50 protein-coding genes are annotated in these 57291 nt (G+C 70.6%); 20 read left to right on the forward strand and 30 right to left on the reverse strand.

Annotation, left to right across the window (positions count from 1 at the left end):
* Nucleotides 1-880 (reverse strand): ABC transporter ATP-binding protein (locus GZ997_RS02720; RefSeq protein WP_162678756.1); only part of this gene is annotated, 880 nt, incomplete at its 3' end.
* Between the two features lie 100 nt (nt 881-980).
* Between GZ997_RS02720 and GZ997_RS02725 the strand changes: the two genes are divergently transcribed.
* Entirely contained in the window at nt 981-1610 is a 630-nt protein-coding gene (locus GZ997_RS02725) for an AAA family ATPase (RefSeq protein WP_162678757.1), read from the forward strand.
* Nucleotides 1534-2025: a hypothetical protein gene (locus GZ997_RS02730; RefSeq protein WP_162678758.1), complete on the forward strand. Its 492-nt coding sequence runs from the start codon at nt 1534-1536 to the stop codon at nt 2023-2025. Before GZ997_RS02725 ends, GZ997_RS02730 begins: the two co-directional genes overlap by 77 nt.
* 289 nt (nt 2026-2314) lie before the next feature.
* Here GZ997_RS02730 and GZ997_RS02735 read toward each other — a convergent pair whose 3' ends face one another.
* A complete protein-coding gene (locus tag GZ997_RS02735) occupies nt 2315-2836 on the reverse strand; it encodes a DUF6301 family protein (RefSeq protein WP_162678759.1) in 522 nt (173 codons plus the stop codon).
* 61 nt (nt 2837-2897) lie between these two features.
* Nucleotides 2898-5369: a protease PrsW gene (locus tag GZ997_RS02740; RefSeq protein WP_162678760.1), complete on the reverse strand. Its 2472-nt coding sequence runs from the start codon at nt 5367-5369 to the stop codon at nt 2898-2900.
* Between the two features lie 727 nt (nt 5370-6096).
* Here GZ997_RS02740 and GZ997_RS02745 point away from each other — a divergent pair.
* Together GZ997_RS02745 and GZ997_RS02750 are read left to right on the forward strand one after the other, a co-directional pair.
* Complete coding sequence (locus GZ997_RS02745) at nt 6097-7608, forward strand: aspartate kinase (RefSeq protein ID WP_162678761.1); 1512 nt, start codon at nt 6097-6099, stop codon at nt 7606-7608.
* A complete protein-coding gene (locus GZ997_RS02750) occupies nt 7605-8750 on the forward strand; it encodes an aspartate-semialdehyde dehydrogenase (protein ID WP_162678762.1) in 1146 nt (381 codons plus the stop codon). The genes GZ997_RS02745 and GZ997_RS02750 overlap by 4 nt, the downstream gene beginning before the upstream one ends.
* 43 nt (nt 8751-8793) lie before the next feature.
* Here GZ997_RS02750 and GZ997_RS02755 read toward each other — a convergent pair whose 3' ends face one another.
* Both GZ997_RS02755 and GZ997_RS02760 read right to left on the reverse strand, forming a co-directional pair.
* On the reverse strand, nt 8794-10140 hold the full coding sequence (locus GZ997_RS02755) for an NtaA/DmoA family FMN-dependent monooxygenase (RefSeq protein WP_162678763.1): 1347 nt from the start codon (nt 10138-10140) through the stop codon (nt 8794-8796).
* Between the two features lie 116 nt (nt 10141-10256).
* Nucleotides 10257-10754, reverse strand: coding sequence for a flavin reductase family protein (locus GZ997_RS02760; RefSeq protein ID WP_203233933.1), 498 nt, complete (start codon nt 10752-10754; stop codon nt 10257-10259).
* Between the two features lie 90 nt (nt 10755-10844).
* Here GZ997_RS02760 and GZ997_RS02765 point away from each other — a divergent pair, with 90 nt between their 5' ends.
* The gene (locus GZ997_RS02765; RefSeq protein WP_162678764.1) at nt 10845-11507 is read left to right on the forward strand and encodes a TetR/AcrR family transcriptional regulator; all 663 of its coding nucleotides are present in this window, start codon (nt 10845-10847) and stop codon (nt 11505-11507) included.
* Between the two features lie 425 nt (nt 11508-11932).
* On the opposite strand, the gene GZ997_RS02770 is transcribed toward GZ997_RS02765, so the two are convergent.
* Nucleotides 11933-12649: a GNAT family N-acetyltransferase gene (locus tag GZ997_RS02770; protein ID WP_162678765.1), complete on the reverse strand. Its 717-nt coding sequence runs from the start codon at nt 12647-12649 to the stop codon at nt 11933-11935.
* Nucleotides 12650-12970: 321 nt separating this feature from the next.
* Between GZ997_RS02770 and trxA the strand changes: the two genes are divergently transcribed.
* The 3 genes from trxA (at nt 12971) to GZ997_RS02785 (ending at nt 15006) form a co-directional block, all read left to right on the forward strand.
* The gene (gene trxA, locus GZ997_RS02775) at nt 12971-13354 is read left to right on the forward strand and encodes a thioredoxin (RefSeq protein WP_161925127.1); all 384 of its coding nucleotides are present in this window, start codon (nt 12971-12973) and stop codon (nt 13352-13354) included.
* A 203-nt stretch (nt 13355-13557) separates the two neighbouring features.
* On the forward strand, nt 13558-14052 hold the full coding sequence (locus tag GZ997_RS02780; protein ID WP_161925126.1) for a DNA starvation/stationary phase protection protein: 495 nt from the start codon (nt 13558-13560) through the stop codon (nt 14050-14052).
* A 78-nt stretch (nt 14053-14130) separates the two neighbouring features.
* Nucleotides 14131-15006: a macro domain-containing protein gene (locus GZ997_RS02785; protein WP_162678766.1), complete on the forward strand. Its 876-nt coding sequence runs from the start codon at nt 14131-14133 to the stop codon at nt 15004-15006.
* 7 nt (nt 15007-15013) lie between these two features.
* On the opposite strand, the gene GZ997_RS02790 is transcribed toward GZ997_RS02785, so the two are convergent.
* From GZ997_RS02790 to GZ997_RS02820, 7 genes are all read right to left on the reverse strand, one after another.
* On the reverse strand, nt 15014-15271 hold the full coding sequence (locus GZ997_RS02790; protein ID WP_162678767.1) for a PspC domain-containing protein: 258 nt from the start codon (nt 15269-15271) through the stop codon (nt 15014-15016).
* Nucleotides 15272-15440: 169 nt separating this feature from the next.
* Complete coding sequence (locus tag GZ997_RS02795; protein ID WP_162678768.1) at nt 15441-16931, reverse strand: glutamate-1-semialdehyde 2,1-aminomutase; 1491 nt, start codon at nt 16929-16931, stop codon at nt 15441-15443.
* A 209-nt stretch (nt 16932-17140) separates the two neighbouring features.
* On the reverse strand, nt 17141-18235 hold the full coding sequence (hemB, locus tag GZ997_RS02800) for a porphobilinogen synthase (protein WP_162678769.1): 1095 nt from the start codon (nt 18233-18235) through the stop codon (nt 17141-17143).
* A 56-nt stretch (nt 18236-18291) separates the two neighbouring features.
* Complete coding sequence (locus GZ997_RS02805) at nt 18292-19236, reverse strand: uroporphyrinogen-III synthase (RefSeq protein WP_162678770.1); 945 nt, start codon at nt 19234-19236, stop codon at nt 18292-18294.
* Complete coding sequence (hemC, locus tag GZ997_RS02810) at nt 19233-20456, reverse strand: hydroxymethylbilane synthase (protein ID WP_162678771.1); 1224 nt, start codon at nt 20454-20456, stop codon at nt 19233-19235. The genes GZ997_RS02805 and hemC overlap by 4 nt, the downstream gene beginning before the upstream one ends.
* Nucleotides 20453-22177, reverse strand: coding sequence for an FAD-dependent oxidoreductase (locus tag GZ997_RS02815; RefSeq protein ID WP_343212249.1), 1725 nt, complete (start codon nt 22175-22177; stop codon nt 20453-20455). Before GZ997_RS02815 ends, hemC begins: the two co-directional genes overlap by 4 nt.
* Nucleotides 22174-23505, reverse strand: coding sequence for a uroporphyrinogen decarboxylase family protein (locus GZ997_RS02820; protein ID WP_238994214.1), 1332 nt, complete (start codon nt 23503-23505; stop codon nt 22174-22176). The genes GZ997_RS02815 and GZ997_RS02820 overlap by 4 nt, the downstream gene beginning before the upstream one ends.
* A 317-nt stretch (nt 23506-23822) precedes the next feature.
* Between GZ997_RS02820 and GZ997_RS02825 the strand changes: the two genes are divergently transcribed.
* From GZ997_RS02825 to GZ997_RS02850, 6 genes are all read left to right on the forward strand, one after another.
* Nucleotides 23823-25232 (forward strand): glutamyl-tRNA reductase, encoded by a 1410-nt coding sequence (locus tag GZ997_RS02825; protein ID WP_162678773.1) that lies wholly within the window; start codon nt 23823-23825, stop codon nt 25230-25232.
* On the forward strand, nt 25229-26710 hold the full coding sequence (locus GZ997_RS02830) for a ferrochelatase (RefSeq protein WP_162678774.1): 1482 nt from the start codon (nt 25229-25231) through the stop codon (nt 26708-26710). The genes GZ997_RS02825 and GZ997_RS02830 overlap by 4 nt, the downstream gene beginning before the upstream one ends.
* Before the next feature lie 21 nt (nt 26711-26731).
* Nucleotides 26732-27538, forward strand: coding sequence for a hydrogen peroxide-dependent heme synthase (hemQ, locus tag GZ997_RS02835; RefSeq protein ID WP_162678775.1), 807 nt, complete (start codon nt 26732-26734; stop codon nt 27536-27538).
* Entirely contained in the window at nt 27535-28782 is a 1248-nt protein-coding gene (locus GZ997_RS02840; protein WP_238994209.1) for a TIGR04053 family radical SAM/SPASM domain-containing protein, read from the forward strand. Before hemQ ends, GZ997_RS02840 begins: the two co-directional genes overlap by 4 nt.
* Before the next feature lie 576 nt (nt 28783-29358).
* The gene (locus GZ997_RS02845; protein WP_162678776.1) at nt 29359-30033 is read left to right on the forward strand and encodes an ATP-binding cassette domain-containing protein; all 675 of its coding nucleotides are present in this window, start codon (nt 29359-29361) and stop codon (nt 30031-30033) included.
* A complete protein-coding gene (locus tag GZ997_RS02850; RefSeq protein WP_162678777.1) occupies nt 30030-32387 on the forward strand; it encodes a hypothetical protein in 2358 nt (785 codons plus the stop codon). The genes GZ997_RS02845 and GZ997_RS02850 overlap by 4 nt, the downstream gene beginning before the upstream one ends.
* 130 nt (nt 32388-32517) lie before the next feature.
* Here GZ997_RS02850 and GZ997_RS02855 read toward each other — a convergent pair whose 3' ends face one another.
* From GZ997_RS02855 to GZ997_RS02905, 11 genes are all read right to left on the reverse strand, one after another.
* Nucleotides 32518-33063, reverse strand: a complete 546-nt coding sequence (locus GZ997_RS02855) for a NifU family protein (RefSeq protein ID WP_161925115.1) — start codon at nt 33061-33063, stop codon at nt 32518-32520.
* A gap of 84 nt (nt 33064-33147) precedes the next feature.
* A complete protein-coding gene (locus GZ997_RS02860) occupies nt 33148-33690 on the reverse strand; it encodes a Fic family protein (RefSeq protein WP_162678778.1) in 543 nt (180 codons plus the stop codon).
* 84 nt (nt 33691-33774) lie between these two features.
* On the reverse strand, nt 33775-33990 hold the full coding sequence (locus GZ997_RS02865; RefSeq protein ID WP_103061790.1) for a hypothetical protein: 216 nt from the start codon (nt 33988-33990) through the stop codon (nt 33775-33777).
* A 327-nt stretch (nt 33991-34317) separates the two neighbouring features.
* Entirely contained in the window at nt 34318-36429 is a 2112-nt protein-coding gene (locus GZ997_RS02870) for a ferrous iron transporter B (RefSeq protein ID WP_203233937.1), read from the reverse strand.
* A gap of 65 nt (nt 36430-36494) precedes the next feature.
* A complete protein-coding gene (locus GZ997_RS02875; RefSeq protein WP_162678780.1) occupies nt 36495-36845 on the reverse strand; it encodes a FeoA family protein in 351 nt (116 codons plus the stop codon).
* A gap of 165 nt (nt 36846-37010) precedes the next feature.
* The gene (locus GZ997_RS02880) at nt 37011-37502 is read right to left on the reverse strand and encodes an NUDIX domain-containing protein (RefSeq protein ID WP_161925111.1); all 492 of its coding nucleotides are present in this window, start codon (nt 37500-37502) and stop codon (nt 37011-37013) included.
* A 6-nt stretch (nt 37503-37508) separates the two neighbouring features.
* The gene (locus GZ997_RS02885) at nt 37509-38273 is read right to left on the reverse strand and encodes a glutamine amidotransferase (protein ID WP_343212250.1); all 765 of its coding nucleotides are present in this window, start codon (nt 38271-38273) and stop codon (nt 37509-37511) included.
* Nucleotides 38270-39742, reverse strand: coding sequence for a Mur ligase family protein (locus GZ997_RS02890; protein WP_162678781.1), 1473 nt, complete (start codon nt 39740-39742; stop codon nt 38270-38272). Before GZ997_RS02890 ends, GZ997_RS02885 begins: the two co-directional genes overlap by 4 nt.
* 228 nt (nt 39743-39970) lie before the next feature.
* Nucleotides 39971-41629, reverse strand: a complete 1659-nt coding sequence (locus GZ997_RS02895; protein WP_238994210.1) for a diacylglycerol kinase family protein — start codon at nt 41627-41629, stop codon at nt 39971-39973.
* Between the two features lie 284 nt (nt 41630-41913).
* On the reverse strand, nt 41914-43227 hold the full coding sequence (locus GZ997_RS02900) for an MFS transporter (RefSeq protein WP_162678782.1): 1314 nt from the start codon (nt 43225-43227) through the stop codon (nt 41914-41916).
* A gap of 218 nt (nt 43228-43445) precedes the next feature.
* A complete protein-coding gene (locus tag GZ997_RS02905) occupies nt 43446-43688 on the reverse strand; it encodes a type II toxin-antitoxin system PemK/MazF family toxin (protein ID WP_162678783.1) in 243 nt (80 codons plus the stop codon).
* 1192 nt (nt 43689-44880) lie between these two features.
* Here GZ997_RS02905 and dnaK point away from each other — a divergent pair.
* From dnaK to GZ997_RS02935, 6 genes are all read left to right on the forward strand, one after another.
* On the forward strand, nt 44881-46734 hold the full coding sequence (dnaK, locus tag GZ997_RS02910) for a molecular chaperone DnaK (protein ID WP_162678784.1): 1854 nt from the start codon (nt 44881-44883) through the stop codon (nt 46732-46734).
* Between the two features lie 104 nt (nt 46735-46838).
* Nucleotides 46839-47426: a nucleotide exchange factor GrpE gene (gene grpE / locus GZ997_RS02915; protein WP_162678795.1), complete on the forward strand. Its 588-nt coding sequence runs from the start codon at nt 46839-46841 to the stop codon at nt 47424-47426.
* Nucleotides 47427-47482: 56 nt separating this feature from the next.
* Nucleotides 47483-48514 (forward strand): J domain-containing protein, encoded by a 1032-nt coding sequence (locus tag GZ997_RS02920; protein ID WP_162678785.1) that lies wholly within the window; start codon nt 47483-47485, stop codon nt 48512-48514.
* Nucleotides 48511-49014, forward strand: a complete 504-nt coding sequence (locus GZ997_RS02925; RefSeq protein WP_162678786.1) for a helix-turn-helix transcriptional regulator — start codon at nt 48511-48513, stop codon at nt 49012-49014. Before GZ997_RS02920 ends, GZ997_RS02925 begins: the two co-directional genes overlap by 4 nt.
* Before the next feature lie 129 nt (nt 49015-49143).
* Nucleotides 49144-49638: a hypothetical protein gene (locus GZ997_RS02930; RefSeq protein WP_162678787.1), complete on the forward strand. Its 495-nt coding sequence runs from the start codon at nt 49144-49146 to the stop codon at nt 49636-49638.
* 26 nt (nt 49639-49664) lie between these two features.
* Nucleotides 49665-50375 carry a hypothetical protein gene (locus tag GZ997_RS02935; RefSeq protein WP_162678788.1) on the forward strand — a complete coding sequence of 237 codons (711 nt, stop codon included), beginning with the start codon at nt 49665-49667 and terminating at the stop codon, nt 50373-50375.
* Between the two features lie 671 nt (nt 50376-51046).
* Here the strand turns inward: GZ997_RS02935 and GZ997_RS13010 are convergent.
* The 6 genes from GZ997_RS13010 to GZ997_RS02965 form a co-directional block, all read right to left on the reverse strand.
* Complete coding sequence (locus tag GZ997_RS13010) at nt 51047-53416, reverse strand: prolyl oligopeptidase family serine peptidase (protein WP_343212251.1); 2370 nt, start codon at nt 53414-53416, stop codon at nt 51047-51049.
* Between the two features lie 48 nt (nt 53417-53464).
* Complete coding sequence (locus tag GZ997_RS02945) at nt 53465-53647, reverse strand: antitoxin (protein WP_161925099.1); 183 nt, start codon at nt 53645-53647, stop codon at nt 53465-53467.
* Nucleotides 53648-53715: 68 nt separating this feature from the next.
* A complete protein-coding gene (locus tag GZ997_RS02950) occupies nt 53716-54420 on the reverse strand; it encodes a hypothetical protein (protein ID WP_162678755.1) in 705 nt (234 codons plus the stop codon).
* A 155-nt stretch (nt 54421-54575) separates the two neighbouring features.
* Nucleotides 54576-55283 (reverse strand): hypothetical protein, encoded by a 708-nt coding sequence (locus GZ997_RS02955; protein WP_161925098.1) that lies wholly within the window; start codon nt 55281-55283, stop codon nt 54576-54578.
* A 119-nt stretch (nt 55284-55402) separates the two neighbouring features.
* Nucleotides 55403-56149, reverse strand: a complete 747-nt coding sequence (locus GZ997_RS02960) for a hypothetical protein (RefSeq protein WP_162678789.1) — start codon at nt 56147-56149, stop codon at nt 55403-55405.
* A gap of 42 nt (nt 56150-56191) precedes the next feature.
* A complete protein-coding gene (locus tag GZ997_RS02965) occupies nt 56192-56950 on the reverse strand; it encodes a hypothetical protein (protein ID WP_162678790.1) in 759 nt (252 codons plus the stop codon).
* Nucleotides 56951-57291: the final 341 nt, after the last annotated feature.

The raw sequence follows: 57291 nt of genomic DNA on the forward strand, positions 1-57291 counted from the left end.
CGGACTCGGTGCCGGCACCCGGCGGTGCCTGTTCGCGCGCCCACGCCGCGAGCCGGTCGCCGTCCAGCGCCCGCATCCGCCAGGTGGCGCGCAGCGGCGCGGGGCGTACCGGGGTCACCGCGCTGGCGGGCTCTCCGGCGTCGGCCTGCGCGGGTGCCTCCGCCGCGGCCTGCCCCTGCCCGGCCGGTTGAGCGTGGCCGGGCTCTGTATCCGTATCCGTGTTCATCTCGGCGCCCGGCGGCGTGAGCGCCCGCCCGCGGGACATGAACACCACGCCGTCGACCATCTCCTCCAACTCGCCCAGCACGTGGCTGGACACCAGCACCGTCATCCCCTGGCTCGCCAGCTCCCGCAGGATCACGCGCAGGTCCATGCGTGAGCGCGGATCCATGCCGGCGGCGGGCTCGTCGAGCAGCAGCACCTGCGGGGCATGGAGCAGCGAGCGGGCCAACCCCAGGCGCTGCTTCTGCCCGCGCGAGAGCACCCGCGCCGGGGTGCGGGCCATGTCCTCTAGATGCACGAGGGCGAGCATGTCGGCGGCGCGCTCGCCAGCGGTGGCGTCGTCGATTCCCTGGGCGGCGGCGAAGGACAGCAGGATCTCCGTGCAGGTCAGGGAGTCCCAGGTGCCGAAGGCGTCCGGCATCCAGCCCACGGCCCGATGCACTTCGCGCGGCTGGGCCACCGGGTCGAGTCCGGCCACCCGGATGGTGCCCGCGTCCGGCCGTAGTAGGGCCGCCAGCATGAGCAGCAGCGTGGTCTTGCCCGCCCCGTTGGGGCCGACCAGGCCGGTGACGGCTCCGCCGGGTACGGACAGGCTCAACCGTTGCACGGCGGGCGCCGAGCCGAAGAAACGCGTAACCTCCGTCGCCTCAATACTCATGGGCGCTAATGTAACAATTGAATCGCCGGGCGACCGGGAAAGTTGCGGGCCGGTTCCCGGCGGCGGTCGGCGGATTCGTGCTCAGGCCTTTCCCGTCTTCATGCCCGCACACGAGATCCTCTCGGTCGCCCACGGTCTGCGCTCGCTCTTCGCCACCTACGAGGTCCCCTTCGATGAGACCTGGAACGACCTGGCGACGCTCCTCTACCGCCCCCGAGTCAAGGATCGCTCCGACACGAAGATCGAGGACGTCATCGGCGGCATCGTCGGCGGGCGCTTCGAGGTGAGGGACGAGCGCTTCGTGCTCCGGCCGGGCGCCGAGGGTGATTCAGGTGCTCAGCTTGAGGCGCCGCTGGTCTCCGAGGGGCACCGCAAGCTCGGCATGATCCAAGTGCTCCTCGCCAACGGGGTCCTCAAGGATCAGGGGTACCTGTTCTGGGACGAGCCCGAGGCCAACCTCAACCCGGCCTCCATTCGGCTCCTCGCCCCGCTCATCGCCGGCCTCGCCCGCCGCGGAGTCCAGGTCTTCCTCGCCACCCACAGTCTCTTCCTCCTGCGCGAACTCCAGATGCTCGATGAGCGGGAGGACGCAGACATCCGCTACTTCGGGCTTGACCGCACCGACGGCGGCCCGGTGTCCGTGGCCCAGGCCGATGACCTTGACGACCTGCCCGTCATCACGGCCCTCGACGCCGAACTCGAGCAGTCCACCCGCTCCCTCTACCGGTGACCAGCTGTGGCTGATTGAGGCGAAGGACTACGCCTACCAGGAGGCGAACGAGCCCAAGAACCTGGTCGCCGTCGTGGCCGAGAAGGTCATGGACACGCTCGCGGGCCTGCACGCCGGGACCCGCGACGGACACACCGATCGGGAGATGCGGGAGATGTGCCGCAAGACGGTGAGGGCCCGGACGCTGTATGTAGCGCTACGCACCGACCTGCCCGGCGCGCAGCCACACGCGGGGCGAGGTCGGCAAGCCGCTGCGCAGCAGGCGATGGCGAACTATCGGCAGCAGCTAGACAGGTCCCTCCGCCGCGTCGTCAACGGCAAGGTCCATGTCATCACAGGCCGGGAGAACCCACCGACTGTTCCGTGGACCACTGGATGGAACGAGGCAGGACGTCGGGCTCACCGGCAGATGTAGTAGGGCGCACCTTCGTGCAGTCGGTTCGACGAGGAGAGCTGAGAGCGGGGCGTTCGGTGGCCAGCATTGTCAGAAACGGTGACAAACGCCGGATTCGCTGCCCTGCCTGGTTTTCGCAACCGCATGATTCCAACGTTTCGTGAGTCGTGGGCCAGCGCCTCGGGCTCGTTTGTCACCGTTTGTGACAATGTGGGCTCGATGGAACAGACTGGACGGCTTAGGCGCGAATCCATGGCGCGCTCGACCGGGAGGGCGCGCATGCTGTATGACGCCGGGGGTGGTGCCGGGGTCAGTCGTCGACATAGTCCTCGCCGTACTTCTCAACGTAGTATGAATCCCATTGATCAATCGCGGTGACTTCGGGTGAGTCCAGCATGACGCTCATGGACTTGTCCGAGGCTACTAGGCTTACGGTGACTTGGTTGTTGAGTATCCAGTCGGTTTGAAGAACGTCGCTTCGGTCGCCGGTCTGCTTGCCGGTGCCGTATAGCTGCGTGAGTGCGTTAGCGATGGCATCGTATGCCTGCCACAGGGAAGTCGTCCAAGGAGTGTTCGGCTCGGCTGATAGGTTACGAGAGCAGAGCGGGATCGAGAGGCCGCTGCAAGCGTCGTCTAGTGTGCTGAGGTAACCCCCGTCTTCGTTGACGGTGAGTTCTGTGGTGAACAGTTCGGGGTCTTGTGGGTTGGGTGTCCAGCCGAGTTTGTCGCGGGTGGTGTAGGCGGTTTCCCAGGTGATGGGCCAGTCGAGTTCGGCCCAGGCGCGGATCCATTCGATGGCGCGCTCGACGGGCAGTATTTTCATCTCGGTCATGGCGGTGTCCTTTGTTGGCTGTTTTGGGGGCTTGCTTGTTCGGGGGGCGCTGGCGTTGATTCTATAGTGCGGCCATGGCCTCCTCCATGGCCTGGATGACCTGGGGTGTGAGGGTGAAGTAAGTCTTGGCGCTGGCCTGGGCGTATCCGGGTGCGGGGGTTGAGTACACCTCGATCAGGAGCTTGGTGCGTCCGTCTTTGACGGACTGCCAGACTTGGGGGTTGTCGTGGAAGTACTGGGCCACGCGGGGATCGGTGAGCATGCGGTCACGCACATAGGCCGGCGTGGCCTGGGCGGCGGGACCCTCGAACCGTGTGGGGACCTTGGTGGTGGATACCTTGGCGGTGCCGCCCTTGTACTCGGGGAAGACGATCTCGCTGCCGTCGGGCTTGACTCCCATGCCGTCCAGACGGTAGCTGCCGGGACCGGGCGTGCCGGGCCCGGTGGAGTGGAAGGACTCGGGGATGTCGTACCCGCGGCGCGCAAGTGCCTGCTCCCCGCCCCGCTCGCCGATGTACTCGGCAATACGCTTCTCCACAGACCGCGCTTTTGTGGCCTGTCGCGCGGCGTCACGCAGCTCTTTGACTTGGGCGTCGCTGTAGCCAGCGCCCTCTAGTTTTTTGATGGTTGTCTTGAGGTGTTTGCGGTTGAAGGCTTTGGTGTCGTAGCCGGGCGGCATGGCGTCCCTGAGGCGCTTCTCGGCGGCCTGCCGGGCGGCCTTGGCGGCGTCGCGTTGGGCGAAGAGGTTGTTGACCTCGGTCAGGCCGGCGATCTCCCGGCGCGCGGCGCGCGAGACCGCGACGCTCTCGGCTGCAGTGCGGGCGGCTTTGCGGGTGCCGAGCCCGAGGGCGGAGCCGGGTATGAAGGTCAGGGCGAAGTCGGCGCCGTCCAGTAGGAGCTGCTCCCAGGTGGCGTTGGCTGCGTAGGAGCGGGTGGCGGCGGCGGGGTCTTGGAGGAAGGTGGCGATGCCGCGCCCATGGCTGAGCACCCAGGTGCCCACGCCGACGGCCCCGAGCGCCGCGGCCACGGACAGGCCCGCCCACGCAAGCAGGAGTACTGCGAGGGCGGTGACCAGGATCTGGCCGAGCACGCCCAGGGAGTCCCACCACTGTGCGAGCCCGTCAAGCAGGCCGGCGAAGAAGTAGGGCCAGTCGGGCTGTTGGAGCCAGGAGCCGATGTCCTGGGCGAGGGCGGTGCCGTACCACAGACAGGCCGCCAGCATCACCGCTCCGACCGTGAGTGCGACCAGGCGGAAGGCATTACGAGCGGCCGGCTCGGTGCCGGGGGTGGTCACGGTCATGGCGTCCTGGCGCACCCCGCTCACCTGTACGCCCATGGCCCGGCCCTCGGCCATGCGCGCCCTGCGGCTCAGTGTTCGGTCGCCGTACGCGGCGGCGATGATCGCCAGGTCCGACCAGGTGTAGGCGGCCAGCCACACCACGGCCTGCACCGGTGCCCGCAGGGCTAAAGGGACACCGGTCATGGGCAGGGCGGGCGCCTTGGGGGCCTCGATGGCGACGTCGCCGAACACGCCCGCGCGGTGGCGGCGGAGGGCGTCGACCAGCATGCAGGCGATGAACAGGACCACGGAGACGGCGATCTGGGTGCGTCCCTGCCCGCGCACCTGCCAGGCCAGGCGTATCCAGGTGGGGATGGCGGTGTCCTGGTCGGCCCAGCCGGTCCAGCCGACGGTGGCGTTGTAACAGGCATGATCCACGATCGCCATCGTGAGCATCACCACCGGCGGCAGCCACGCGACGGCGCGCCACCAGGGTTTCGCGGTGCGCCACAGGGCCAGGCCCAGGGCGATACCCATGGCAACCCCCATGGTGGGGACCTGATGCCCTGTGGCTACTACCTCCACCGGAGTGTCCAGCTCCAGCAGGTTCTCGGCCCAACTGCCCCCATGTATCAGGAACCGGCCCGCCGTCCACGGGTTCAGCGAGTACTGGAGCCGGTCCTCTCCCAGCAGCTCGGCGATCAGGCCCGGGGGCATCAGGCGGCGGGCACCGTCCTCGGCGATGGTGAATCCCGCCCCGGTAGCGAAGCCCAGCAGCGCCCAGTCCACCGCCGCCAGACGCCTGACCCGGCCCGGCGCCAATAGCGCCAGGGCGAGCAGCGGCAGCAGCTTGCCTGGCTCCTCAACGAAAGCGGCCAGCGCGATGCGGGCGCCGTCATCGGCCGTGGAGAGCCCAATCGCCTCACCAATCACTAGGGTGGCGTGGGCGATCAGTAGTGACCAGGGCGCGCTGATGCCCATCAGCAGCAGCAGCGGGCGCAGCCCCAGGGTGCGGGTGCGCGCCAGCAGTCCCACCACCAGCAGGCAGCCGGTCATGAACAGCGCGGGCACCAGCCCGATCGCCAGGCGCGGCACCACCACTAGCGCCACCACACCCAGCACCAGCGCCACGGTGGAGACCACCTGCTGCACGCGCACCAACCCGCGCGCGAAACCCGCATGACGCGCCCACCAGCCCCGCCAGCCAGCCAGCGCCCGCTCCCACCACTCCGCCGGCACATCCAAAACCGACAAGACATGATCTGTACCCGCCGCAGCATGCGCCCCGGGACCGGGCGCGCTCACACTCCCAAGCGAGGGCGCTGCTAACGCAGACACGGGCGCGGGCGCGGATGCAGGTGCTGGCGCAGGCGCCACAAGCCCATACCCCGATCCATAAGCACCAGGTGTGCCAGTATCGGCCGCCGACGGCGCCATCCCATACTCCGACACCCGGTCGGGTGCAGGCGCAGCCGCCGATGCCGACTGGCTCGAGTCGTCGTCCCCAGCAGGCATCACCCCGTACGCACTCGGCGGCACAGCAGCATGCCGTCCCCGCACCGGCCCCGGCGAAGAACCCGGCGGTGGCGGAGGCGCCGGGGCGTCCCCGCCCGCTGCGGATGCGGAGCGAACCCGCCGGACGTCCTCGTTATCGCCCGCGGCCTCACGCCGAGCGCCGTCGTCAACCATGAGACAGGCCTTTCAGGAACCAACAGGAAATGACGAAACTATAACGCTCGCCATGTGGTGACCTTAGCCATGTCCTACCCCGTGAGGCAACCCCGGTCAGGGTCGATGCGCCACCTCTTCAGGGCCGCACTCCTGCCCCTCCACCCTGCGATCCCCGTCGAGCCGTCGTAACCTGCGGGCCGTATGCTTGGCTCGACGCCACGCCGAGGACGCCGGGACGCCCCGCGCGGGCGCGCCCGACGAGTCGGCACCGGCAACGACCAACCGGCAGCACAACGGCAGGAACCCCCACATGGCACTGGTAGTGCAGAAATACGGAGGCTCATCCGTCAGCGACGTTGAGGCGATCCGCCGCGTCGCCAGGCGCGTCGTCGCCACGCGCAAGGCGGGCAACACCGTGGTGGTGGTCGTCTCCGCCATGGGCGACACCACCGACGACCTGCTGGACATGGCCGGCGCCATCTCCGCCAAGCCCCCCGCGCGCGAGATGGACATCCTCCTGTCCGCCGGCGAGCGGATCTCCATGGCACTGCTGGCCATGGCCATCGGCGAACTGGGCGTGCCCGCCCGCGCCTACACCGGCGCCCAGGCCGGCGTGCTCACCGACTCCAAGTACGGGCGCGCCAGCATCGTCGGCGTCCTGCCCGAGCGCATCGCCCGCGCCATCCAGATGGGGGCCGTCGCCGTCGTCGCCGGCTTCCAGGGCATCAACGAGGTGGAGGACGTCACCACCCTGGGGCGCGGCGGCTCCGACACCACCGCCGTCGCCCTCGCCGCGGCCCTGAACGCGGACGTCTGCGAGATCTACACCGACGTCGACGGCCTGTTCACCGCCGACCCGCGCATCGTCCCCACGGCCCGCCGCATCGAGGCCCTCTCCAGCGAGGAGACCCTGGAGATGGCCGCCAACGGCGCCAAGATCCTGCACCTGCGCGCGGTGGAGTACGCCCGCCGCTTCGGCGTGCCCCTGCACGTGCGCTCCTCCTTCTCCGACAAGACCGGCACCTGGATCTACGACGGCCGCCGCGAGGGCGCCTTCATCCCGCCCCTAGTCCCCGGGGCCGACGACGACGCCCCCTCCGCCCCCACACCCGCGCCCGCCTCCGGTGCCCCTGCCGATGCCTCGGTACCGCCCGCGCCCGCCATTGATGCCGTCACCGGCCGCGTCGTCGCCCCCGACGGCGCCCTGCCGCCCGACGGCGCCTCCGTGGGTGCCGCACACACCCGTGCCGTCAACGCCCGCGCCCAGGCCCGCCCGCACCCATCCGCTCAGGAGGATCACGTGGAAGCCCCCGTCATTTCCGGCATCGCCCACGACCGCAGCCAGGACAAGATCACCCTGGTCGGCGTGCCCGATGTGCCCGGCGCCGCCGCCCGCATCTTCGAGATCGTGGCCCGCGCCGACACCAACATCGACATGATCGTGCAGGACGTCTCCGCAGAGGGCACCGGCCTGACCAACATCTCCTTCACCTGCCCCGACGGCGATTCTGCGGCAGCCCGCGCCGCCCTCGAGGACGCGCAGGACGAGCTCGGCTTCAAGACCCTGCACTTCAACCCCAACATCGGCAAGCTCTCCCTGGTCGGCGCCGGCATGCGCTCCCACCCGGGCGTGTCCGCCAAGCTCTTCGGGGCACTGAGCGAGGCCGGCATCAACATTGACATGATTTCCACCTCCGAGATCCGCATCTCGGTGGTGGTGGACGACGCCGTGCTAGACGAGGCCGTGCGCGCCGTCCACTCTGCCTTCGGCCTCAATGCCGAGGCCGCCGAGGCGGTCGTCTACGGAGGTACCGGAAGATGAGCAACCCCAGCAACCAGGACAGCCAGGCCCCGCAGGAGGACGCGGGGAAGTACGTGGGTCCCGCGGGCGGGTACGTGGGCCCGGCCGACGGCGTGAGCGTCGCCGTCGTCGGCGCCACCGGGCAGGTAGGCCGCGTCATGCTGGGCATGCTCGCCCAGCGTGATTTCCCCGCCCGCAGCCTGCGCCTGTTCTCATCGGCGCGTTCCGCCGGGAGCGTCGTGGAGTTCCGCGGCGCCCGCATCGAGGTGGAGGACGTGGCTACCGCGGACCTGGCCGGCATCGACGTGGCCATCTTCTCCGCCGGCGCTACCGCCTCGCGTGAGTACGCGCCCCGGTTTGTCGCGGCCGGCGCCGTCGTGGTGGACAACTCCTCCGCATGGCGCCGCGATCCCGACGTGCCTTTGGTGGTTGCCGAGGTCAATCCCGAGGCGCTGGACGACCGCCCCAAGGGCATCATCGCCAACCCCAACTGCACCACCATGGCGATCATGCCGGCCCTGAAGGTACTGCACGAGGAGGCCGGGCTCAGGCGCCTGGTCGCCTCCACCTACCAGGCGGTCTCCGGCTCCGGGCGCGCCGGGGTGGCCGAGCTGGCCGGGCAGGTGCGCGCCGTCGTCGAGCAGGGGCAGGACATCGAGGGCCTCGCCCTGGACGGGCGGGCCGTCAGCTTCTCCGAGCCGAAGGTGTACGTGGACACCATCGCCTTCAACGCCGTCGCCTGGGCCGGCAGCGACGCCGGCGACGGCTCCGGGGAGACCGACGAGGAGCAGAAGCTGCGCAACGAGTCCCGCAAGATCCTGGGGATCCCGGACCTGCGCGTGTCTGGCACCTGCGTGCGCATCCCCGTGTTCTCCGGCCACGGGGTGAGCGTGAGTGCCGAGTTCGAGCGTCCCCTCAGCCCCGAGCGGGCCATCGAGCTGCTGCGCGCCGCCCCCGGCGTCACCTACGACGACGTGCCCAGCCCGCTGAAGTCCGCCGGCCGCGACGGCACCTTCGTGGGTCGGGTGCGCGCCGACCAGGCCTGGGACGACGGCCACGGCATCGCCCTGTTCGCGGTGGGCGACAACCTGCGTAAGGGCGCCGCCCTCAACGCCGTCCAGCTGGCCGAGCTGGTTGCCGCCAACCTGCACCGAGGTCGGTAGAAGTTACGCGCCGAGGTCGGTCGAAGCGGCGTCGTCGGGCGTGCTACTGCGCGTCCCGCATGACCCGCGGATCCAGACCGTACTGCGGCGGCACTCCGAGGTGCTCGCGCAGGGTGGTGCCCCGGTAGCCGTCGTGGAACAGCCCGCGTTCGCGCAGGATCGGAACCACCTCGTCAACAAAGGTGTCGATCCCGTCCTGGTTTACGTCGGGAGAGATCCAGAAGCCGTCGCATGCGCCGGCCTCGAACCACTCTTGCATGTGGTCGGCCACGACGGAGGGCGGGCCCACGGGAGTGGGGTGGTAGTCGATGATGCCGTGTGCCAGGATGTCCCGAATCGTCCAGCCCTCCCGGGCGACGCTCAGCGCGTGCTGGGAGCGGGGATCGAAACCGCTGGGTCGGGCGTCGGCCAGCTCTCCGGCCGTCAAGGGCCGGTCGATCTGCTCGGGCTCCAGGGCCAGTCCCAGCATGGCTCCCAGATAGGGGACCCGCTGGGGGGCGCTGACCTCATCCAGCTGGCGTCTGCGGGCCAGAGCATCCTCGACCGTGGCGCCAATGAGGGGCATGAGCCCGGCGAAGAACTTGACCTCCTCCGGGTTGCGGCCGTACTGGCGGGCGGCCCGGCGTACGGCGTCGCGCTGGGTGCGGGCGTCCTCAATGGTGAAGGCCGCACCGATGACGCCGCTGGCGTAGCGTCCGGCAATGGTCAGGCCGTACTCCCCGCCCCCGGCGGAGAAGATGACCGGCTGCCCCTGCTCGGACGGCGGGATCGGCAGGGGCCCCTGGGAGGCGACGTGTTCCCCGCGCAGGTTCACCGGGCGTACCCGGTCCATGTCAACGAAGCGGCCGGTGGCCTTGTCCCGGGTCCAGGCGTCCTCGCCCCAGCTGCCCCACAGGGCCTGCACGGTCTGGATCACCTCGTGCGCGCGGCCATAGCGGACCGGGCGCTCGGCGATGGTCTGGCCGAAGTTCGCGGCGGCAGCCGGGTCCGCAGTAGTAACCGCGTTCCAGCCGAAGCGGCCGTGAGTGATCACGTCTAGGGCCTTGTACTGGCGGGCGATGTTGTAGGGCTCGTTAAAGGTCGTGGTGCCGGTGGCCACGAATCCGATCCGGGAGGTCGCGCGGGCCAGGGCGGCGATAGTAACTACCGGGTCCATGGTGGCCTGCGGGATCCCACCCCCCATGGAGGGAGTGATCGCGAGGTTGTCAGGCAGGAAGAGGAAGTCGAGGGTGCCGCGCTCCGCAGCGCGGGCGTAGCGGACCTGGGCCTCAATGTCGGCATAGGCGGAGGGGTTCACGCCGGGGGCGCGCCAGGCGTTGGCCTGCGAGCCGTAGCCGGTCCCCAGATGCATGCCCAGGATCATCTGTCGTTTGGCGGGATTGGTGGTCATGGTGTTCCTCCGAGGTTGGTGGCGGGCGGTGTGTCTTGCGCACTCGGCGCAGTGCTCATCTCTGCAGTGGGGTGGTGCTGGGTGGCGCAGGCCGATCTCCGGTGCCGGAGGCGGGGTCAGGTGGTGAGGCGATGCAGTCGGCGCGCGTAGAAGACCAGGGGGTCGATCTCCCTGTCCTGCTCGACTTCGAGTACCCGAAGAAGGGCAAGATCGTGATCGCCCGCCTCGATGATCCTCTCGGGTGCCGCGCTCAGGGTGGCGGGGGATCCCAGGAGAGCGGCGTCTTCGCTGCGCAGGGCGCACTCCAGGCCGACGAAGCGCTGGGCGGTGGGGCCGGCGAGCTGGGAGACCAGGGCGTGGTGCTCGGTGCCGAGGACGCTGACCTGCAGGAGCGATGCGTCGCGCAGCCGCGGCCAGGTGGACGAGCTGCGGGCGAAGGCCAGAGACACCAGCGGCGGATCCAGTGACACGGAGGTGAAGGAGTTGGCCAGCATTCCTACAGGGGCGCCGTCGTAGTCCTGGGCGGTCACCAGCACGATGCCGGTGGGGAAGCTGGCCAGGGTCCGCCGCAGGGCCTCGGGGTCGACGGGGCTGGCTGGCTGTGGTGGCAACACGCATCTCCGTTCGCCTAAGATCGCTTGAAGTAGATAGCCCGGACGATACGGAGAGACTCTCCACTTATCAATGGCGCAGGAGTGTGATCCATGTCTGACCCGGCGGCCCGGGACGACGCGCCTCGGACGAGGAACAGGCACCGGGCGGTGCGCGCCGACGCGCGGCGCAACCGCGACAAGATCGTTGAGATAGCCGCGCAGATCTTCGCCCGAGAGGGGCTGGACGTCCCTATGGACGCCATCGCCAGGCGGGCCGGAGTGGGGGCGGGGACCCTCTACCGTCACTTCCCCACCAGGCAGGACCTACTCGGCCAGGTGTTGGCGCAGCGCACCACCGATCTGACGCGCAGGTGCCGGGAGATTGAGGGAGCTGCCCTGGAGCCCGGCGAGGCGCTCGAGCGGTGGCTGGACGCGCTAGGGGAGTGGATGCGGTCCTATGACGGACTCCCCGGGCCGTTGCGGGAGGCCTACACCAGCTCCTCCTCGCCGCTGGCTCCAACCTGTGAGGAGGTGATTGAGATGACGCGGGGCTTCCTGGAGCCCGCGCAGCGCGCGGGTGTGGCCCGCGCCGAGGTCGACGCCGACACCCTCTACCAGGCCGTGCTGGCCATGGCCTGGGTCGCATCCGCCGTCGAAGGCGCAGGCGACGGCGCCGACGACGTTGTCGCCAACAGGCCTGCCGAGGGAGACAGTGGCGAGGAGTCGCGCAGCGGGCTCGTCGCCTTGGTGCGTCGGGGGTGGCGGCGCTCCTGAACCCCGGGGCACCTTCATGCGGCTGGGAGCAGCTGGCAGAGCTCAGCCGGTCTCGGTGTGTCGTTAGTGGCTCTTCCGGTTCGAGGGTGTGACGGTTCATGCGTTGTGGTTGACGATTCGTCACTTGTTGCGACCGGTTCGGCACCTAGAGGCGCGAACCCTCGTGGGAAGTGCCGAAGCACGGGGGTGCGGCGTCAGGGCTCTGGATTCACTGGAAGTACTCAGCGGTGCCGTCGACGGTCACCTCCCCGGTCAGGCCTTCGGATGGTCCCAATGGATCCAACGAATCATTCCCGCAAGCCCGGCACCGCCCGCCCGACGACGTCCCTGCCCGACAACGACCACCACTTCCGCGCGTAACATGTTCCGGTCTCGATGCGTCACATGTGCCGGTTTCGATGCGTCACATGTGCCGGTTTCGGTGGTCAGCGGGCTGCGGCGCTTGTGGTTGTGGTAGTCGGGACCTCGCCGGTGTACAGGTACACGCCGACGCGCTCGGGCAGCTCGGGCACGTCCAGCCGCAGCTCCCGGGTGGCGGCACGCGAGAGGCCTTGCTGCTCGCAGAACTCATAGCTGCACAGCGAGTCCGCGTACAGGAAGAAGTCCTTGCGGCCGTGGGCGTGCAGGTGCTCCATGAAGTCGTCGTACAGGCGGGTGCCCACCCCGCGGCCCCGCCATGCGGGATGCACCGCGAGCAGGGTGATCTCATCGGTGACGCCGACGCCTCCGCCCAGCAGCACGTCCTGTCTCAGCTCGGCACGCCGGTAGTCGAAGCCCAATGCCTGCGTGAGCGTGTCCCACTGCGGCATTCCCGCCGTCGCCAGCCAGGCCATGGCGGCGAGCTTATGCGCATGAGCGAGCGGCCGGGCCGGAAGCGGTGGCTCGTCCTCTACCCGGCCCATGAGGACGCCCACGACCCGCTCGGTGGCGGGTTCCGCGTCGTCCTCGCTGCGGTCATCGGTGACGACGGCGACCTGCGCGTAGGTGGAGGTGAGCAGGCGCTCGGACAGGAACAGCTCTGCGGCGGAGCGCTCCAAGTAGGGGCGCGGTGCGTAGCTGCGGATGTGGAAGGCGTCAAGGACGATCGCCATGACCCCCTCGGCATCCCGGGGCTCATAGGGGCGGTAGGTGATGGTGAACATAGTGCCTCCTGGCATCGTCGGAACTGGCGTTCGCCATCCCGACGTTAGGCAGGTGGTCTGGACGGAGCCGGGGAGTCGCCTTCGTGTTTCTGGCGTCGTCGGCGAGTAGAGCAGTGGGCCGACCTCGGTGCGCAACGTCTACCGACCTAGGCACGTGACTTCTACCGACCTCGGCGTGGGTGGGGTGCACCTGGGAAGGGGGCCGAAGATGACCATGCCCACGGAATACCTCGTCGGGTAGGACGGTTGTCCCAGGCGTCGGCAGCGCTGGACGCGTGCCCGGCACACAACATCCAATCCCTCCGACTGGAAGGAACACCCGTGGCCACCAAGAACATCACCGGCGCAGACTTCAACCAGACCGTCCGCGGGGACGGCATCACCCTTGTTGACTTCTGGGCTTCATGGTGCGGTCCGTGCCGTCGCTTCGCGCCGGTGTTCGAGAAGGCTGCCGAGAACAACCCCGACATCACCTTCGCCAAGGTTGACACCGAGGCCGAGCAGGAGCTCGCCGGCGCCCTGGGCATCTCCTCGATCCCCACGCTGATGGTCTTCCGCGATGACGTCCTGGTCTACCGCGAGGCCGGCGCCCTGCCCGGGCCCGCCCTGGACTCCCTGATCACCCAGGTGCGCGAGCTCGACATGGATGAGATCAAGCGCAAGATCGCCGAGGAGGAGGCCGCCGGCGCCGCCGCGCAGGCCTGACCCGGTACCTACTACCTACCGGGGCCGTGCCCCAGTCGGCTGAAAGCTGCCTGGGGCCGGCCTGTCCAGGTGCCCGGCGCCCCACCCATATGGTGCGGCGCCGGGCATCTTGCTGCGGCTTGCGCCGTCCGGGCTGTTTCCAGGTTCCCTCATGAGCGATAAGCCCTACCCATCTAAGCTTCGGTGATTGTAAAGTTGGTCCCATGAGCAAGCACCAAGTTAAGAACCCAGCCGTCATCCCCACCTTCACCGCCTCCGAGACCCTCGCCGCCGACCTGCAGCGCGCCCTGGTGGATATCACCGCCCTCAGCCTCGTCGGCAAGCAGGTCCACTGGAACCTGGTCGGCCCGAACTTCCGCGACCTCCACCTCAACCTGGACGAGGTCGTCGACATCGCCCGCGAGGGCTCCGACGAGCTCGCCGAGCGCATGCGCGCCATCAACGCATTCCCCGACGGCCGCCCCGGCACCATCGCCTCCCAGACCACCGTCCCGGAGGCACCCGAGGGGGCCGTCATCACCGCTGACGCGGTCGACTACATCGTCTCGGCCATCAACGCCGTGGTCACCACCCTGCGTGACATCCACGACGCCGTCGACGAGGCCGACCCCTCATCCTCCGGCATCCTGGAGGACTACACCCAGCGCCTGGAGCAGCAGAGCTGGTTCCTCTCCGCGCAGAACTACTCCGTGAACTGAGACTGCCGACCGCGTCCTGCGCGCCCACGCGCCCGGGAGCCGCTGCCGCCGACGCGGCGGCGCGCCTAACCTGGGCGCATGCCGCACGCGCCTACCGCCGACGTCGCCCGCCTGCACCGCCTCACCCGGCACTTCGCCACCGAGGCCGTCCAGGCCGGCGACGTCGCCGCATTCCCACCGCCCGCCGCCCTCGCCGAGCTCCCCCCGGTGGAGCTGCGGCGGCTGCTGGACGGGCTGCTGACCATCCGTCCGCCCCGCGAGATCCCCGACGACGACGTCCGGGAGGACCTGGACGAGATGCTCGCCGCCGAGGCCGCCCAGCGCGTGCACGACGCCGGCGCCCCCGACGCCCTGACACTGCCAACACTGGCCGCCACCCACGCGGTGGCCGGCCCGCTCGGCGAGCACGTCGCCCTGTGGTGCGGTGACCTGACCACCCTGCGCGCCGGAGCGATCGTCAACGCCGCCAACGCTCAGATGCTGGGCTGCTTCGTCCCCGGGCACACCTGCATCGACAACGTCATCCACGCCGTCGCCGGGCCCGGCCTGCGTGCCGAATGCGCCGCCCACATGGACGCCCGCTACGGCCGCCCGGAGGAGGCCGGCCGCGCCCTGCTCACCTCCGGCTACCACCTGCCCGCCGCGCACGTGGTCCACACCGTCGGCCCGATCGTCGAGGGCGGCCGCCCCACCGACGCCGACCGCTCCCTGCTCGCCTCCTGCTACCGGAGCGTGTTGGACGCCGTCGCGGATGCCGGCTTGGGCTCGGTGGGCCTGTGCTCGGTGTCCACCGGCGAGTACGGCTACCCCAAGGACGAGGCGGCGCAGCTCGTGCTCGCCACGCTCGCGGACTGGCTGCGCACGCACCCCGAATCCGAGCTGCGGATCGTCATCTGCGTCTTCGCCGAGCCCGACCTCGCCGCCTACGAGGCCGCGCTCGCCACGAGGGGCTGACCGGGGCTCAGCGCTCGTAGGGGCCTGGTATGAGCACCCAGGCGGCGACGTAGACCACCCACATCGGGCCCGGAAGCACCGCCAGGGCCAGTGTCGCCAGCCGCACCAGCGTGGGGCTCACGCCCCAGTACTCGGCCAGGCCGCCGCACACGCCCGCCAGCAGGCGCCGGTATGACCGCCGCGGCAGCCGCGAGCGCCACGACCTGGTGCGCCGGGAGAAAGACGGTTTGCGGCCGTAGGGGTTGGTGGGACGCTGCTGTGTCATGGTGCCAGCCTGCCGAATCCGGTCGGCCTCCGGTATCCGGGATGCCCCTGGTGCTGCCCTGGCTAGGGCCGTCGCCGAGTCGACGCGACCGGTCGGGCGGAGATTCGGACTCTGTTCCGCGGGTGGGAGCGTGTGGGGTCCACCCGTGGCCAGGAGGCATGCCGCAGGGTTACGCCTCGGGACGCGCAGCGGCCGCGGCCCGGGCCGCCGCCGGCGCGGCCCCAGCGATGCGCTCGACCTCGGCGTCGCCGTGCGCGGCCGAGACGAACCAGGCCTCGAACACGCTCGGCGGCAGCGCCACCCCGGCGTCGAGGAAGGCGTGGAAGAACGGGGCGAAGCGCCACGTCTCCTGGGCGCGGGCGGCGTCATAGTCCCGCACGCCCGCCGCGGCGGCCGCGGGGCCGAACATGACCGAGAACAGGGAGCCGGAGTGCTGCACCCGGTGCGGCACCCCCTGCTCGGTCAGCGCCGCTGCGATCACCTGCCCGATTTCGGCGGCGCGGTGGGAGACCGTGGTGTACACGGCATCGTCTGCAAGGGCGAGTGTGGCCAGGCCGGCGGCGGTCGCCAACGGGTTCCCGGACAGGGTGCCCGCCTGGTAGACGGGGCCGAGCGGTGCTAGCAGCTCCATCACCTCGGCGCGGCCGCCCACGGCCGCCAGTGGCATGCCCCCGCCGATCACTTTGCCGAAGGTGAACAGGTCCGGCACCCAGGCCGCCCGCTCGCGCCAGTCGGCTTCGCCCCCGTCCGGGCCGCCGGGCCAGGACGGGGTGGAAAGCGCCAGGGTGGTCGCTGCGGCGGCCTCGTCAGCCTGGGCCGAGGCAGGCCGGCCCGTCGCATGCCTGAAGCGGTTCCCAGAATCGGCTGCCTCCGCCGTCCAGCCGTCGACTGCCTCCAGGCCCCAGAACCCTGCCGGGCCCACGCGGAAACCGGAGAGCACCTCGTCGGCGATCATCAGCGCGCCGTGCGCGGCGGTGATCCTGCGGATGGCTGCGTTGAAACCGGGCGCGGGTGGGACCACACCCATATTTGCCGGCGCCGGCTCGGTGATGACCGCGGCGATCTCCTGGCCGCGGGCGGCGAAGCACGCCTCCAGCGCGTCCACATCGTTGTAGGGCAGCACAATGGTCTGCGCGGCCACCGCCTCCGGCACGCCCGCGGACCCCGGCAGTCCACCCGTGGCCACGCCTGAGCCGGCCGCAGACAGCAGGCCGTCGCTGTGGCCGTGGTAGCAGCCGGCGAACTTCACCACCAGGTCGCGGCCGGTGGCGCCACGTGCCAGCCGCACCGCCGTCATGGTGGCCTCGGTGCCGGTGGACACCAGGCGCAGCCGCTCCACCGGCGGCACGCGGCGCCGCACCGCCTCGGCCAGCTCGGTCTCCGCAGCGGTGGGCGCCCCGAATGACAGTCCCCGGTCGGCGGCTGCCTGCACCGCCTCGACCACCGCCGGGTGGGCGTGCCCGAGCAGGGCAGGCCCCCAGGAGCCGACCAGGTCCACGAAGTCACGTCCCCCGGCGTCCTCTACGTGGGCGCCGTGGGCGCGCGCGATGAAGGCGGGCGCCCCGCCCACGGCGCCGAAGGCGCGCACCGGGGAGTCCACGCCGCCCGGGATCACAGCGCGGGCGGCGGCGAACAGGTCGGCATTGGTGGTTGACGGCATGGGGGCTCCTGAAGCGATTGCGGCGGTCCGACGGCAGCCTACGACCCCGCGCAGCGGGACCGGCGCAGAAAAAGTGTCCAACTCTCGCCAGTTTCAGCATGGCGCCGGTCCTGGCGCGTTGAGCAAATAGGTGCTGACCTGGGCATATGCGGACGAGCGGTTGGGCGTTGCGAACGGCCGGCACGCAAAGTGGCGAGAGATGGACACTTTTACCGCTGCGCACGCAGCAACTCGGCCACCTCGCGTGCCCAGTAGGTCAGCACGCAGTCGGCGCCGGCGCGCACGATCCCCAGCAGCGACTCCATGATCACGCGCTCGCGGTCGATCCAGCCGTTGGCCGCGGCCGCCTCCACCATCGCGTACTCGCCGCTGACCTGGTAGGCGGCCACCGGCACCGGGCTGGCGGCGGCTACATCGGCCAGTACGTCCAGGTAGGGCCCGGCCGGCTTGACCATCACCAGATCCGCGCCCTGCTCCACGTCCAGCAGCACCTCCCGCAGTCCCTCGCGGCGGTTGGCGGGATCCTGCTGGTAGGTGCGGCGGTCGCCCTTGAGAGCGGATCCGACTGCCTCCCGGAACGGCCCGAAGTAGGCGGAGGCGTACTTGGCGGAGTAGGCCAGGATGGTGACGTCGTCATGGCCGGTGGCGTCCAGGGCGGCGCGGATCGCCGCCACCTGCCCGTCCATCATGCCGGAGGGGGAGACCATGTGCGCCCCCGCCTCTGCCTGGGAGACGGCCATCGCCTGGTAGAGGGCGAGGGTGGAGTCGTTGTCGATCTCGCCGGCGCGGCGGTCCCCCTCCGGGCGCACCAGGCCGCAGTGGCCGTGTGAGGTGAACTCGTCCAGGCAGGTGTCGGCGCACACCACCAGCGCGTCCCCGACCTCCGCGCGCACCGCGGCGACCGCCCGGTTGAGGATGCCGTCCTCGGCCCACGCCTGCGAGCCGGTCTCATCGCGCGTGGCCGGCACGCCGAACAGGTCGATGCCGCCCACGCCCGCCTCGGCGCAGGCGGCGGCCTCGCGCCGGATCGAGTCCAGGGTGTGCTGCACGACGCCCGGCATGGCGCCGATCGGGTTCGGCGCGCTGATGTCCTCGCGTACGAAGGCCGGCAGGATCAGCTGTGCCGGGCTGATACGGGTCTCGGCGACCAGCCCGCGCAGGGCGGGCGTGCGCCGCAGGCGCCGAGGGCGGACAGTCGGCGCCGCGGGTGCGGGCACGCCCCGCGAGGTGAGCAGTTCAGCGGCCGGTGAGGTGGCGGGGTCTCGCGGGTCGGGCAGGGGGAAGGTGGTGGTTGTCTGTGTCATTGCGGCGGTCTCCTCGGGCATGCGGGCGGGTGATAGCGGTTATGGAGGGTATGAGTTCAGCGCGGTGGAGCAGGCAGCGTCGTGATTAAGGCGTCGCGGATGGCCTCTGGGGTCGGGCGGGCCGCGACTGCGTCTACGCGCAGTCCAGCGGCTGCCGCGGCCGCGGCGGTCGGCTTCCCGATCGTCACCACGCGGGTCGCGGGCGGGGGCGGCCCGGCGAGATCTACCAGCGCGCGCGTGGAGGACCCCGCAACCAGTACCACCGCGTCGAAGCGGCCGCCCACCCAGTCCGCGGTGAAGCCCACGGGCAGGTCGGCGAGTGGAACCGGTTCCATGGTGTAGGCGGCCACGGCATCGACCTCCCAGCCCGCGCGCCTGAGGCCCTCGGCCAGTGCGGGGGAGGCCAGCGCCGAGCCTGGCAGCAGCAGTCGGCGCTCCCGCCCCGTCCCACCCCCGGCCGTCCCGTATCGGCGCGCGGGCGAGGACGTCGCAAGGGCGTCCGGCCCGCCACTGAGCTGCGGCAGCTCCAGCAGGGCAGTCCCGCTGCCGGCCGCCACCAGGTCGGGTTCGCACCCCAGCCGCTCCCGCACGGCGCGCGCGGTGCCAGTGCCGACCACAGCGATTCCGGTGCATGGGCGTGAGGCGGTGGGGCGGACGCGCGCGGGGGTATCGGGACAGCCCGAAGCGCCGTTCACGTGTCCGCAGGCGTCGTGCGCCTCATAGTTGCCCAGGGCGCTGAAGTCGAAGAAGTCCAGGGTGCGGGCCGAGGTCAGCACTCCCCAGGCGTAGTGGCCGTCCGCCAGCCTTGCGGCGGCGCGCTCACGGGGACCGACGGGGCCGGGGACCGCCCGGGTCAAACCCACGCTCATCACCGCGGCACCCGCCGCGGCCAGTGCGGCGGCAATCGCGTCGCCGGGTTTGGCGCGCGGCAGCAGCACGCGCCGCCCGGCCAGACACGCCGCTGTGGTGCCCGCTGCCGCGGTGCCCTCGGCCGGGCTCACGGCGCCTCCCGGCGGCCGCGACCGGGCAGCGCGGCGTGCAGGTCGACCAGATCGGCGGCGCCCGCCTCCAGCAGTGCCTGCGCCACCGCCTCACCGAGCGCGGAGGCGTCCGCCCGGGTCCCGGTCACCGATTCCCGCAGCACGCTCCGCCCGTCGGCGGTCGCGACGACCGCGTCAAGACGCAGCCCGGTATGCCCCTCCGGTAGCGTGGTGGGCACGGCCACGGCCCCAACCGGCGCGGCGCAGCCCGCCTCCAGGTGACGCATGAGCGCACGTTCGGCGGTTACGGCCGCGTGGGTGAGCGGATCGTCCAGCGCGGATACGGTCGCAGCAAGCGCGGCGGCCAGCCCGGGATCGCGCGGGGCCACCCCGGCGCGCGGAGAGGTATCTGCTCCCGGCCTGCCGACGGGCCGATCCTGCTCGGTTCCCGCCGTGCTCCGCGTCTCCAGGGCCAGCGCACCCTGCGCGGGCGCCGGCACCATGACGGGTGTGCGTGCGGCGGCTGCCGGTGACGCGTCCTGCGCGGACTGGTCCCTGCCCGGGGTCCCCGCCCGGGGGCCGTCCTGGGGCAGCGCCAGCGGCTGGGTGGCATAGTTGTCCAGACCCAGGCGGCGCAGGCCCGCCAGCGCTAGTACCACCGCGTCCAGGTCGGGTTCGCGCACGGCGCCGAGCGGGCCGTCCGCGCCCACCACCGAGCCGACCACGCGGGACAGGCGGGTGGGTACGTTCCCGCGCACGGGCACGACCTGAAGATCCGGTCGCACGGCTAGCAGCTGTGCGGCCCGGCGCGGTGACCCGGTGCCCACGCGCGCACCGGGCGGGAGGTCGGCCAGGCCGACCCCGCCCGCCGTGCACAGGGCGTCGCGCGGGTCCTCCCGCGGCGGAATCGCCGCGATGTGCAGCCCCGGCACCGGCGTGGTGGGCAGGTCCTTGCAGGAGTGCACGGCCAGGTCGCAGCTGCCGTCCAGGAGCGCTTCGCGCAGGGCGGCGGCGAATACCCCCACTCCGCCGAGCCGGGTCAGCGGGGTGGAGTCAACATCGCCGCGGGTACGGATCGGGATGAGCTCCACTTGCAGGTCGGTGCCGATTTGGCGGGAGGCGGCGACGATCGCCCGCGCCACCTGTGAGGACTGGGCAACCGCCAGCGCCGAGCCGCGTGTTCCCAGACGCACGGTCCGCGCCGACGGCGCACCCGCTCCGATGATCGTGCCGCTGCTCATGCAGGTCCCTCCGGTTCCCTATGGCCGCAAGTGCCGTCCGCCGTGACCCGCGGCCTGCCGGTGAGCCCGGCCGCCTGCTCGCGGGCATGGGCGACGACGGCGGCAATGCCCGTTCCGGCTACCCAGGCGCCGGTGACCGCCAGGCCTTCCAGGGGCTCGACCTGGGACTCCAGGCGCCGGGTGCGTTCGCGGTAGGCGGGCGTCACCGGCGGCAGGGTCCCGTCCCAGCGCACCAGCTTGGAGTCGAGCACGTCCTGCTCCCGCAGGCGCACACCCGTAAGCACCTCGACATCGGCCAGCGCGTCCGCCAGTTCCACCTGGGGGCGCGGTTCCCCCGGGCGTCCGTAGGACAGGCGCAGTGCGTGTACCGCATCGGCGGGTGCTCCCGCGGCGCCGGGGCCGTGCAATTGCCGTAGTTGTTCCCCGATCCACGGCCACTTCACCGACAGGTGTGACAGTGCCTTGGCCTTGACGGGCGCTCGTCCGGGTGCGGCCGGTGCCACCAGCAGTCCGGAGCCCACCGGTGCGTCGGCCAGTCCCGGGGCGTGAGCTACCAGGGTGAAACGGGCGATCGGGGAGCCGACCGGAACCGGTACCTGGGTCTCCACCCCGGGTGCTCCTGCCAGCAGCCGGAGTGCTGCCCCCGCTGAACAGGCCAGCACGACTCGTGGCGTGCGCACCACCCACTGCTCCCCGGCCGCCACCGGCTCGTCCGACGGCGTCTTCCCGCGCGCAGTGGGTGCGATCCCCACCTCCCAGGCGCCGGTGGAGTCGGTGCCGCCGGGCCCGGCGGTGCGCGTGGCCGGCTGTAGCCACTGCGCGCCGGTGCGGGTAAGCACCCGGCCGCCGGCAGTCTCGATCGCCTCCCGCAGCGCATCGGTGAGGCGGAACAGGCCGCCCTCGACGGTCACGTCCGCGGCGCCGCCTCCCCGGCGGCGGGCCCGGCGCCGCCCCAGCAGCTCGCCGACGGCGGCCTGCAACGAGCCCAGGCGTGCGGTCGCCTCCCGCAGTCCGGGGGCGACCGTGTCGGCCGCGAGGTCGGCGGGGTCGGCGGTGTGGATTCCCGCCACAATCGGGCGGACCAGGCGCTCCAGGACCGCCTCGCCCATGCGGGTGCGCACGAAGGCGGCCAGGTCGGCCGGGTCTTCGGGGCGGGTGCCCACCGTCCCGTCAAGCTCGGCGTCTCGGGCTGCCCGCAAGGCCCCGGCCCGCCCGACCACGGCCACAACGTCCTCGGCGAGCGGATCGGCCGGGATGCCTAGGAAACCGTCGCGCAGGAAGCGGTGGGCCCGCCAGCCACGGGCCGGATCGGTGGGAGGGGCGTCGGAAGCCGCCTGCGCGGTGCCCGGGCCGGCAGCTGCGCCGTCGCAGTCGGCGGCGTCTGGTGGCGGCGGCAGGAACAGGCGCGCCCCGCCGCCGGAGGGGCCGACCACGCGCAGCCCCAGGGCATCTACCATCTGCGTGATCGCGTCCCCGCGGACGACGAATCCCTCGGCACCCAGGTCCATGCGCACCCCGCCGATGTCTGCGCCGGCAACGAGTCCGCCGGTGTAGCCGCGCGCCTCGACCAGCAGTGGCCGCAGTCCCGCGCGGGCCAGTTCCCAGGCGGCGGCGAGCCCGGCGATCCCGCCGCCCACCACCAGCGCCTCGAGCGGCTCGGCCGGTCCGCCCGCCGGCCCCGGGGACATAGTCCCACCGCCATCGGTCAGCTGCTCGCTCATGCCTCTCCATCCCATCCGGTCAGCGCCGTACGTTCCCAGTCCTGCGACTTGTGCACGCGTGCCACCACCCGGGTGAGCACATTCGGGTCGGTTGACGGGGGTACCCCGTGCCCTAGGTTGAACACGTGCGCGGGCGCCGCCCGGCCCGCCTCCACGCAGGCATCCACCGCAGGTGCGAGCACTTCCCAGGGGGCGGCCAGCAGGGCGGGGTTCAGGTTGCCCTGCACCGGGCGCGCGCCGGCCCCGTCGTCCCGCCCCCCGAGGGCGGTGGCAGCCAGGGCCAGGTCGGTGCACTCGTCCACGCCGACGACGTCGGCCCCGGTGCGGTGCAGCTCGGGCAGCAGGTGCCCGGCCCGGGTGGCGAAGTGAATCACCGGCGCCGGGGCGCCGGTGGTGGGGGACACGGCGTCGCGGGCCACGTCCAGCGCCAGTGCCGAGTAGGGAGCGACCTTCTCGCGGTAGTCGGCTGCGGACAGTGAGCCGGCCCAGGAGTCGAAGAGCTGGACGGCGGCCGCGCCCGCGGCCACCTGCGTGGCCATGAACTGGCCCGTCAGGTGCGCTGCCCAGGTCATCAGCGTGTCCCAGGCGGTCGGGTCGGCGTGCATGAGCGTGCGGGCGGCCAAGTGGTCGCGGGAGGGGCGGCCCTCCGCCAGGTAGGCCACCAGGGTGAACGGTGCCCCGCCGAAGCCGAGCAGCGGGGTCCACTCCGCCTCGCCGCGCGACTGCGCCAGTCCCGCCAGCGCCCGGGCGGACAGGCCGCCGGGGTCGGCTGACGCGCGGGACGGTTCGCCGCGGTTATGGCTGCGGGCGCGGTCCGCCTGCCGTGGTGCGCGTGCGCCGGCACCTGGTTGCCCCGGACCGCCCAGCTCCGCCACAACCGCCCGCACGGCCGCCTGGATCGCGCTCACCCCTGCGGCGCCGTCGAGTGCCCTGCCGTCCGGCCCCGCCCCGGCCCGGTCCGCGTCCCCGTAGTGGTGCGCGGTCAGGCGGCGCACTTGCGCCCAGTCGCGCACGGGGGCGTCCAGCACGGGGCCGGTGCCCGGCTCGATGCGTACCTCCACGCCGGCCAGCCGCAGCGGCACCATGATGTCGGAGAACAGCACGGCGGCATCCACGCCGTGGCGCCGTACCGGTTGCAGCGTCACCTGCGCGGCCGCCTGCGGCCACAGGCACACATCCAACATGGGTGCCCCGGCCCGCTCGCGCAGGGCGCGGTACTCCGGCAGCGAGCGCCCCGCCTGCCGCATGAACCACACGGGTGTACGCCTCGGGCGGCGCCCGGCCAGGGCCTCCAGCAGGGCGGGTCGCCCCGGCTGCGGGGCGCTCAGGCCGGTGGAGCCGCCGCTCCCGGCCGGGTGGTCCGCCCCGCCGGAATTCTGCACGGAAATACTCACGAAATAGTCCTCGTCCTGGTGGTCCCGGTTGAAATGACATGACGTGGCGTCGCCGGAAAGCGCCGTCCGAACATTGTGCCGCCTCGCCCAGAACCCTTCGCTCAGTGACTGGTTTAGCCTGCAATACCGCTGGCTACCAGTCATGTGACGCAGTGTCGTAAAACTAATCTGACGCAGTGTCGGAATAGTTGAGGGCGGTGCCGGTGATAATTGTGCCCCGACCGGCATCCAATGCTTGACTACCACTCGCCGTGACTATCCATCTGCTCTCCGCCGACCACCGCACCCAGGGCCTCGACGCGGTCGCCCGCCTGGGTGCAACCGCCGCGCACCTCGGCCCGGACCTCATGCGCGCCCTCCCACAGCTGCGGGGCGCGATCGTCCTGGGGACCTGCAACCGCCTGGCGCTGCTACTGGACGCACCGCAGGCCCTCCCGGCCGACGCCCTGCGTCACGACGTCACCGGCTTCCTGGCCCGGCGTGCGGGCCTGCGCCCCGCCGCCGAGGCGCTCGCCGGCACGCACCCCGGGGCCGGACGGCATTGGGCCGACGCGGGCCCGGTTGCGGCGGAACCCGTCGAACTGACCGCCTGGAGCGGAAACGCTGCCGTCAATGAGTTGTTCGCCACCGCCGCCGGGCTGGAGTCCATGGTTGTGGGCGAGCGCGAGATCGCCGGCCAGCTACGTCGTGCCATGCGGGTTGCCACCGAGGAAGACACTCTCTCAACCGATCTGTCCCGCGCCGTCGAGCACGCCTCCACCGCCTCCCGCCGCGTCGCCCACGAGACCGGCCTGGCGGGCAATGGCCGCTCCGTCGTGGGGGTCGGCGTAGACCTGGCTGCCCGTCACCTGCCGCCCCTTGAGGGCGTGCGGACCCTGATCGTCGGTACCGGGGCCTATGCGGGCGCCACCGTCACCGCCCTGCGTCGGCGCGGGGTCATCGACATCTCCGTCTACTCCCGCTCGGACCGGGCCGCCGCCTTCGCCGTCGGCCGCGGACTCAGGGCGATTGACGACGTCGCCCTGCCCGATGCACTGGCGGGAGCCGACCTGGTCATCACCTGCCGGGGCCTGGGCGCCCCGGTGCTGACCCGCGAGCTCGTGGCCCCGGCCGCTGCCGAGCGGGCAGCAGGCCCCGCGCGGCCGCACGCCGGGACCCACCTCCGCCCCCTGGTGATCCTTGACCTTGCGCTCACCCGTGATGTGGAAAGGGCCGTCGGCTCCATGCCCGGGGTGCGGCTGATCGACCTGCCCAGCGTGCAGCGATCCGTGCCCGCGGCCGAGGCCCGCCAGGTGCAGGCCGCGCGCGCCATTGTGGATGAGGAGACCGCCCTGTTCGAGCGCATGCTGTCCGGGCGGCGCATGGATCCGGTGGTTTGCAGCCTGCGCGGGCATGTGGCGGAACTCGTCGAGGAGGAGGTTGCCCGCCTGCGCGTGCGTGACGGCCAGGTGGACGCCGGCGACGCCGCCCGCGCCCTGCACCACCTGGCGGCCCGCATGCTGCACCATCCCACTGTTGCCGCCCGTGCCGCCGCCGAGGCCGGGCGCGGCCAGGACTACCTCGACGCCCTCGACCTGCTGCTGGGCGTGGAGATCGCCGCCGACCTGCGCGCCGCGGTTGCCCCGGCCACAACCACCCCGGCCCCGGGAGGAGCCCAATGACCCCTCAGGCCAGGTCCGTGACAGCCTCCGGCCCCGCCTCCGCCGCCGACCCGCTGGCTCCCTACGACGCCGTCCTGCTGCTGTCCTACGGCGGCCCCGAGGGCCCCGACGACGTGCTCCCCTTCATGCGCAACGCCACCGCGGGCCGGGGCGTGCCCGACTCCCGGCTGCGCGAGGTCTCCGGCCACTACGGCCGCTGGAATGGCGTCTCCCCGATCAACGCCCGCAACGCCGAGCTACTGGCGGCGCTGCGCGATGAGCTGGCCGCCCGCGGGAGCCGGGTGCCGGTGGTGATCGGCAACCGCAACTGGCACCCCTTCGTCTCCGAGGCCCTGCGCGAGCTCGCCGACGCCGGCGCCCGCCGCGTCCTGGCCATCACCACCGCCGCCTACGCCTCCTACTCCGGCTGCCGCCAGTACCGAGAGGACGTCGCCGGCGCGCAGGAGCTCCTGGCCGACGGCGCCGACGGAGTCACCGGGCGCGGCTGGGAGGCGGACGCCGCCGCCCGCGTGGGTGGCGCCGGGGGCGCGCCGGTGGAGCTGGTGGTGGATAAGACCCGTCCCTTCTACAACACCCCGGGCATGCTCGCCGCTAACACCGACGCCATCGTCGCCGCCTTCAACCAGCTGGTGGCCGACGGCGTGAGCGCCGACGGCATCCGGCTGGTGCTGGTCACGCACTCCATCCCCGAGTCCATGGAGCGGCTGTCCGCGCCCGCCGCCGAGGAACGCGCCGACTCGGGAGGGGCTGGAGAGTGCTCCGGCCCCGCCCGCGCGTCCGGGGGGACTGGGGAGGCCCCCGAAGGCGTGGCGGGGCTGGCGGGAGCGCCGCGAGGAACGAGCGGCGCGGATGGTAGCCGAGGGGGCCTCCCCAGTCCCTCCTCGCGAGAACTCGGACTCTCCGCACAGGAACCCGGCGTCGCCGCGGACCTGTCCACCGAGATCTCCTACGTCGCCCAGCACGAGCGCCTGGCCGAGGTGCTCCTGCCCGCCGTCGCCGCCCGCCTGGGCCGCCGCCCACAGGCGGACCTGGTCTACTGCTCCCGCTCCGGCCCGCCGCAGGCCCGCTGGCTGGAACCGGACGTGAACGACCACCTTCAGGCCCTGGCCGCCGGGCACCTGACCGACGGGCGGCCCGTGGACGTGCCGACGGGCGTCGTCGTCGCCCCCATCGGATTCGTCGCCGACCACATGGAGGTCGTCTTCGACCTGGACACCGAGGCTCGTGAGACCGCCGAGCACCTCGGCCTGCCCTACGTGCGCGCGGCCACGGCCGGCACCCACCCCGCCTTCGTCGCCTCGCTCGCCGACGTGCTCGCCGAGCGGGCCGCCGTCGCCCGGGGCGAGGACGTGCGCCCGCACTCCACCACCGGCACCGGCCCCTTCCACACCGTCTGCCCGCCCACCTGCTGCAGGCCCGCCACCCGACCCGCCGGGCGCCCGGGCGGAGGCCACCCCCAGACCACTACCCACCAGTAACCCCGACCAAGGAGATTCCCCATGAGCGAGCACGACAGCGCCCACCCCGACGCCGACTCGGGCCAGGGCGCCCCCCGCCTGCACCGCTTCGACGACGAGGAGCGCCGCCCCCACCGCGACCCCCGCGACGCCGCCGAGGTCGACTTCGACGCCGTCAATGAAAACAACCACTACGCCCTGTTTGCCGTCTACCGCCTGACGGCGCCGCTGCCGCCGCTGGAGGACACGCGCCGTCGGCTGGTAGGGGAGTCCACCCACTTCATCGACGTCTCCGATGTGACCACGCGCGGCTGGTACGACGTGTCCGGCTTCCGCTCCGATGCGGACCTGATGGTCTGGTGGCTCGACGACGACCCGGAGAAGCTGCAGGACGCCAACCACCGCCTGCGTGCCAGCGCCCTGGGACGCTACCTGGAGCCGGTGTGGTCCTGCATGGGCCTGCACACGCCCGCCGAGTTCAACCGCAAGCACATCCCCGCCTGCTTCGGCGGCGTGGCGCCGCGCGACTGGTGCATGGTCTACCCCTTCGTGCGCAGCTACGACTGGTACCTGCTGGAGCCCGAGGAGCGCTCGCGGATCATGGCCGCCCACGGCCGCAACGGCTTCTCCAAGTACCCCGATGTCAAGGGCTCCACGCTCGCCGCCTTCGGCATGAGCGACTACGAGTGGGTGCTCGGCTTCGAGGCGGACACCCTGGACCGCCTGGAGGGCGTCATCCACCACCAGCGCTACACGGAGGCCCGCCTGCACGTGCGCGTGGACACCCCCTTCTACACCGGCTGCCGCGTCAGCCCCCACGAGTGGGCCGAGCGTCAGCCCCGCGCATGAGCACCGCCACGCACCCCCGCACCGCGCGGCCGGTGCGCATGCAGCGCCACGACCCGGCGCAGCGCCCCATGCTGGTGACCTGGGAGTCCACGCGTGCCTGCCAGTTGGCCTGCCGCCACTGCCGGGCCGTCTCCCGGCCCCTGCGCGACCCCCGGGAGCTGACCACCGCAGAGGCGAAGGCACTGATGGACGAGGCCGCGTCCTTCGGCAAGCCGGCGGTCATCTTCATCATCACCGGCGGGGACTGCTTCGAGCGCCCCGACCTGGCCGAGCTGGTCGCCTACGGCACGAGCCTGGGCCTGCACATGGCGGTGTCGCCGTCGGGCACGGACAAGCTGAACAAGGACTCCCTCGCCCGCATCCAGGACGCGGGTGTGGGCGTGATCTCCCTGTCGCTCGACGGCGCCACCGCCGCCACCCACGACGCCTTCCGGGGCGTGGAGCGCACCTTCGACCGCACCGTCGCCGGCTGGCGGGCGGCCCGCGAGCTGGGCATGAAGGTGCAGATCAACTCCGTCGTCGCCCGCCACAACGTCCACGAGCTACCCGACATCGCCGCACTCGTGCGCGAGTACGGGGCGATGACCTGGTCCGGGTTCCTGCTGGTGCCCACGGGCCGCGGGGTGGACTTGGGCAGCCTGGACGCCGCCGAGATCGAGGACGTGCTCAACATCTTCTACGACATGGGCGAGGCGGTGCCCGCCAAGACCACCGAGGGGCACCACTTCCGGCGCGTCTCCCTGCAGCGCTACGCGCTGGCGCAGCGGGGCATCGAGGGCGAGGACATGATCGCCGCCATGCACCTGGGGCCGCTGTACCGCAGCCTGCGGGAGCGGATCGTGGAGCTGGGGCTGGACCACGGGGAGCGGCGGCGTCGGCCCCCGATCACCGTCTCCAGCGGCAACGGCTTCATGTTCATCTCCCACATCGGCGACGTCACCCCCTCCGGCTTCCTGGAGAAGAGCGCCGGCAACGTGCGCGAGGCCTCCCTGACGGAGATCTACCGCAACAGCGAGGTCTTCACCGGGGTGCGGGACACCTCCCGGCTCAAGGGAAAGTGCGGGGCGTGCGAGTACAACCGCGTGTGCGGCGGCTCGCGGGCGCGGGCCTTCAACACCACCGGGGATCTGCACGCGGAGGAGCCCCTGTGCGCCTACCAGCCCGGCTCCTTCCCCTACCCCGAGGACGTGAAGGCACTGCTGAGCGCGCCCGCGCGTCCGGGACGACCGGGCGCAGGCGGCTGAGTACACCGTTGCTGCTGATGCTGCGCGGGGCGTAAGGGGTCTTGGCAAAAGCTGGTTAGGAGCGACCGACCCTGATCGTTATGTCATCGTTGTATGCAAATGTTGAATACCGTCTGTGGCGGGGGTTACACTTATCTTAGCTCCGTTGACAACGGAGCTTGTCTCACTGACTAGTCCTTGACCTTTGTGGGGTCAGTTGAAAGAGGTTGATTGCCATGGTGAAGTCAAGTCCAGCTTTGCGAGGTGTGCTCTCAGTCGCGTTGGCAGGGTTGTTGACTGTAGGCGGGTTTGCCGCAGTTGTTCCGAGTGCAGGAGCGTTGTCTGGGAACTGTGCTGCCTGGCTGGAAACCACCGTTGGGTCAACCCGTGCCGCTGGTTACTGCTCTTACTTGGGAAGTGACACGAAGGCGCGGGTGACTCTTGATCTCTCTAATGGGCCGGATTTTCATTCATCGTGGTTTACGAGGACCTACGTAACCTACAGGACCCCCTACTTCATGACAAATCCCAACAGCCCAGTGTGGCCTCGCAGTGCGCGTGTTGATCAGGCGCGACGGTAATTTGAACCGTGACGCGATGTCTGAGTGTCAAAATGCCATTCTCGACCGCGTGGGCTTCGCCTACGGCGGCACACGCGAGCGCATCATCTACCGGGGCGTCACCTGTCGACTAGTGGCCGGGCGGCTGCATGCGGTGATGGGCCCTTCGGGTTCGGGCAAGACCACCCTCTTCCGCCTGATCACCGGCGACCTCAAGCCGAATTCGGGAACGATCGAGCTGACGGGCACCGGCGGTGCCCGGCGCGTGTCCCAGGTCTACCAGGACTACCGGCTGGTCCCGTATCTGACCGCGGTCGAGAACGTGAAGCTGGCCCAGGAGTTCGCCTCCGCGGGTGGCGGCGTCGGTACCTTCCCCGACGCCGCCGCACTGCTGGGCAGACTGGGCCTGGCCGGGCAGGCCAACGCCGCAGTGGGCAGCCTCTCGGGCGGCGAGCAGCAGCGAGTGGCCATCGCCCGCGCACTGGCCACCGCCCCGCAGGTCCTGCTCGCCGACGAGCCGACCGGCGCGGTCGACGAGCAGGCCACCCGGGAGATCGCCCAGCGCTTCGCCGAACTGGCCCACGATGACGGCCTGCTGGTGCTGGTGGCCACGCATGACCCGGTGGTGGCCGGATACGCCGACGTGGTGCTGCGCATCCACGACCACGACCTCGTGGCCGAGCCGTCCACGGCGGGCGGTGCCCAGCGGTGACCCGCCTGCAGTTGAGGGTGATCACCGGGTCGGTACGTGCGCGTCCGGGACTGTTCACCGCGGCACTGCTGCTGTCCGGCGTGCTGGCTCTGTTCGGTGCTCTGCTGCTGTGCGGCAGGGCCACGTTCCTGGCCACGGCGGAGGCCGGGGCGCGCGCCGAATTCGGCGGCTACCGCTACCAGGTCAGCGGCGACAGCGACGAGCTGTCCGCGCGCATGCACACGCTGGCCGGCGACGGTCAGGCGGTGGCGGTGCTGCGCGCCAGCGCGGCCCTGAGCGGGCCGCGGGGTGCCTCTGATGCGCAGGTGTCCGTGCTGAGCGGCCCCTCCCGCACCGGCATGCTCGCGGAGGGCGAGTACCCGCGCGCCGACGGCGAGGCCTCCATCTCCGCTGAGGTAGCCCGGCGCACGGGCCTGAGCGTGGGCGACCGCCTGGAATTGACTTCGGAGGATCTTCCCGAAGGCACAGCCGAGTACACGGTTACAGGCATTACCCGCAATCCCGCCGCCCCGGACGAGCTCACGGCCGTCGCGGTATCCGGTGAGGTTATGGGGGGCGATGCCGGTGCGGCGATCTTCTCCTGGCTCAGTGACGCCGACCCGTGCGAACAGATCGGGGTGGGTAAGCAGTGTGGTAGCGGTGCGGTAACGGTAGCTGGGGTCGACTATGCCGTGAACTCCACCGTGCAGGAGGTAAGCTCCCGGCAACTGGCCGGGTTTCCGGTGCTGCTGGCGCTACTGCTGCTGAGCGCCGGCGCCGCCTGCGGCGCCGCCCTGGCCGCGGATCGGCCCCATGCCGGTCGCGTCGCCGAGGCGCTGCGGGCCGCGGGGGCGACGCCACGTCGCGCAGCGGTGCTGGCCGGCGCGGGCATGCCGCTGACGCTGCTTGTGGGCAGCGTTCTCGGGATCATCGCCGCCCAGGTGGCACTCGGCCTCGGGCACGCAGCGATCGGCTCCGCGCTGGGGCAGTACTGGGACGGCTACCGCCCGGCACTGTGGCAGAGCGGGGGCCTGATCCTGGCCTGGCTGCTGCTCGCCGCCGCGGTGGGGGCACTGCCGGGCCGGCTGCGCCGCTGGTCGGCCGACACCCGGGGCGCGGCCTGGCACCTGCGCCCCGCCTACGGGATGGCGCTGGGCGCCGCTGGCGTGGTCGCGGCGGTGGCGCTCGTGTACCTGCGCGTCGCCGAGCCCCACCGCGTGCTGACCGGCCACATCCTGGGTGTGATCGTGGGGGCGCTGGCGGCCCCGGTGCTGCTGCTCAGCCTGCCGTGGCTGCGGCGCACGCCCACCGCGGGCACGGCCGTGCGCCACTGCCTCACAGTGGCACTGCCCGTGCTCATGGCAACCATGATGTTCACCGGCTTCGCCGCCTTCTACAGTGCGAGCCTCCACTTTGGTCTCACGAACGGGACCGATGGGCGAGAGGATCAGACGCTGACGGTGCAGGGACTGACCATCCAGGACGTCGCCGTGCTCACCGCCGCGTACCCGCAGGCCATGGAGTCGGCCCTGGTATTCACCGAGTTGCGCGAGGAGCAGCGGCAGCCGCGGGTGGCCCCGGTGGGAGAGTCGGACTGCACCGACGCCATGTGCTTCACCGCCCTGGGGCTGATTGCCCTCGCGCCTGAGGATGGGCCCGCCTCCGCGCTGGCCGGCACGGCGGCAGCCGAGTTATTGGGCGGGGGTGCCGAAGACAGGGCGACGCGCGTCTTCTTCACTCCGGCCACGGGCCAGGTGGAGGAGACCGCCGAGGTGACGGGGCTGTCTGCGTCGAGCCTGCTGGACATCCAGTGGCTGCCCGACGTGGTGCTCGCCGCCGACGACCCGCAGGTCGAGGCGCTGGGGCTGGAGCCATCTAACAGGCGCACGATCCACCTGCCGGAATTCGGCTCCCTGCCCGAAGACCAGCGCGACGCCTTCCGCAGCGACGTCATCACCCGGGCCGGCTACGCCTTCGTGATCGAGCCGGACTCCCCGGAACGGCGCCAGCTGACGCGACAGGCCCTCGCCCTGCCGATTGCGGCGAGCCTGGTGGCGGTGATCGGCCAGGGGCTCGCGGCGATCACCTTCCTGGGGCGGCTGCGGTCCGTGCGCCTGCAGGCGCGGGACTACGGCGTCGGCAGGCGCGGCCAGTGCGCCCTGGCGGCGCCGCTGGGCCTGAGCGTGGTGGCGTGCACGACCGTGGCGGCTCTGCTCGGCCGCTTCGGGGCGCAACCGGCGCTGATAATGAACAATCCCCTGGTGACCGGCTCCTTCGGCTGGTGGTGGGCCATCCCCATCGGGGCGTCGGCGGCGGTGGCCGTCGGCCTGCTGCTGGCGGCAGCCCGCACGCCCCGCGGCCAGGGCGACGATTAAGCGGGCGCCTCGCACACGCCTTCCCCATCCATTGCGAGCTTTTGCACCCTGGTGTGCGGGTATTTGCCGTACACCAGGGTGCAAAAGCTCGTAGCAGAGCATGTTGGCGGGTTTTGGCGGGGTGAGCCCGCTAGCTTGCGGACCTCGGCGCCTCGCGCACGCCCGCCAGCCACGGGCAGCGGCGTCGCAGTAGGTGCTCGAAGCGCGCATGCATGGTGATCACGGCCGCCGGGCAGTCCCGGCAGGCGCCCTCCAGGGCCACCTCGACGACGCCGTCGGCTACCGCCCGCACGGTGAAGGAGCCGCCGTGGGCCGCGGCGATCGCCCCCACCGGCCCGGCCGCGATCTCCCGGGCCGCCGCCTCCAGGGCCTCGTCCGGCCCCACCCCGACGGCGCCAGCCGCCGGCTCCCATGACCCGGGTACGCCGAGCGCGTCCACCAGGGCGGTGCGCACCCGGGCGCCGTCGGCCTGCCAACTGTGGCCATCGCCGAGGAGCGTGAGCACCGCCCCGGGCACCGCCTCAATGCCGGCCAGGGTGCCGTCGTCGAGCAGGGCCTGCAGCAGGCGCGGGGCGCGGGCCACTGACCCGGAGAAGCCCAGCAGCCCGTCGGGGATCACCCAACGCAGCACGTCCGGGTCCGGGGTCACCACGGGATGCGTGGGGACGACGCCCATGGCGGCTCCTTTCGGTGGCTTGGTGTGTGGCTGGACGATCCTGCCGCGCCGGATCGCTGCGCCCTGGTCTCCCCGCATACGGCCTCACTCCGCCGTAAAGCGCAGGGCGGCGCTGCGTGATGGCGGCAAGAGCCGCATTTGTAGGTAGTTCGACAGTATCTGCTCACCACCAACGCGGAACGCTGCTGACAGACGCGCCTCGCGCAGTTCGGACACGTTCACGTGCTGCCAATCGATAGGGTGACCCGCACGTGTCGCGAGTCGGTCGATGTAGGCACTCTGTGAGCGGGTGTTGCCGTCGCGGAACGGATGACAGAATGTCAGCGTCCCCCAGCGATCCGCGAGCCTGTCAGCAAACTCCTTCTCTGGAAGACCTAGCAGATAGTCCTCTTCCGCAAGCCGACCGAACAACGCATCAAGATACGGCTTGTAGAACTCCGATGGTGCGTACTGGAACGGCGTACCGCCCGCCCCAACCTCGTCTCCTACCTTCCGCAGTTCGCCCGCCCAATCCAGCACCGGGCTCATGAAACGCCGATGAATCGAGCGAAGATAATCAAGGTTGAGCCGATCAGGGATCGGCTCAAGCTGGAAAATCGCCCACTCCGCCGAGGCGCTGATGTTCATCGCCCGATCGACACCGGCTGCGTGATCAACCCAAGCTTGTTGCGGAGTACTCCTCCGCTACCAGGGATCGTGTAACGGTCGTCCTCAGCCACGACCGGTAGCACACTCGTTCGCGCTAAGTCGCGCCAGCGCATCCCGAACTTCTGCGCGCGCCGCCTCCGGCGACAGCTCGCCCGTCAGGATCCGGCGCGCGCGCCCCATGTCTTCGGCATCCGGGAAGTGACCGGCGAGCTGCTGGCCCTTCTCGATCAACGCGAGCGACTGCTCAACATCAACAATCGGAACGGTCCTTACAACCATCTCGAGGCTCCTCTCCGACACCCAGGCTACCGTCATGAGTACAAGGGGCAAAGGATGGGTCCGGGCAGTTGCGGTGCGGCGGATGCACACGGCATGGCAGCGCCCGCCGAACCGGTCTCGGCATGTAACTTCTACCGCTCTCAGTACGTAACTTCTACCGATCTCGGTGAGGGGGCGGGGTGGGGCGGGGCCGGAGGCGCCGGGTCCGGGGTCACCACGGGATGCGTGGGGACAACGCCCATAGCGGCTCCTCTCGGTGGGACGACGTCATATGTGCCGGTTTCGGCGTGTTACAAGTGCCGGTCTCGGTGGTGGAGGGGGAGGCGGTCAGGTCAGGGCGGCGACGACGGCGTGGGCGGCGGCCCCGGCGACCCAGGCCAGCACGAACAGGTAGCCGTAGGCGATCGCCGACCACTTCCAGGTGCCGGTCTCGCGGCGTATCGCCCCGGCGGTGGCCATGCACTGCATGGCGAAGACGAAGAACGCCAGCAGCGCCGCGACCGTCGCCGGGTTGAACAGGGGCTCGCCGGCTCGGGCCACCAGCGTGTCCTCGGAGTAGGTCATGGCCGCCAGCTGCGCGCCAGGATCCTCCGGGTCCCCGGCGGCGGCGATCTGCCCGAGCGTGGCCACCGCCGTCTCCCGGGCCACCAGGGAGGACATGACCGCCACATTGATCCGCCAGTCGAAGCCCAGCGGCTCGAACACCGGCGCGATCGCCTTGCCGATGGAGGCTGCCAGCGAGGAGTCCATGGTGTAGCTGGTGCGCTGGGCGTCCAGCAGCGCCTGCAGCTCCTCGGGGTCGGTTACGACCGCGCCGTCGTCGTCCAGCACCGTGGAGGAGGAGGGGTTGGCCACGGCGGCGGCGATGGCCGCGCACTCGGCGCTGGCTTCACAGTGGGCGGTGAACTCCGCCTCCGAGCGGGCGGGCACGTTCAGCCCCACCCACACCAGGATAGTGGCCGCGAGGATGATGGTGCCCGCCTTCTTCAGGAAGCCCTTGCAGGCGTCCCACACCATCAGGGCCACGGTGCGGGCGCGCGGCAGCCGGTAGGGCGGCATCTCCATGTAGAAGGGCAACAGCACGCCGCCGCGGTCGGTCAGGCGCTTGACCACCCGCGCGGCCAGCATGGCGGCCACCGCCCCGGCCAGGTACAGGCCGAACATGATCGTGCCCGCCGCCCCGAAGGGGCCGATGCGCTGCTCGGGGCCGACCAGCAGGGAGATCATGATGATGTAGACGGGCAGGCGCGCCGAGCAGGTCATCAGCGGCGCCGCCAGCATGGTGGCCAGGCGGTCCTTGGCGCTGGGCAGCGTGCGCGTGGCCATGATGCCGGGGATGGCGCAGGCCAGCGAAGACAGCAGGGCCACGAAGGCACGCCCCTCCAACCCCGCCCGGCTCATCACCCGGTCCATGAGGAAGGCCGCGCGCGACATGTAGCCCACGCCCTCCATCAGGGCGATCAGCAGGAACATGATGGCGATCTGCGGCAGGAACACCAGCACTCCACCGACGCCGCCGATCACGCCGTCGGCCAGCAGCCCCGCCAGCAGCGGTGCGGGGCCGTCCAGCCAGGTGTGGACGGCGTCACCCAGTGCCCCGAAGCCGGTCTCAATGGCGTCCTGGAAGGGGGCGGCCCAGGTGAAGATCGCCTGGAAGAAAGTGAACATGACCGCGAAGAACACCAGCGTGCCCCACAGCGGGTGCAGCAGCACCCGGTCGACGGCGGCGGTGCGCGAGTCGGGCATGGGGGCGGTGTAGTCGGCGGCGGCGAGGATCGATTCCACCCAGGAGGTGCGCTCCGGACCGCTGGTCGGAGGCGCGATGGGCGCGCGCGACCAGTCGCGCCAGGAGGCGAGTGTGCGGCGCAGCTGCGGGATGCCGGTGGCCCGGTTGCCGATGACCCGCACCGCGGGCACGCCGAGCGCCGCGCCCAGGGCCTCGACGTCGAGCCTGCCGCCGCGGCGGGTCAGCTCGTCGGTCATGGTGACTGCGATGGCGGTGGGCAGGCCCAGGGCCAGGGCCTGGGCGACGAAGCCCAGGGAGCGGGACAGGGTGGTGGCGTCTACGACCACCAGCAGCGCATCGGGCTGGGTGACGCCGTCGCAGTGGCCGGTCAGGACGTCGTGGACGACCCGCTCGTCGGGGCTGATGGGCTCCAATGAGTAGGCGCCCGGCAGGTCCTCCAGGGCAAGGGTGAGCGGGTCGGCGCCGGTCTCGGCGGCGGAGAGCTCCAGGGCGCCCAGTGAGCGGGAGACCGTGACACCCGGATAGTTGCCGGTCTTGGCGCGCAGGCCGGTGAGCGTGTTGTAGATGGAGGTCTTGCCCGCGTTGGGGGCGCCCGCCAGGGCAATGCGGGCGGCGGCGTTGGCCGGGGCGGAGGACGCGGAACCGTGGGCGGTGCAGCCGTCGTGGCAGGAGGGCTCGTGGCAGGCGGGCATTTCTGCGGGGGCGCCGACGGCGATCGTCGTCCTGCCCGCGGCGGTGCCGGTCTGGACGGTGGTGCTCATACTGCGGCCTCCGGTACGGCGGCCACCGGCGGGGCCGAGTCAGGTGAGGCGGATGCTGCCCGGGCGGGTGCCACAACCGCAACGGATACCAGGGCGGCGTCCTGGTGGCGCAGGCTGATCTCATAGTCCGCCACGTGGTAGACGGTCGGATCGCCCAGCGGTGCGCGGCGGCCCACCTCGATCATGCGTCCGGGCTCGAAGCCGAGGTCGGCCAGGCGCCGGGACAGTGCTTCCCCGCGATCGGCGGATACGGCGGTGATGCGGGCGCGCGTGCCGCGAGGCAGGGTGGCCAGGGGGACGGCGGCGGGCCGAGATGATGTTGTGCTGGCCGTGGTGGATGCGGCCATGTCTGACTCCTTGGTCCTGGTGACGCTCACGGTGCGGGTCAGTTAGGTGTCGAGCAGGCACTGGCGCCCACCCGCCGGGATAAAGATAGGCTGCGGTAAGCATCAGCGGAAATTCAAGTGGGCAGCGCCATATCTGATGCTCAGGTGGGTGCGCCGCAGCGCCCGTCACTGAAAGCGTGCACCCGCGGACGGGTCGGCCAGCCACGCCAGGGCGGCGTCGATCCGCCCCGGGGTGGAGGCGACCAGCGGGGTCGGCAGCGCGTCCGGCGCGAACCAGCCCACCGCCGTCGACTCCTCGTCGGCCACATGCGCCCCGGCCACCGCGGCGGCATCCGCCCGGGCGACGAAGGTGACGTCCATGAACACGCAGCGGTCGCCGTTGGCAAACACATGCGGCTCCCCGGTGGCCACCCCGGCCACCCCGACGATATCGGGGTCGACGCCGGTCTCCTCCAGGCACTCGCGCCGGGCCGCGGCAGCGGGCTGCTCGCCGGGCTCGGGGATGCCGGAGACCACCGCCCAGGCGCCGTTGTCGGAGCGCCGCCCCAGCAGCAGCCGCCCATCCGGGGCCACCACCACCACGCTGACGCCGGGCAGCCACAGCTGCTCGTGCCCGATCTTCTTGCGCAGCTCGATAATGAACTCAGGTGTGGCCACGGCACGTCACCTCGGCCGGGCGGCGGCGACGTTGCTGGCGCGGCGGGCGTCGGCGTCGTCGATGGGCAGCGGATCCCAGGTGCCACCGCGCAGTTCCACCGCGCGCTGCAGCAGCCAGTCGGCCACCGCGGGGTTCTTCGGCAGGAGCGGACCGTGCAGGTAGGTTCCGATCACGTGCTTGAACCGGGCGCCCTCCGCGCCGTCCTTGCCGTTGTTGCCGGCGCCGGAGCGTACCGTGCCCAGGGGTTCGGCGCGGGGGCCGAGCGTGGTCAGCCCGGAGTGGTTCTCATAGCCGACCACCCGGCCGAATTCGGGGGAGTCCAGCACGATGTTGCCGATCAGTCGCCCCGGCCCGGCCACCGTCTGCGCATCCAGCAGCCCGATCCCGGGGATTTCGGAGCCCTCACCGGTGACGAAGCGATGCCCGAACAGCTGGTACAGGCCGCAGATGACCAGCATGGGTACGCCGTCGTCCGCCCATTGACGCAGGCGCGGGCCGATCTGGACCAGGTCCTCCTTGATGCGCTCCTGCCCGGAGTCCTGGCCGCCGCCGCCCAGCACCAGGTCCACCTCCTGCGGCAGCTCGTCACCGGGGTTGTATGCGAAGCGCTCGACGTCGTAGCCGTGCCACTGACCGCGGCGGGCCAGGGTGAGCAGGTTCCCCCAGTCCCCGTAGATGTTCATATCCCGCGGGTACAGCTGCAGCACGCGGATGCGGCCGCGGGCGGGGCCGTTGCCGGCATGGGGGTAGGTGGTGGGGGCGGTGCTCACTTCATGACCTCCTCGACTTCGGTCAGCTGCCCGAGGCGGGCGCGCAGCGCCAGCATGGCGGTGTAGCTGGTGTAGACGCGCATGGGGCGGTCCTCCGCGGCGGCCCGCTCACGCAGGGCATCCAGGGCGGCCGCCAGATCCGGTTCGACGACGCCTACGGGTACCTCGTCGTAGCGCAGCCGCAGCGCCATGTCCCATGCGCGCACCCCGGTGACGACGGCGACCCCGGCCCGCTTGAGGGAGGTGAAGTCCACGTCCCACAGCCAGGACATGTCACGGCCGTCGGCGTACTCATCGTTGATGGCGATCATGATCAGCTCGTCGGCGGACGTGGGGGAGGACGGGCTGCCGGGGCCGGCGTCCACGGTATCCGTCCGACTGGTGGCGTCGGCCTGGGCGGTGGGTGCGGAGAGCAGGCTCATGCGGAAGCCGGCCGGGTTCTTCACCAGGGACAGCTGCACCGGGCGACCGTCCAGGGTGATGACCTCGCCCCGGCCGAAGGCGGGGCGGATCTCGGACAGGGTCGTCAGCAGGCGGGGCAGGTCGGCCCGGTCGCCGAGCACCTCGAGCACCAGGGCGAGGGCGGCGCAGGCGTTGAGGACGTTGTGGATGCCCGGGATGGCGAAGGAGACCCGGTGCTCGGCGCCGTCAACCTCAATGGTGGCCTCGTTGCCGGCCAGCGCCATCAGGCGCACGCGCGGGGCCGGGCAGGGGGAGCCGGGGGCGTCCTGGTCGGCAGCGGGCTCGGCTGCGTCGTCGGCGAGCGTCCCGGGCGCGGAGGCGGACTCGGGCACGCCGCCGTCGTCGGGTTCGCCGTCGGCGGGGGCGGCAGCCTGCTCGGTGCGCAGGTCGTCGTCGGACAGGAACACCGAGCGCAGGGCGGGGCCGACCCCGAAGGCGGCGGTGCGGGCGGACACGCCCTCCAGGAAGCGCTCGCCGTTCAGGCGCGGGTCGTCGGCGTTGACCACCACGACGTCGCGCGTGGCCAGGGCGGCCTTGCGCAGCAGGGAGGCCGTGTAGTCGATCTCGCCGAAGCGGTCCAGCTGGTCGCGCATGACGTTGAGCACGAGGGCGGCCCGCGGCTTAACGGCGCGGACGAAGTGGACGGCGTGCGCCTCGTCGAGCTCCAGGACGGCGACGTCGGCGTCCAGGTGGCCGGCGGCGTCGACCTCGGTGAGCAGGGCCGCCAGCACGCCGCGCACGAAGTTGGAGCCGGTGCGGTTGGTGAAGACCTTCAGGCCCTGGTCGCGCAGCAGCTGCACCACCATCTTGGTGGTGGTGGTCTTGCCGTTCGTGCCGGAGACCAGCACCACCCCGTGTGGCAGCCGGTCCAGGGTGCGGGCGAGGAAGCCGGGGTCGGTGCGCTCCATGACCAGGCCGGGGAAGGCGGTGCCGCCGGAGCCGCCTCCGCGTAGACGGGCCAGGGTGCGGGCCGTACGGCCCAGTGCGACGGTGAGTCGTGAACGCATGGGGCTCCTGCCTGTGGTCGACGGCGGATCGCCCCAGTCTAGATGAGTGCCTCTGCCTTGGCGGTATGGGGTGGTGGTGGGCGCGTATGGGATTGCGGCTTCGCAGTCCACGACCTTGGGGTACATTGCACGACCGTCCTGGGGTCGTGGAGTGTACCCGGGGGTCGTGAAACGCGGAGGCGTCATTGGTGCCGGTCTCGGTGCGTTACTTGTGCCGGTCTCGGTGCGTTACTTGTGCCGGTCTCGGCGAGGGGCGGTGGTGGTGGGCGGGACGACGACGCGTAGGGCACCGGGCTCGACCTCGGCCACCAGTCTCCGGGTGCGGCCCACGGGGTCGCCGTCGAGCTCGAAGGGAACCGGCTCAGGTGTGGTCAGGGTCAGGCGGCGGGCCTGGTGGTGGCTGACGCCGTCCACGTCCTGGCCGATCAGCAGGCCCGCGCCGACCTTGGCCCAGTCGGTGATCCGGTTGGGGCCGGTGAGCAGCAGGTCCACGCGGCCGTCGTCGGGGACGGCCTGCGGGAAGATCGTCATGCCGCCGGTGATCGTGCCGACGTTGCCCAGCAGCGCCATGACCACCCGGTGCTCGGCAGGCGTGCCGGGGGCGTCCGCGTGCCCGGGGGCGTCGTCGAGCGCCACGTCGACGGCGAAGGGGTGCGGTACGGCGTTCTGCACGGCGGCCACCACGTAGGCGCCGGAGCGGATCACCCTCTTCAGGTCGTCGCTGGTGTCCGCCATGATGCGGGCGTCCAGGCCGAGGCCGGCCATGACCACGAAGCGCTCGGTGCCGCCGTCCCAGGTGCAGCGCACGACGTCTATGGCGCGAGCGGTGCCGGACAGGGCCAGGCGCAGTGCGGCGTCGGTGTCGAGCGGTACCTGCAGGTTGCGGGCCAGCAGGTTGCCGGTGCCGGTGGGCAGCAGCGCCATGGGGACCCCGCTGCCCGCGAGTTCGCTGGATACGGCGCGCACGGTGCCGTCTCCGCCCGCGGCCAGCACCAGGTCGACGCCGGCGGCCAGGGCGCGGCGGGTCTGCTCGTGGCCGGCGTCGTCGGGGGCGGTCTCCAGCCAGAGGGTGGGCTGCCAGCCGGCGGCCAGCACCTCGGACTCCACGCGCCGACGCAGTAGGGACAGGTCATCGAACTTGGTGGGGTTGTAGACGATGGCGGCGCGCTTGTCCACGGTGGCGGACGGCAGGCCGATATGCGCCCATGACGCCAGGATCTCCTCGGTACCGCCCACGCTCAGGGCGAGGTTGGCGACGGTGGCGCCAAGCAGCACCCCGCCGACCAGGTCGGATATGGATTGCAGGCCCATGGCCCACTGGCTTGCGCAGGTGACGGCGACGGCGAGAATCCCCGCCACCCGCCACAGGCGGATTTGTGAGGTGGGGCGCCGTCGGGCCCGGGTGAGGGTGACCAGGACCCAGGCGGCTACGGTCATGGCGACGGCGTGCCCGGCCGGGTAGGCGAAGCCGCGGTAGGACAGGGAGTCGGCGAAGGCGGAGGAGGGGCGGGCGTGGTCGATCCAGGTGGCGATGCCGACTTGCAGCGGCAGGCCGAGCAGGGAGGTGACTAGGGCGGTGGCCAGGCGCCGCATGCGCTGCTGGTAGGCGACGACGGCGGCCACGGCGATGGCCGTGTAGATCAGCAGCGGGTGGGTGAGCAGGGAGACCGCCTCGAGCACCTGCCCCCGGCCCGAGCGCGGCGGCAGCACGGGCACCGTCAGGGCGGCGTCGAGGCGGTCGGTGTAACCGGCGCGAACCAGAACCGTCCAGGCGACGAAGACCAGCGCCCCCAGGATCCAGGCGCCGTAACCGAGTTCCCAACGGCGGCGTAGGCGGCGGGTGACGCCTGAGAGCCGGTCAATCAAGGTGCCGGGAGGGGCGGACAAGGGGCTCCTAAGGGTGCGGTGGCTCGTGGGCGGTGCTGCGACGGCGGCGGTGTGGCGGTTTACCGTGGGGCTGTCGCTGCGTGGCCATCCGTGTGCCGGCGGCCGCGCGGCGTCCGCTGCCGTCATAGCGCCGCCAAGCTACCAGCGCCGCCTGCGGCCGCGCTGTGAGTGTCCACTCCTGCCGGGGAACAGAGGCGCCCGGTGACGCCCCGGCTGCTGAGCCGAGGGCGCCACCGGGCGCAGTGTCTGCCGTCCGCGGCGGGGCGGCAGCCGTGGATGATGCCCTACTTCACCTTCTTGATGAAGATGGCCAGCACGCCGCCGACGATCGCGCAGATGCCGGCGAAGTAGCACAGGGCCGGGTAGTTCATCTTCTCTGCCGAGCCAATGCCCAGGAAGAGAGGCGCCATGTACGGGGCGAGCGACTGCGGCAGGGCGTTGGCGATGTTGAACACGCCCAGGTCCTTGCCGGCGTTGTCCGGGTTGGGCAGGACGTCCACCACCAGGGCGAGGTCAACGGAGATGTAGACGCCGTAGGCCAGGCCCATGACGGCCTCCACCATGTAGAAGCCGGACACCGTGGTGGTGTGTGCCAGCATCACCGTGCCAAGGCCGAACAGTGCGGAGGCGGCGAAGACGAAGGCCTTGCGGCGGTGGAGCCGGTCGGAGAGTTGCCCGCCGACGAAGCTCGCCGCCATGAGCGCGATCGTATAGATCAAAACCGAGGTGGCGACTACATCAGTGGCGCGCTCCTCCGTGAGGTTAACGCGGTGTACCAAGAAGAACAGGCGGTAGGTGGTGAAAGAGAAGGAGCACAGGGTGATGAGGAAGCGGCCAGCCCAGGCAAGACCGTAGTCGGGGTACGCAATGGGATTCACCCAGAAGGTCTTGATTAGACCGATCAGATCGAGCCGGGGTGGCTTGATGGTCAGCTGCTTGTCCGGCAGCACGAAGGCGAACCAGGTCATGAACAGGATGGCCGGGATCGCCGGAGCGATGAACAGTACTTCCAGCTGCTCTCGAAGTGCCCCCGACAGATAGGTGGCGATCAAGATGGCCAGGTTCTGAGCGATCGAGATCATGGAGCTGATACGGGCGCGCTGGAACTCAGGCACCTGGTCGGACAGCACGGCGACGAAGGGCGCCAGGGCGGCGTTGGCGCCGATCTGGGCGATGAGCCAGCCGACGGCGACCGCCGGTACGGTGTTGGTCAGGCCCATGATCACCAGACCAACCGTCATACCGAGGATGCCGATCACCAGCCAGGGGCGGCGCCTGCCCCAGCGCCACATGGTGCGGTCGGAGATCTGGCCGAAGATGACGTTGGCGAAGACTGCGCCCAGTGCCCCCAGCCCGGCGATATGCGAGACTGCAGCCGTCTGGGCGGCGTTGTCGTCGGGGAACATGGCCATGGATTTTGTCTGGATGGACAAGATCGCCGGCCCCATGAGGGCGATGAAGAAGAAGAGCTGGGCGGCCAGGTAGGAGACGATGAAGAACGGCCCCACTTGCTTGGTCGGCGGCGCGAAGAAGGCGTCGATCTCCTCCTGGGTGGCGCGCCTGCCGGAGGGCGCGGCTGCGGTTGATGGATTCGTCATAGGGATCTCCTCGTCGAGATGGTAGGGGAAGTGATCTGCGCTATATTGGGCAGCTTAACTCCGCCGGTCCGCCGACGTCACGCAATCGTTTGTCAGACTTTTGTACCGCGATGTCGCCGGGAGCTTCCCGGTTGCGTCGGTCGAATCGGTCCGGCTGTGACTGGTCGCTATCAACGCTCGCCCTCCTGGCTGGGGAGGAGTGACAACGGCGTCGCGAATCACCGCTCGGCGGGCACCGGCAGCTCCAGGTCGAAGGCGAGCACCATCGCGCGGGCGAGCATGTGCTCCTGTTCCTCGGTGAGGTATCCGACGACGCGGCCGAGCGACGCCGTCGGAATGGTCAGTGCGTTGTCCAGTGAGATGGCGCCGGGGTGGTCGAGCCCCTGAACGGGACCCACGGGCACCTCGCTGGACAGGCCTTTGATCATGGAGGTGATCGGCGCGACCGTTACCTTGGTCATGGCCGTGAGTGCCGCCACCCGCGGCCGACCTGCCCGACGCCGGTCGTGACCTCTGACTGCCGCAACTGTCCGAGAACGGCACGCCTTCGGACAGTCATAACCGGCTCTTCGCGTCTATGGGTGCGGCTGGTCCGGGTGGGTGCTGTCAGCTGGGGTGCAGGGGCCGGGCCTTGTCATTGATGCCTGGGTCAGTAGCGTTTGAGGCGCGGCGCAGGGGCCGGCGGGAGACGCATCGCCAACGCCGGTCTCCTTTGGGCGCGTCTGCTACGGCACTTCGCCGCCGGGTACGGGCAAGTCGGGGTGCCGGGTGCGTCTCCTGGGACAGGGCCATGACGCCGGGCGTGTGTCGCTTGAGCTGCGGGGAGTGTTCTCCGGGTGGGGTTTGGTGCGCAGGCCAGCGCGGGGCCTGACGGTTCGTACCTTTGCTCCGATGATTCGTACTTTCTTGCGACGGTTCGGGCACTTAGAGGTACGTACCGTCGCAGGAAAGTACGAATCGTTGACCGGGAGGTACGTACCGTCGTGTGAAGGTACGAATCGTCAGCCGGATGGTGCGGCCGGTTGGAACAACGATGCGGATGGTGCCCTCGCGGCGATGGTCGAAGGCGTCGGGACTGGTGTACGCGTGCCCGGGGACCGTGTGGCCCAGGTTGCGCGTCTGGTCGGGAGGGGCGTGCCCGTCCAGAAGGCCCCGCACTGTCACAAATGGAGACAAACGTGCCCGCCGCCCTCCAATCCGGCTCAGCAGCCGTTGGAATCATGCGGCTGCGAGTGCGGGACGAGCCGACGCATTCGGCCTTTGTCATCGTTTCGGACAGCGTTCGCCAATGCGCCAGCTGCCCGTCCGAGGCGTCGAGCAGTTTCTACCGACCTGGGCACGTAACGTCTACCGACCTGGGCACGTAACGTCTACCGACCTCGGCGAAAGGGGGCGGGCGCTGGGGCGCCTCCGAGCCGCGTCTGGGCGGCCTCCGAGCTGCGTTCGGGTGGAAGTCGGGCGGCATATGGGCCGCATTCAGGTGCCTGGAGTAACCCGAGTCACGGAGGGCGGGTCTGGAATAGAACCGCCCCCCACAAGGTTGAGTGCATCAGACTCAAGGCTGGGGCGCGTGGAGTTGACAAGACCACGCTCAACCGCAATCCTGAGTGCATACCACTCAACTTCAACACTACAAGACACCAAGGAGCACCCATGGCACGTGCCGTCGGTATCGACCTCGGAACCACCAACTCCGCCATCGCCGTCCTCGAGGGCGGGGAGCCCACCATCATCCCGAACGCGGAGGGCGGGCGCACTACGCCGTCCGTGGTCGCCTTCTCCAAGTCCGGCGAGGTGCTGGTCGGCGAGGTCGCCAAGCGCCAGGCGGTCACCAACGTCGAGCGCACCATCTCCTCCGTCAAGCGCCACATGGGCACCGACTGGACCGTCGACATCGACGGCAAGAAGTACACCGCGCAGGAGATCAGCGCCCGCATCCTGGCCAAGCTGAAGGCCGACGCCGAGGCCTACCTGGGTGAGAGCGTCACCAACGCAGTCATCACCGTCCCCGCCTACTTCAACGACGCCGAGCGCCAGGCCACCAAGGAGGCCGGCACCATCGCGGGCCTGACTGTGGACCGCATCGTCAACGAGCCCACTGCGGCGGCTCTCGCCTACGGCCTGGACAAGGGCAAGGAGGACGAGCTGATCCTGGTCTTCGACCTGGGCGGCGGCACCTTCGACGTCTCCCTGCTGGAGGTCGGCAAGGACGAGGACGGCTTCTCCACCATCCAGGTGCGTGCCACCAACGGCGACAACCGCCTGGGCGGCGACGACTGGGACGCCCGCATCGTCAACTGGCTGGTGAAGCAGGTCAAGGACAAGTCCGGTGTGGACCTGTCCAAGGACAAGATCGCCATGCAGCGCCTGCGCGACGCCTCCGAGCAGGCGAAGAAGGAGCTCTCCAGCGCGATGAGCACCGACATCAACCTGCAGTACCTGTCCATGAGCGAGGCCGGCCCCATCCACCTCGACGAGCGCCTGACCCGCGCGCAGTTCGAGGAGATGACCGCGGACCTGATCGAGCGCACCAAGGTGCCCTTCCACAACGTCATCAAGGACGCGGGCGTCTCCCTGTCGGAGATCGACCACGTGGTCCTGGTCGGCGGCTCCACCCGCATGCCCGCCGTCACCGACGTCGTGCGCGAGCTGACCGGCGGCAAGGAGCCCAACAAGGGCGTCAACCCCGATGAGGTAGTCGCCGTCGGCGCCTCCCTGCAGGCCGGCGTGATCCAGGGCGACCGCAAGGACGTGCTGCTGATTGACGTCACCCCCCTCAGCCTCGGCATCGAGACCAAGGGCGGCGTGATGACCAAGCTGATCGAGCGCAACACGGCCATCCCGACCCAGCGCTCCGAGGTCTTCTCCACCGCAGAGGACAACCAGCCCTCGGTGCTCATCCAGGTCTACCAGGGCGAGCGCGAGTTCGCCCGCGACAACAAGCCCCTGGGCACCTTCGAGCTGACCGGTATCGCCCCGGCCCCCCGCGGCATCCCGCAGATCGAGGTCTCCTTCGACATCGACGCCAACGGCATTGTGCACGTGTCCGCCAAGGACCGCGGCACCGGCAAGGAGCAGTCGATGACCATCTCCGGCGGCTCCGCCCTGCCCAAGGAGGACATTGACCGCATGGTCAAGGAGGCCGAGGCCCACGCCGAGGAGGACAAGAAGCGCCGCGAGGAGGCCGAGACCCGCAACACGGCGGAGCAGCAGGCCTACTCCATCGACAAGCTCCTGAAGGAGAACAAGGACAAGCTGCCGCAGGACGTCAGCTCCGAGGTGACCGCCGCCGTCGACGAGCTGAAGAAGGCCCTGGAGGGCACCGACATCGAGCCGGTCAAGGCCGCCCAGGAGAAGCTGAACGAGGTCTCCCAGAAGATCGGCCAGGCCCTGTACGCCTCCGAGCAGGCCGCCCAGGCCGCCGACTCCTCCGCCCAGGCGCAGTCCTCCACCGAGGACGACGACGTGGTGGACGCCGAGATCGTCGACGACGAGGACGCCAAGTGAGCACCGAGCCGGACAAGCGCCCCGACGACGACGGCCCCGCCTCCTCAGCATCCGGTCCGGGCCGGGACGCCGGTCCGGGCGGTGCCGCCGGGGGTGTCAGTGGAATTGACCCCGCGCTGGCCGACGCGGTCGAGTCCGCCTTCGACGGCGTCGACCTGGGTGACTCGGCCCGGGACGGCGCTGCCCCGGCGGGGGACGGGGGCGGCGCGGGTCAGGCCGGAGCCGACGGGCAGGCCTCTGAGCTGGAGCAGGCCCGCTCCCAGGCTGCCCAGGCGGCCGACGAGCTGGCCCGCGCCCGCGCCGACCTGTACAACCTGCAGCAGGAGTACCAGGGCTTCGTGCGCCGCTCGCGCGAGAGCGCGGCCGGGCACCGCGAGGCGGGGCAGGCGAGCGTCGTCGAGACCCTGATCCCGGTCCTGGACGAGATCGAGCTGGCCCGCCAGCACGGCGACCTGACCGGCACCTTCGGCACCATCGCCGGCAAGCTGGAGCAGATCCTGGCCGATAAGTTCGGACTGGAGCGCTTCGGCGAGGTCGGGGAGGTCTTCGACCCCAAGCTGCACGAGGCCCTCATGGCCACCGAGTCCGCCGAGGTCAGCGAGCCGAGCATCGCACTGGTGCTCCAGCCCGGATACAAGCTCGGTGAGCGCGTGGTGCGGGCGGCCCGTGTGCAGGTCGCCAACCCGGCCTGAGGCGGCGCCCATAACGGATAACAGGAGAAGCAGGAACAGAAAGGAGGCGGTGAGCCATGGCCAGTCAGGACTGGATGACCAAGGACTTCTATGCGGTCCTCGGCGTCGCCAAGGACGCCGACTCCGCCGCCATTAAGAAGGCCTACCGCGCGCTCGCCAAGAAGTACCACCCGGACCGCAACCCCGGGGATGCCGCCGCGGCGGAGAAGTTCAAGGAGATCGGCGAGGCCTATGCCGTGCTGTCGGACCCCAAGGAGCGCCAGCAGTACGACGCCATCCGCTCCATGGCGGGCGGCGGCGCCCGCTTCACCTCCGGGGCCGGCGGCGCCGGCGCGGGCTTCGAGGACATCTTCTCCTCGATGTTCGGCGGTGGCGGTCCGAACGTGCGCTACTCCACCTCCGGGGGCGCCTCCCAGGAGGACCTGGAGGACCTGTTGCGCATGTTCGGAGGCGCTGCCGGCGGCGCGGGCGCTGGCGGGCGCCGCGCGCGCGGCCCCTTCGGATTCGGCGGGTTCTCCTCCCAGCCGCAGCCGGTCAAGGGGCCGGACGTGCTCACCAACGCCACGCTCTCCCTGCGCGACGCCGTCTCCGGCACGCTGGCCGAGCTGACCGCCGACGGGCGCACCATCACCGTGCGCATCCCCGCCGGCGTGCACGACGGCCAGAAGATCCGCCTGCGCGGCAAGGGGCGGTCGGGTACGAACGGCGGGGAGAACGGCGACATGGTGGTGACCATCTCGGTGGCCAAGCACCCGGTGTACTCCATCGACCCGGTCAACCCCGCCAACCTGCGCATGGACCTGCCCGTCACCCTCAAGGAGGCGGCCCTCGGCGCAACCGTTGAGGTGCCCCTCCTGGACGGCAAGACCAGCCGCGTGCGCATCAAGCCCGGTACCTCCTCCGGCACCGTGCTGCGCCTGCGCGGCAAGGGAGTAGCCACCTCCAAGAAGACCGGCGACCTGCTGGTCACGGTGCAGGTGGCCGTGCCCAAGAAGCTGTCCAAGGAGGCCAAGGCCGCCCTGGAGGCCTTCGACGCGGCCATGGAGGCGGATCCGCGCGCTAACCTCGCCGGGGAGGCGGCGCGGTGAGTGCGCGCCGCCTGACGGGACAGGGCGTCGACTTCCTCGCCGAGGATGCCGACGAGCGGGCCGTCTACGTCATCTCCGTGGCGGCGGAGCTGGCAGGCATGCACCCCCAGACCCTCAGGCAGTACGACCGCCTGGGCCTGGTCACCCCCGCCCGCGCCTCCGGGCGGGGGCGGCGCTACTCGCACCGCGACGTTCAGCGGCTGCGGCGCGTGCAGGCGCTGAGCCAGGAGGGCATCAATCTGGAGGGCATACGCCGGATCCTCGATTTGGAGCGGCGCGTGGAGCGGCTGGAGGCCGAGAACCGCTCTCTGCGCGCCCGCCAGGCAGCCGTCGAGCGGGTCTTCGCTGCGGCCGCCGACGGCGAGGTGCAGGTCGTCCCGGTCCAGCCGGGGCGCCGCGCCCGTAGCCGCCCGGATGTGCGGGCATCCGCGACCGAATCGGCTGCGGGGGCCTCCTCCGCGCGTCCGGGTACGGCGATTGTGGTGCGTCGCTCCTGGTGATCCGGGCGCCATCAGGCCGCCCGAAGGAGACCGTTATCGCAGGTGAGACGCCCCTCAACTCGTGATCCTGCCGGTTGCGGGCGGTAGGCTGACATTGCTACTGCATCAGAAAGTGAAGGATTACGCGTTATGACCCAGCCCCCCAACCCAGGACAGCCCTACATCCCGCCGTCGGCAGGCTCCGCCCCGGGCAGCTACAATCCGCAGCAGTACCCCCAGCAGGCGCAGCAGCCGGCTCAGTACCAGCCGGCGCAGGCCGCGCAGCCCGGACAGTTCCAGCAGGCTCCCTACAACGGCGCCCCCTACGCGCAGGCCCCGACGGCGTCCTCGGAGTCCTTCATGAGCAACCTGTTCGACGGTGCTCGCGACTTCGCCTCCAAGTACGGCAAGACCATCTTCACCGTCGGATTCGTCCTGTATGTGGTGGCGTGGGTCTTCGGCGCATTCGACGACACCTACTACCACTCCAACTACGACGGCAGCACCTACTTCAACTTCGGTGACTTCCTGCTGAAACTCCTCGTCGACATCCCGGGGGTCGCGGTGAACATCATCATTCTGCGCCTGTTCATTGAGATCGCGGCGAAGATCGGTGGCTCCAAGGCCGACTCCGCGGACGCCTGACGGCGTAGCCGCACCAGGGAGCAGCGGTGGCGGCATACGAGACCGAGGACGGCGAACCCCGCTACGGCAAGCGCCTGAGCCCGGAGGAGCTCGCCGCCTACCTGCGTGAGCAGGGCATTGAGCCCCCGGCCGACGCGGAACCGGTGCGGCCTGCGGGCACGAGTGCGGCAGGCTCGCCGGGCGCTGTGAACAGCACTTGGCGGCGCTCCCACGGCGCGCCCGGCGGCGTTCAGCATGCGGCCCGCTCATCCGGGACCGAGGGCGGGCCGGAGCGCCCGCGCCCGCACCGGTGGCGCGCCTTCGGCGTCGGCCTGGTGCTGATGCTGGTGGTGGCTCCGCTGCTACTGGCTGTCGGTGTTATGGCGGTCGTGGACGGTTCCCTCAGCCGGGGAGCGCCCCTGGGTGAGGACGGGCGGGTCTATCTGTCGGCCGGCACGACGGCGGGCCTGTACGGCACTTCTGCGACCGCTACTTCCGGTTGCAGCGTCAGCGATCCCGATGGTGCCGCGGTGGGGCTGGACACCCCCGAGCCAGGGGTGCCCTATGCCACCTTCAAGGCCGACGCTGGCGGCGTGTACCGTGTCTCCTGCCCCGCGGGCACTACGGGACTGGTGGTCGGTCCGACCATGAACCTCGATCGTGTCCCGGTCTCCGCCCTGCTGGTCCTAGGTGCCGGCGCTGCGGGTGTGGCGGGACTGGTGGTGACCGTGGTTGGCGCTGTCCGTGCCCGCCGCTGAGACGTTCACGCCGTCCTCCTGACTAGCGAGCGTCTTGTGGGTGCTCATGCGGGGCGGTGGCCTGTCCGCCTGGCGGCCGCTGGTGCCTGCTCCCATGCGCGGCGGCCGGACGTGTCCGCGAGCGGCCAGACCGCTCCAGTGTTGTCGGCAGTCGCAGGAGGAACATTGGAATCATGCGGTTTCAGACCGGACCTCGGGGTTGCCGACGGCCTTCGGGGCGCACTCGTACGCCCTACCCCTTGCGGGTGCGTGGGAGCACCCCGATGTCGGCAGCGCGGTCGCATTCAACCCGCCCTACCCCCTGCGAGTGCCTGGGCGCACACCACCGCCCCATCACGCCCACATGCAGGAAGGGTCCGGTATACCCGTGCCCGGAAGCGGGGTCATCTGCTGCGCCGCCTCACCGTCTGCAACGCCACTTCGGGGTTAACAACGCCTGTTAACGGCCTGCTGAAGGGCTCTGAGGTATACAGCAGGCCGTTAAGTAGCGTTGTTAACGTCTAACCGACGTAGCAAGCGCCCCCACACGCTCGACCCCGCACACTCGACTCCGCACACTCGACCCCGCACGCAAGCACGCGGGTGAGCCAGCTCATGCTCACGCACGCTAGCGAGCCCGCTCACGCTCGCGGCTGGCTCCCACTGGACTCCTGCGGGCCGCGGGGTGAGCTTCAGGAGCTGGTTGACCTGCTGCGTGTCAGCGCACGCCAGGCGAACTCGTGCTCCAGGGCGTACATGTATGCCCGCTGGGCGCTGGTAGACGCACGGCGGTGCCCGCCCTCGCTGTTCTCGAAAAAGGTGACGTCCTGCCCCAGCTCCAGCATGCGGTACGCCATGGTGCGCGCATGCGCGGGGTGCACCCTGTCGTCCCGGGTGGAGGTCACCAGCAGCACCGGCGGGTAGGTGCGCCCCGGCTGAAGCAGGTGGAACGGTGAGAACTCGCGGATAAACTCCCACTGCGCCGGGTCATCCGGATTCCCGTACTCCGCCTCCCAGGAGGCTCCCGCCAGCAGCCGGTGGTAGCGACGCATGTCCAGCAGGGGCACCTCGCACACCACCGCGCCCACTAGCTGCGGGTAGCGGGTGAGCATGACCCCCACTAGCAGCCCGCCATTGGAACCGCCGTGCACCGCCAGCTGCTCCGGCGTGGTAACGCCCCGCTCCACCAGTGCCCGTGCCACGGCCGCGAAGTCCTCGTAGACCCGGTGCCGGTTCTGCCTCAGTCCCGCCCGGTGCCAGGCCGGCCCATACTCGCCGCCGCCGCGGATGTTCGCCACCACGTAGGTGCCGCCGCGCTCCAGCCACGCCCGGCCGGTCACCGGCAGGTAGCTGATGCCGAGCGAGACCTCAAAGCCGCCGTAGCCGTACAGGAGCGTCGGGGAGGGCAGCGGCTGACCGGCGTCGTCGAGCCGGGGCCGACCGATCTGGAAGTACGGCACGCGGGTGCCGTCTTCCGAGACCGCCACGTGCTGGCTGACGAGGACGCCGCCGGCGTCGAAGCGCTCGGGTGCGGACCGCAGCACCTCGACGCCGCCCAGTTCGCCGTCCGTGCCCAGTTCCCCGACCGCAAGCGTGGTGGGACGGGTGAAGGAAGAACTGCTCAGCCACAGCCGGTCCCCCTCCAGGGGGTCGACGGCGCTCGCGGACACCTGCAGCAGTGCCCGCCCCGGCCGCAGCAGCGTCGGATCCGTCGAAGTAGCTGCCGCGTCCGGGCGGGGCTCACGCCCATCCGCGCGGGCGGGTGAGCCCGTGGGTGAGGACGCGGCTGACCCCAGGCTGTCCGGTGCGGCGCGCACAGCGCCATCGGCGAGTGCCCCCAGGCCGGGGCGGCGCCGTGACCAGGGGCCGACCCCGTCTGGTCCTGCCGGAGTGAGCACCTCCAGTGCGGTAACACAATCGTCCAGGAGCTCAAGTACCAAGTGGTGAGCGGTGATGGTGAAGCCCGACAGCGAGGTCGCCGGGGTCGGGGTGAACAGCACCGTCAGTTCCCGGGAGCCGTCCAGGAAGGCGTCGATGGGGGCGGTCAGAAGCGAGCCGGCCGGATAGGTGCAGCCCGCTTCGGCCTGCCAGTCCTCCCGCAACTCGATCAGCAGCAGGTCCCAGGCCGGAGTCACCGCCGCCGAGGCGGGTACATCCACGTGCAAGGCACCCGGTGCCACCGCCGTGTCGACGGCGGTCAGCAGGCGCTCGGCGTCTGCGGCCGGGAAAACCGGGGCGCCGTCGGGCAGCAGCCACAGCTCCTCGGTGTAGAAGTCAGGATGAGTCAGCAGCCAGGTGCGTCCCCAGAAGTCTCGGTACGCCCAGGCGCCGTTGTCCGCCGCAGCCGCGGTGAGCAGCACCTCGCCCTCGCTGGGGTCCTGCCCGCGGCGCAGACGCCGAACCTGCCGCGGGTAGCCGGCCGGCGACAGGGAGCCGACGCCGAAGTCCGTAGCCAGGAGCGCCGCGTCGCCGACCTCATCGGCCCAGGTCAGGAAGCCCTTGGACGCCTCTCGGTGGAAGCCTCCGCCGGCTACCGGGTCCACGGGCACGAAACTGCGTGTGTCCAGGTCGAACTCGCGGGTAACGTCGGCGTCGGAACCGCCGTCGGAAAGCGTCACCAGGGCGCGCCGCCCGGCTAGCGGACCGGTGCGCAGCACAGACGCCCCGTGCCACACCCAGGTGGTTCCCTCAGCCTCGCCGAGCGCATCGAGGTCCAGCAGCACGTCCCAGTCGGTGGAGCCCGCCGCTCCCGCAGCGGGAGCGCCGTCCCGGTAGGACGCCCAGGTGGTGCGCCGCCACAGCCCCCGCGGGTGGGCGGCGTCGGTCCAGAGGTTGTACAGCGCACCAGCCGCCTCACCTACCAGGGGAATCCGGTCGGGGGAGTCCAGGATCGTCTCAAGGTCGCAGCGCAGCTCGGAGAACCCCGGGGCGCCGTCGAAGGCGGCGCGGGTGGCGGCATTACGCTGCGCCACCCATGCGAGCGCCCGCGCCCCCTCGATCTCGTCGAGCCAGTCGGGGACGGGCTCAAGGCTGGACGGAGGGGATGCGGGCGCGGTAGTCACCTGACCGACTCTACGGCCGGCTGGTGCCTGAGGATGCCACTGCGTGCATCAGTCGTTGCCGATGGCCTTGTCGGCGGCGTCGCGAGCGGAGTCGATCTGGGAGTCGAACTTGCCCCCGGTGACCTTCTTGGCGGCATCCGCAGCCGTGTCGAGCACCTTGTCGGAGACCTCCTCGACCTTGTCTGAGCTGACGACGCCCTCGGCCTTCTTCTTCAGGTCATCGAGTGCCATAGTGAGTCCTTTCGTCGACCAACGGGAAGCCGGGCGGCATCCCTTCCGTGCAGTATTGCACGCGCGGTTTAGAGGGAGGCGAGTACGGCCTCGGAGACCTCCTGGGCCTGCTGCGCGGAATCGGAGACGACCACGGTCGTGATGTAGGCGTCATCGCCTTCAGAAACACTGACCGCCGAGAAGTTGTACTGCACGCCGTCATCAGAGGCGCTCATGGTGAACAGGGACGCGTCGGCGCCACTGCCGGAGGTGGTCTGCTCCAGCTCAGAAGTCTCAGCCGCGTTGAGCTCCGCCAGCGACTGCATCTTGTCCTCGGACGGCAGGGGGCCGTCATCGTCGATTCGGCTCAGCACCAGGTAGGGCGCGAAATCGCCATCGGCGGCGGTGTCGATGCTCAAAAGTGGCCGGTCCTCCAGATCGGCGATCACCTCGTCCTCGGACATGTCCCTCGCCTTGGCGACGCGTGCCACCAGTTCCGTATCAGAGGCATTGGCTGAGGTAAGGGTCTCCCAGTCGGAGGGGACGGCCACCGAGATGCCGTACTCCGGCACCTCGACCAGCGTGAAGCCCTCCGGGACTGCTGCGCCGTCCGGGGCCTGCGCGGCGTCGGCGGAGGACTCGACGGTGACGGACTGACTGGACTCGGTGCTTGCCGGGTCGGCGGAGCCTGAGTCGGAGGAAGAGCAGGCGGCAAGCGACAGGCTCAGGGCGACGGCGGTCAGGCCGGTGGCGGCCAGGGGGACCAGACGGGGGAAGCGGGTGGAACGGGTCATGGGTGGGTCCTTTCCGGTCGGGTGGCTTGGGCGTCAAGCGTGTGGTGGACAGTGGTCGGCAACTACAAGAGCGGGAGTTGTGAGCCAGCGGGCTTGTGAGCGTCAGGAGCGCTATCGGCTGGATGACTGCGGAACAAGTGCCAGCGCAATCCGAGTCAGATGGACTCCAGGACGACGTCGGCCAGCTCCTGGGCGCGGTCGGTGGAAGTCGCCTTGATCAGGACAAAGGTGACTGAATCGGCTGGGCTGGAAGCGGTGGCGCCGCCCGCTGGGGAGGCGGCGGAGGTGGTGGCGCTTGCTATGGCGCCCGTCATGATGGCCATGAAGGCGATGTGGAAGTCCTGCCTGGACCCGCCGAGGACGCCGGAGGCCGTGTACAGGGCGGCGTCGGCTCCGGAGCCGGTGGTCCTCCGCACGTAGTCGCTGGAGTTGACCTGATCGCCTTCGGTGATCTCCGCGAGCTCCTCCTCGGGCGGCAGTCCGCCCTCGAGCTCGTATTGGGAGACCACCAGGTTCTCCGCGAAGCCGACGGCGTCCGCATCCACGCTGATCAGGTGGAAGGTCGCAGCCTGCTCACGCAGTGAGTCCACATCCTGCTTAAGTGCCTCCGCGACGGTGCGCACCAGGTCGTCGTCGTCCAGCCCGTCACTGGTCAAGGTGGTCCAGTCGGCTGGCACCGCCAGGGACAGGCCCAGGGTTGGAACCTCGGTGAGGGTGTAGCCCTCGGGCGTGACCGGCTGGGGGGACGACTCGGTGCCCGGGGAGCAGGCCGTAAGGAGCGCGGATGCAGATACCGTCGCGGAAACGGAGACGGCCAGGACCAGGGCGGAGGTGAGGGCGCTGCGGCGGGACGTGCGGGGCATGGGGCTCCAATCCAGGTGTGTCAGGGATGACGGGCCTTCGGTGTCTCATCGCGTTGTTGGGGTGGGGTCGTGCAGACCCCACCCCAACGATAACGAACCTGGCACTGAAATGTCACGGATCAGATCGAGTCGAGGATGGCGTCGATCAGCTCCTGCGTGTGCTCGGCAGTACTGGCGGAGATGGTGATCACGGCCATGGAATCGCCGCGGTTGGCTGGCACGGCCACATAGGCGCCCTCGGTGCGGCTGGAGTCCTCGCCCGTGATGACGTAGGTCTGCACGGCGGCCTCCTGCCCGCTAGCGGTGCTGGGCGCGGTGTAGTTGACGGGGGTTGCCGTGAGGTCCGATGAGGTGATGTCGTGCTCGAGGCGGGTGTGCATGTCATCCTCGGTGGGGCGCGTGTACTGATCGTTGTAGATCACCACGCTGAGATTCGGGTTGTACCGGGTGTCACCGCTGGTATCCATGCTGAACAGGTCCATGCCCCTTAAGGAGTCGATCACCTGCTCCTCGTCCCAGCCGGTTACATTCGCGATTTCGGCGACGGCATCGGCTTGGGAGGTGTCGGACGCGTCGCCTGCCACGGTGCTCCAGTCCGCGGGAAGAGCTAGTGACAGGTCTGCGTCGGGAACCTCGGTGAGGGTGTAGCCGTCCGGAACGGTGATCTCCGCGGTCGGCTCCGAAGCTGAATCGGTGGCGGTATCCGTTAGTGGCTCGTCGGTCGAGTCGCCGCCGGACTCGGTGGTTACCTGCTGGTCGGGGGACTGGGCGGTGGTCTCTGGCTCGGACTGGCACGCGGATACGGCCAGTGCGGCTGCGGCTACCAGGCCGATGACGCCGAGTGTTTTACGTGGTGTGTGGGACATTTTGATCCTCTGCGTGTGTAGGTGTGAATGTGCTGAGAGGGATTAGATGGAGCCGATGACTGCGTCGCTCAGGTCCGTGACCCGCGTGGACGTGTGGGAGGCGACATTTATGACAACCGACTGGCCACTGTTGTCCAGGACGGCTATATATGCGCCGTGAATCGTCCTTCCCGGGTTGCTGTCCATAGTCATCGTGTAGGTGTACATGGAGGCGTCGTCTCCGCTCCCGGTTGTCACCTCGCTGAAGGTGCCGGGTTCGACGTTGACTCCCGGCTGCGTGCTGGTCACTGCGAGCGCAGCACTCAGGTCGGACTCACCCAGCAGGCTGGTGCCCGGGGTGGTTTGGACGCTGATGTTTTCGCCGGCCGTTGATGTGTTGCCGGCGTCAACGGCGAAAATGGATAACTGGTTGGACAGGGCCTGTACCGTCTCCGTGGTGTAGCCGAGGGCGGAGGCGATGGCCTCTGCCGACTCGGAGTCGGCCAGCTCCGCGCCGGTGGCTACGGTCCATGTGGAGGGAATGGCGATGGAGAGATCGGCGTCGGGAATCTCGGTGAGGGTGTAGCCGTCGGGGACGGTTGCCCCGCTGCGGGCCGAGTCGTCGGCTTCGGCGTCAGGGGCTTTGGCGGCATCGGTGGCGGCGTCGGTGTTGGTGCTGGCCGCAGCGGTGACTTGCTGCACAGGGCTCTGCGCCTCGGCTTCGGCGGAGCGGTCGGATGAGCAGGCGGACAGCGATACAGCCAGGGTCACAGTGGTCGCGGTGGCAGCGACTATGGTCGCGACGCGCGGAAGACGTTTCATGGGTGCTCCAGGTTTCGGGAACATTCGAGTATTCGCGCCGCCAGGCTAGGCAGAGGACCAGGAAGCGGGAATGGGGAGGACTCCCCACTTCCGCTTGTGCGCGCTTGGGAATGCGGTGCCCTCTGGTTATGGGGGTGTTAAATGGCTTTTCGCATTTGCGGGTGCGGCGATCGTGCTCGAGGGTCGTTCTCGGGCGGATGAGGTCGTTCTCGCCGTGCTGGGGTCGTTCTCGGGCTGGCGAGGTCGTGTTCGACCGGGCGCAGGGGGTCGTTTTGGGGCCGATGAGGTCGTATTCGGGCGTGCGAGGTCGTAGTCGACTACCCGACGCCGACCGAATACGA

Source organism: Actinomyces sp. 565 (genome assembly GCF_010365615.1).
In the GTDB taxonomy this organism is placed as follows: Bacteria; Actinomycetota; Actinomycetes; order Actinomycetales; family Actinomycetaceae; genus Actinomyces.

What these genes read in the sequence shown, in the direction of transcription:
- hemQ (WP_162678775.1), top strand. Translation starts at nt 26,732, where the DNA reads ATGAGCGAGCACGACAGCGCCCACCCCGACGCCGACTCGGGCCAGGGC.
- GZ997_RS02770 (WP_162678765.1), bottom strand. Translation starts at nt 12,649, where the DNA reads ATGTTCACCATCACCTACCGCCCCTATGAGCCCCGGGATGCCGAGGGG.
- GZ997_RS02840 (WP_238994209.1), top strand. Translation starts at nt 27,535, where the DNA reads ATGAGCACCGCCACGCACCCCCGCACCGCGCGGCCGGTGCGCATGCAG.
- GZ997_RS02755 (WP_162678763.1), bottom strand. Translation starts at nt 10,140, where the DNA reads ATGACCACCAATCCCGCCAAACGACAGATGATCCTGGGCATGCATCTG.
- GZ997_RS02785 (WP_162678766.1), top strand. Translation starts at nt 14,131, where the DNA reads ATGCCGCACGCGCCTACCGCCGACGTCGCCCGCCTGCACCGCCTCACC.
- GZ997_RS02855 (WP_161925115.1), bottom strand. Translation starts at nt 33,063, where the DNA reads ATGGGCGTCGTCCCCACGCATCCCGTGGTGACCCCGGACCCGGACGTG.
- dnaK (WP_162678784.1), top strand. Translation starts at nt 44,881, where the DNA reads ATGGCACGTGCCGTCGGTATCGACCTCGGAACCACCAACTCCGCCATC.
- GZ997_RS02795 (WP_162678768.1), bottom strand. Translation starts at nt 16,931, where the DNA reads ATGCCGTCAACCACCAATGCCGACCTGTTCGCCGCCGCCCGCGCTGTG.
- GZ997_RS02950 (WP_162678755.1), bottom strand. Translation starts at nt 54,420, where the DNA reads ATGACCCGTTCCACCCGCTTCCCCCGTCTGGTCCCCCTGGCCGCCACC.
- GZ997_RS02860 (WP_162678778.1), bottom strand. Translation starts at nt 33,690, where the DNA reads ATGAACATCAGCGCCTCGGCGGAGTGGGCGATTTTCCAGCTTGAGCCG.
- hemB (WP_162678769.1), bottom strand. Translation starts at nt 18,235, where the DNA reads ATGACACAGACAACCACCACCTTCCCCCTGCCCGACCCGCGAGACCCC.
- GZ997_RS02735 (WP_162678759.1), bottom strand. Translation starts at nt 2,836, where the DNA reads ATGACCGAGATGAAAATACTGCCCGTCGAGCGCGCCATCGAATGGATC.
- GZ997_RS02845 (WP_162678776.1), top strand. Translation starts at nt 29,359, where the DNA reads ATGTCTGAGTGTCAAAATGCCATTCTCGACCGCGTGGGCTTCGCCTAC.
- GZ997_RS02730 (WP_162678758.1), top strand. Translation starts at nt 1,534, where the DNA reads ATGACCTTGACGACCTGCCCGTCATCACGGCCCTCGACGCCGAACTCG.
- GZ997_RS02905 (WP_162678783.1), bottom strand. Translation starts at nt 43,688, where the DNA reads ATGACCAAGGTAACGGTCGCGCCGATCACCTCCATGATCAAAGGCCTG.
- GZ997_RS02790 (WP_162678767.1), bottom strand. Translation starts at nt 15,271, where the DNA reads ATGACACAGCAGCGTCCCACCAACCCCTACGGCCGCAAACCGTCTTTC.
- GZ997_RS02960 (WP_162678789.1), bottom strand. Translation starts at nt 56,149, where the DNA reads ATGTCCCACACACCACGTAAAACACTCGGCGTCATCGGCCTGGTAGCC.
- GZ997_RS02930 (WP_162678787.1), top strand. Translation starts at nt 49,144, where the DNA reads ATGACCCAGCCCCCCAACCCAGGACAGCCCTACATCCCGCCGTCGGCA.
- GZ997_RS02890 (WP_162678781.1), bottom strand. Translation starts at nt 39,742, where the DNA reads ATGCGTTCACGACTCACCGTCGCACTGGGCCGTACGGCCCGCACCCTG.
- GZ997_RS02900 (WP_162678782.1), bottom strand. Translation starts at nt 43,227, where the DNA reads ATGACGAATCCATCAACCGCAGCCGCGCCCTCCGGCAGGCGCGCCACC.
- GZ997_RS02875 (WP_162678780.1), bottom strand. Translation starts at nt 36,845, where the DNA reads ATGGCCGCATCCACCACGGCCAGCACAACATCATCTCGGCCCGCCGCC.
- GZ997_RS02725 (WP_162678757.1), top strand. Translation starts at nt 981, where the DNA reads ATGCCCGCACACGAGATCCTCTCGGTCGCCCACGGTCTGCGCTCGCTC.
- GZ997_RS02920 (WP_162678785.1), top strand. Translation starts at nt 47,483, where the DNA reads ATGGCCAGTCAGGACTGGATGACCAAGGACTTCTATGCGGTCCTCGGC.
- GZ997_RS02965 (WP_162678790.1), bottom strand. Translation starts at nt 56,950, where the DNA reads ATGAAACGTCTTCCGCGCGTCGCGACCATAGTCGCTGCCACCGCGACC.
- GZ997_RS02780 (WP_161925126.1), top strand. Translation starts at nt 13,558, where the DNA reads ATGAGCAAGCACCAAGTTAAGAACCCAGCCGTCATCCCCACCTTCACC.
- GZ997_RS02745 (WP_162678761.1), top strand. Translation starts at nt 6,097, where the DNA reads ATGGCACTGGTAGTGCAGAAATACGGAGGCTCATCCGTCAGCGACGTT.
- GZ997_RS02865 (WP_103061790.1), bottom strand. Translation starts at nt 33,990, where the DNA reads ATGGTTGTAAGGACCGTTCCGATTGTTGATGTTGAGCAGTCGCTCGCG.
- GZ997_RS02750 (WP_162678762.1), top strand. Translation starts at nt 7,605, where the DNA reads ATGAGCAACCCCAGCAACCAGGACAGCCAGGCCCCGCAGGAGGACGCG.
- GZ997_RS02815 (WP_343212249.1), bottom strand. Translation starts at nt 22,177, where the DNA reads ATGAGCGAGCAGCTGACCGATGGCGGTGGGACTATGTCCCCGGGGCCG.
- hemC (WP_162678771.1), bottom strand. Translation starts at nt 20,456, where the DNA reads ATGAGCAGCGGCACGATCATCGGAGCGGGTGCGCCGTCGGCGCGGACC.
- GZ997_RS02955 (WP_161925098.1), bottom strand. Translation starts at nt 55,283, where the DNA reads ATGCCCCGCACGTCCCGCCGCAGCGCCCTCACCTCCGCCCTGGTCCTG.
- GZ997_RS02870 (WP_203233937.1), bottom strand. Translation starts at nt 36,429, where the DNA reads ATGCCCGCCTGCCACGAGCCCTCCTGCCACGACGGCTGCACCGCCCAC.
- GZ997_RS02945 (WP_161925099.1), bottom strand. Translation starts at nt 53,647, where the DNA reads ATGGCACTCGATGACCTGAAGAAGAAGGCCGAGGGCGTCGTCAGCTCA.
- GZ997_RS02765 (WP_162678764.1), top strand. Translation starts at nt 10,845, where the DNA reads ATGTCTGACCCGGCGGCCCGGGACGACGCGCCTCGGACGAGGAACAGG.
- GZ997_RS02830 (WP_162678774.1), top strand. Translation starts at nt 25,229, where the DNA reads ATGACCCCTCAGGCCAGGTCCGTGACAGCCTCCGGCCCCGCCTCCGCC.